Here is a 57,671-nt window from a genome sequence, read left to right as displayed (position 1 = left end):
AGCCGAAGCTCCATCAGATACCCCCCTGCGGCAAAGCGGCCGCAATCCACCGTTAGGGCCGATGTGCTTGCCGTTGGGCGGTGGCGCATCAGCAGCGTGCCCAAAATGTTGAACAGCCGCAGCTCCGTAATGGCCACGGCTGGCGGAATGGAAACTTGGAACACCCCCAACGAAGGGTTCGGCCAGATTGCGATTCCCGCAGCTGTGGTTGCGGCTTGCTCCCGGGTTTCCACCCCAACCGTCTCGTCCTCAATCGTCAGCTTGGTGATGAAGAAATCGCCATTGCCGTTGAACCCGGTGTCGGCTCCGTTTGGGGTTATTGGGAAGTCGAACGATCGCGTTATTCCGGCAACGGTCGCGTTCCCGTGTTTATCCAACCTGATCCCGTAGGCGTAATCTTCGCGGAACCCTCCAAGAAATGTGGAGTAAACCCGCTCCCCACCGAACGGCGAAAGTTTCACCACGAAGGCATCCGACGCGCCGTTAAAATCGGGATCGAAGACATCGCCGCCGGCGGGGAAAAACTGCGAGAAGGTTCCGCCAACAACGTGCGCGCTGCCGCGAGCGTCCACCGCAATCCCGAACGCCACCTCACCTTGCACTCCCCCCAAATACAACCCATACCGAAGCCTGCTGCCGTCGTTGTTGAAGCGCACCACAAACGCATCGGTGTTGCCGTTGAACACCGTGTCGGCCGAAAGGAAAGTGGTGGGGAAGCTGTCGGAGCGGGTGGAGCCGCACAGATACGGATTGCCGTCGGGGCCGATTGCAATGTTGTAGCCTACGTCGTCCTGCTCGCCGCCGATAAATCCGGAGTTCAGCAGTTGCGCTCCGGTGCTGTCCAGCCGCGCAAGGAAGGCATCGGCGTTTCCGTTGTGGGTGTTGTCGGCCACGGTTGCGGTCGTCGGGAAATTCGCCGAAGCCGTCTCGCCAGTGACAAAGATTTCCCCCGCTCCGTTCGTTGCCACGGCATATCCGCGGTCCATCTCTTCCCCCCCTAAAAAACTGGCAAACCGCACCCCTCCATCGGAACCGATGCGGGCAATAAACAGGTCGGTGTGATAGCTATCGTTGTAGGTTTGGTCGTAGGTTCCTGGCGTAGCGGGGAAATCGGGGGAGGTGGTTGCTCCAACCATCACCACGCCGCCACTGCTGTCCAGCGCGACCCCTCCCCCTTCGTCAAACGCGCTTCCCCCCAAGTAGGTGGCGTAGCTAATGGCCGCCCCCGTGGGGTCCAGCGCAAGCAGGAAGGCATCCTGCTCCCCGGCCTTCGATTGCTGCGCTCCGTTCGGTGTGGTGGGGAAGTCTATCGAGTTGGTGGAGCCGGTAATCCACGCCGTGCCATTGGCCGTTGCTTCCATCTTGCTGGCTGCGTCGGACCCGCTGCCGCCGATATACGTGGCATAGAGGACCGTCCCGCCGCTGCTGTCCAGCCGCGCAACAACAACATCTTGCAGCCCCTTGTTCGTGGTGCTGTAGGCCCCGGTGGTGGTGGGGAATGCCAGCGACGTGACGCTTCCGCAGACGATCGGGCTTCCGGCAGCATCGGTTGCAAATCCGGAAAAATTCTCGGTTCCCGTTCCCCCAATAAATGTTGAGTAGATCAGCGGATCTATCACCAGCGGCGTGCTGGGGTCGTGATCCCCCACGCGGAACCCAACGCTGCCGTCGCCATGCTGAACAAAGGCGCAGGGGACCAGCCGCCGCACGCCGCCAACCACTTGGTACGCCACCAGCCCCGATTGCTCAATCGCCCCCACCGTCGTCCCAATCTGGAGCACGCTATCGGCGCAGCGAACCCAATCCCCCCCGCTGAACCGCACACGAATTGCGGAAGGATCCGCGCCGGGTTCCACCACCAAATCGTAGCGAAGCTCCCCGCCATCGTGCCCACCATCGTAATAGAGCAGCGCGTCAATGCCATCGTACACGTTTGGCAGCCGCACTTGCTGGTAGGCTTCTGCGCCAGTAACCCATGCTGCGGGGTTGTTGCCAATCAGGTAGTTGTAGTGTGTGGCTATCCGTCCGGCGGGAAGTGGTGTTGTGGCGTTGCCGCCGGCAAACTCCATCCGAACAACGTGGCCGGTGCGTTGGCCAGTGTTGTGGTCAATGGAGTATCGGTGGAACACGATTCCCTTTTCGGTCAGCCAGCTATCCATCCCCGGCGCACGCCACAGGTAGCACGCTTCCGCCGGCCACTGGCCGTTGTTGGCAATGAATCCGCCCATCAATCCGCCGCGGCGTTGCTGCCCTGTTGCGGCAGCAGCAAGTAGCAGGTGGAGCAACAAAAGTGGAAGAAGTGATTTCATGGAAAAAGGGATTGTGTTCCGATGATGGATGCTGGCGAACTGCCAGAAAAAAACCGACGCTGCCGGAAGAGCTATGACTCCGGCAGCGTCGGCATCGTTACGGAAAGGGGAGGGTGGGGGAACGATTCATCGGCCCCACCCAACCGGGGATTAGTGTTCCACCGCCACCGGGACCGTCATTGGCTGAACCCCTTGCCCATGCAGGCGAATGTAGTAATTGCCGGAAGGGAGCGCGGTTGTGGGGAAGCTCACCGGCACGCCGTTGCTTTGCGATAGCGTGGCGGTCAGGTCCAGCACCTGCTCGCCGCGAAGATTGAACAACCCCATCCGCGCATCCGCCGGAAGCGACTTGCCCTCGGGGAGCCGAACGCCAACGGTTAGCGAGGCGTTGGCGGGGTTCGGCAGCACCGCCAGCCCCAGGTCGCTTCCCGCAATGTTGGAACCAGGCACGGCAGTGGTTGGGCCGCTGATTCTGCGGCAGAACGCATTGCCGCTCTTGGCCCCCACAAAGCAGGTCATCGTGGAATCTTGCTCGCCGGTGAAGAAGATGCTCCAGATCGGTTGGTTCAGCGGGAAGTCGCCGGGAAGCTCGGAGAAATCGCCAAGCTCGGCCACGCTCAGGAAATTCGGCTTTGCGCCGGGAAGCTCCTGGCGGAATCGCTGGTATGCCGTGTCGGTCTCCAGCCGTTTCACCATCTCCTTGCTGTTGATGTATGGGCCGTCCATGTTCAGCGTGTCGGTCAGCCCGTCAGGGATCGGAAGCGGTATCTCCCCAATGCCAATTGCTTGATAGAACAGCAGCTTAATCACCGCAATCGGCAAACTTTTTTGGAGCGATGGTGAGTAGAAGAGATAAACCCACGCCGTGGCGTTTCCGGTTTTAAGATCGAAGGTGAGGTCAATTCCGGAGAAGTTCAGATTCCCCACGGTCCCGCCGCCAACCAGAATCGCATCTTTGGCCAGGGTATCCTGGGCTTTTTGTGTTGCTGCGGGGATACCTTCCTTGAACGGATAGGCTTGCGCCGTGGCGCGGTTGGCCCCGGCAAGAAGGAAGAGTACGCCAGCAGATAGTGCAATGCGAAGCAGAAAAGGTCTCATGTGTGTGTGTGTGTCCGTTTTTATGGCCAAAGAAGTGTGCGTGAAGCATCTGCGGAAAAATGCGGCGGCAAGATAACGCACCGCTCAAGAAATGGAAAGGGGATATTCAGGGCAAGGGCTTGGGCCAATTTCAACAACCAATCACCAATCGCCACCCCTTGCTTGATGTATCTTCGCCCCGTTCATCGGAACGTTCGCAATTATTCTCACAACTATTTAGGGAGAGCGCAGAAGTGCAATCGTTGCTGGCATACCTTTCGGAGATTTTTGGCAATGCCTTCCAGCAGGCTGGGATGGAGCGGGGCTACGGGGAAGTAGTGATCTCGGCACGGAGCGATCTTGGCCAATTCCAATGCAACGGCGCGTTGGCCGCAGCAAAAGCTGCACGGCAGAACCCGCGCATGGTGGCCGAGTCGGTGGTGGCGGCGGTTGCCCCGCGTGAAATTTTTGCCGACCTATCGCTGGCCGGCCCCGGGTTTATCAACATCACCCTGACCGACCAGTTCCTTGCCGAACACCTACGCGGGGTGGCTAACGACCCACGCTTCGGCTGCGGAACCGTGGCCACTCCAGAAACGATTGTGGTGGATTACGGCGGCGCGAACGTTGCCAAGTCCATGCACATTGGCCACTTGCGGTCCGCCATTATCGGCGAAAGCATCAAGCGGATTGTTCGGTTCAAGGGCCACCACGTTATCGGCGATGTCCATTTGGGGGATTGGGGGTTGCAGATGGGGATGCTGCTGACCGAGCTTCGCCGCCACCAGCCGGACCTTCCCTACTTCGACCCAGAGTTCACCGGACCATATCCGGAAGAATCGCCGGTGACGATCGAGGACCTTGAGCAACTCTATCCCGCAGCATCGGCACGCGCAAAATCGGACATTGAAGCGATGGAGGCATCGCGCCAGGCCACTGCCGAACTGCAAGCCGGGCGGCCCGGGTATCTGGCACTGTGGCGGCATTTTGTGGCGGTCTCCATTGCGGTGCTTCGGCGCGATTATGGAAGCCTGGGGGTGGAGTTTGATTTGTGGTTGGGGGAAAGCGACGCGCAGCCCCGAATCCCCGGAATGGTCCAACGATTGCGCGCTGCCGGATTTGTTGAGCTAAGCGATGGGGCCGAAGTGATCCATATTCCACCAACCGACGGGGAGGAAGGGCGCGAAATCCCGCCGCTGATCTTGGTGAAATCGGACGGCGGGGCGATGTACGGAACCACCGACCTTGCCACCATCGAGCAACGCGTGGAAGAACTTCATGCGGACCGAATCCTGTACGTGGTGGATGCGCGCCAGGCCCTCCATTTCGAGCAAGTGTTCCGCGCCGCACGCCGCACCGGAGTTGCTGGCAATGCGAAGTTGGAGCACCTTGCATTCGGCACGATGAACGGAACCGATGGCCGGCCATTCAAAACCCGCACCGGCGGAACGATGAAGCTGCACGACCTGGTGGAGCTTGCACAAGCCGAGGCGACGGCGAAGATGGAGGAAGCCGGGATTGGCGCGGAATACCCCGCCGAGGAGCGGGCAAGCGTTATCCGTTCGGTTGGGGTGGGGTCGCTGAAATATGCGGACCTAAGCAACCACCGCACCAGCGATTATGTGTTCGATCCGGAGAAGTTTGTGCGGTTCGAGGGGAAGACCGGGGCGTACCTGCTGTACGCTGCGGTCCGGATGAAATCCATTTTGCGGAAGGCTGCCGAGCAATCGTTCCTCCCCGGCGAAATCCTTCCCCCGGGCCAGGCCGAGCGCGAGCTTGCACTGCTGCTAACGCGCTTCCCCGATGAGGTTGAGTACGCCGCCGAACGCTACGCACCGAACTACTTGTGCGAATACGCCTACAACCTTGCCCAAGCCTTCAGCCGATTCTACGACCGCTGCCACATCCTGCGCGAAACGGACGCGGCGTTGCGGGCATCGTGGCTGGGGCTTGTGCAGCTCTCGCTGCAGGAGCTTACCCAGACGTTATCGCTGCTGGGGATGGAAGTGCCGGAACGGATGTGACACAAGGCACAAGCACCAAAACAACGGGGCCATGCTGGCATACAGCATGGCCCCGTTTTGCATGGTGATCTGGAATAAGATTTACTGCTGGAACAGCCCGATAAAAACCCCCAGCTGGGCGGTTAGCCCATCGGCTTTTATTTCGGGGACGTTGCTAACGGCCACCCCGGATTCATTCGTCCAATCCCCCATTGCAAAGCCGCTGTAGCCCACGCCAAGCCGCAGCATCATCAGGTAGATGGGGGCATACTCAACGTTCACCATTGGCTGATAATAGACCCCGCCGGTGGAGATGCGAGACGAGCGGTTCAGCGACCCCGGCGCGGTGGATCCGCTGAAGTTGGTATCGCTAAAGACTTCGGTGAATGGAAGGTTATCGGCGGCGCGGTTTTGCGTTAGCTCAAGCGTGTAGCCGCCCCCTCCAACCATCACTCCCGGGAACAGGGTCAGGCGCTTTGTGAGGGGGATGGCGTAGTCAATCTGGGCGGCGGTTAGCCCAACATCAAACCGGAGCGTGCGGTTGTAGTTCTCGCCATTGATTGTGATTGGCTGGGGGTTGGTTTGTTCCACCGAACCACCAAGCCCAAACGCCCCAAGCCGCACGTTGGGAATGACCACAACGGCCCCCATTCCGCCGCCACCATGCAGCAGCAATTGGCCATCGAAGGTTCCGGTCCGGAGCGTGCTGCTTAGGGCGTTCAGTTCGTCGAAGTTCATAAACTGCATCATCCCCAAGTACCCTGCTCCAATCCCCACGTATGGCGGGGAGGCTTCGTCGTCAATCGGAATGTCGTCGAAGTTGAACAGGTCCGTGGTGTCCTGGGCAACAGCGGCAACGGAGGTTATGAGCGATAGAAGCAGCGGGGCCAGAATGCGTGCAAACGGAAAGCGCATGGAATGATTCCTATGATAGTGTTCTGCTGTTGGTTTTGTTTTCTGTTGTGCGTGCATGATGCAATCCCCACCTTGTCCTGTTAGAAGCCTCCGGTACCTGGGATGCCGAATTGATAGGTCAATCCCAAATGGCCATTCAGTATCCGGGTTGCGGGAACGTCGCCGGCAACATACGCGCCGGGGACGCTTGGCGTTGTTTCCTTGAAGATTTTGTTCAGCGGAACCCCCGCATCAATCGTCAGGCCCAGCCAGCCATCTTCTTTATCAATCAGCACCAGCGTTGCGCCAATGCGTGGCTCCAGCATCATCTCCAAATTATCGCTGACGATATCCATCGTGGCCGCTGGGTCGTCCGATGTTGGAACCACCGGTTGCGAGCCGCTCATCGGCAAGCCAATGTTCAACGCCAACCGGAACGCGCTGACGCTGACCCCAGGCTCAAGGTAGAAATATTGGACGTTGTAGCTGCGTGCGTCAAGCTCGGTTCCGGTGCCATCCTTCTCGCGCAATTTTTTGCCAACGTTGCGGATGTCAAGCCCCGTGGCAAAGGTTCCGCGGAGTGTGCGGGTGAAGGGGTAGGAGACGTTCAGCCCAAAACGGAAGGCAATGCCCGGCGCGGCTTCATCAATTTTGCGGCCTGGTGCTCCTTGCAGCAAGGTGTCGTTCAAATCGCCAATCGGGACCGCAAAACCCATGCTGGCCCCCAGGCCAACTCCCAACCGGCTAAGGGCACCGCGGTAGGAGTAATCGGTTTGCGCGTGAAGCCGTGCGGTGCCGGCAATCGCGGCAGCAAGAACCAGCAGGGGAAGAAGAAGTTGATATCGGTGTTTCATGGATTCTGTTCTTTTGGTAAGTGCTGTTGGTAAAAATCGCGGGGGCACGCCACGCATGCCCCCGCAGCGATTATTTCAATCCGGTGTTCGGAATGGCAAACTGCCACGTAACCCCCAAGTGAGCCGAGACGCTTTGGAAGTTGCCGCCGTTGTCTGGCAGGTCTTGCTGGCCGTCAAAGATTGGGTTCAGGTTGTAGCCGCCGCTAAAAACAATCCCCAGCCAGCCGATCTCTTCATCAACCACGGGGATAATCGCGCCAATGCGTGGCTCCAGCACGGTCAGCATTTTGTCCTTGGTGGCATCGCTAAAATCCACGCTGGTCCCGCCCGCTACCTCAGTTGCTCCCCCCATTGGCAATCCGATATTCAACCCCATGTAGAACGCGCTAAAGGAGATACCCGGGGTCAGGTAGAAGTACCGGGTTTTGGTGATGGTGTAGGCATCGGAGTTGTTTTCAATATGAAGTTCGGTGCCGCGATTATCCAGCCCCAAGCTGAGCATTGGCGTCACCGATTGGGAAACCGGAAGCGAGGCATCAACGCCAAAACGGGCGGCAAACACCGGCCCAACTTTCCACCCATCAGGGGGGCTAAGAATCATGGACGCGCCACCGGCAACGCCAACGCCAACCGAATAGTTGCGCGTTGCTTTGCGTTGGCTGTAGTTGGTTTGCCCCGTTAGCGGAGCAATGCTAAAAAGGAACAGAGCGATGCCGCCCAGCAGCATCAATGCGCGATGATGAAGTAGCATACCAGTTTGGAAGGTTATACGTGAGTGAGTAAAAACGCCTGCACCATTCGGAAGCGTGGCGCGAAAGGATTCCGTTGTCTGTTTGCCAGCTGCGGTTAATTCTCTATTCGAATCAACGTTTGCCCCATGCCTGTCGAGACAGGCTCCTTGTTTCCTATCTGCTGGGTAAAAACCGTCTTCTCCTGGATGATATACCCCAGCGATGGAGCATACCAGTACGTGGCATCCTCTACGTCCCGAACGGACAGCCCAACGCCAGCACGCTGCTGCCGGCGAACCACACGAAGCTGCAACGTGCTGATCGGTTTCCCGGCCACCACAACTGTGCTGGGACCTTGGAACGTTTGCTCGATAGTGATGCGGATGGAGTCCGTACTGCCGCCAAGGATACGTGCTGAGTCAACCACCGTAACGGTGTCGGGGATTTTGATGCCGTACGCCAACCGCACCCACCGCCCGGGAATATCAAACACCCCCACGCTGATCTCTGGCTGATACACCAACAGATCCCCGTTGGCTTTATGCTTCAGCCGCAGCGTGTCGGCATTTTGGCGCAAGGCCACCAACACGTTGGTTTCACCAGCAAACGTTAGCCCGGTAGCAAGAACGGTATGAACCCGCTCGAAACTGTTCTTCGTGGTGTCGCGGCTTTGATCTTTCAGGTCCAGCGTGTATTCCTCAAAGATTAAGCTGGTCCCCAGGGCCGGGGCAAGCGTGGAATCATCGGGGCTGGTGGTGACGCTGCATGATGAAAGGAATCCGGCAAGCAGCAGCACTGCAACGCCAGCACCAGCATACGGAAGAAATCGTTTCCAAAAAGCTGTGGTCGTTTTCATTACTCTCCTCCTCCGGTGGCTGCGGTAGCGATTGGGGTTTTCTCCGTTCCTGGAATCCCGAACTGCCACGTCACGCCAAGCATAAACGATGGCGTTTCGGTGGAGCGTTTCTGCCCCCGGTATTCCACCGGAAGGAAGTCCTTGTGATCGGAAAGGTTGCTCAGGTTGTAGCCAACCATCACCGTTAGGCCCAGCCACCCCACTTCTTCATCCATCAGCGGAACCACTGCGCCCAGCCGAGGCTCAAGCATCACCAGCAGGCTGTCGGCATCGGTCTCCAGTTCCAGGGTTCGCTCGCGGTCCTCGGGGCTGGGTTGCCACACCCGCGATCCCCCCATCGGCAAGCCGATGTTCATCCCCAAATAGAGCGCGTCGAACATGAATCCCGGGGTGATTGTCAGGTAATTCACATGGCGGATTTCCCATAATCGGGAATCGTTGTACCAGTGATATTTGGTCCCGCGATTTTCCAATCCCACATTCAATCCAGCTTTCACAATTGGGGTAAGCGGATAGCTGGCGTGAAGCCCCGCGTTCCACGCCAACACTGGTTTCACTTTCCAGTTCGTTGGCGGATCAAGGCTCATGGTTACGCCGCCAGCAATGCCAAACCCAACGCTCAGCATCTTGGTGGAAAGGCGGTCCCCGTATTCGTCAATTGGACCCGTGTCCGCGTCCTGGGCGTGCAGCCACGACGTGGCCACGGCCAGCAGCAATAGGCAAAGGGACGGATGGTGTCGCATAAGCAATTACTGAAGTTTAGATGTTTTTTTTCAGGCGCAAACCGTGCGTCGAAGATACGAGAGTCGGGGAGAAGATGGAGGCTACTTCTTCTTGATGGCCGACGGAGTTTTGCGCAAAAAATGATGGGGCATGATTTCATCAACATCCATCCTTGCTTTCCGCCGCGCAACCCGCCCATCGCTTGCCGCAACTTACCATCCCCGAAAATCGGCGATGAACAGGTTGGTTTCCCCTTGCTTGGCGGCGTTGCGGTTGCTGGCAAAAATCAACCGCTTGCCGTCGCGGGTGAACATGGGGAAGCCGTCGAAGGTTCCGTTGGTTGTCACCCGCTTCAGGTCGCTTCCGTCCTGGCGGATCAGGTACAGGTCGAAGTTCCTTCCTTTGGGGTCGGCCATGTTGCTCGAGAAGATGATATGCTCCCCGTCGGGATGCCAGAAGGGTGCGAAGTTCGCCGCGCCGTTGTTGGTAATCTGGCGCAGCCCGCTGCCGTCGGCGTTCATCACCACCAACTCCATCTTCGATGGCCGGACCAATCCTTCTTTCAGCAGCTGCTTGTATTCCTCCAGCTTCTCCCCTTCGGGCCGGCTGGCGCGGAAGACGATTTTCTTGCCATCCCAGGAGTAGAACGCCCCGCCATCGTAGCCAGGAAGATTCGTTAGCTGGCGCAGATTGCTGCCATCAAGGTTCATCGAGAAAAGCTCGATATCGCCGGTGCGGGTGCTGGTGAAAATGATCTTATCGCCGGTGGCCGCTACGGTGGCTTCGGCATCATAGCCCGGCGCGTCGGTCAGCTGCCGCACAATCTTCCCGGCGGTATCGGCCACAAAAATATCATAGCCAGAATAGAGTGCCCACGTGTAGCCTTTCGAGAAATCGGGGGGGGCCGGGCAAGCGGTGTCGGCGCGGTGAGTGCTGGCATATAGGATCAGCGAATCGCCCGGAAGGAAGTAGCTGCAGGTGGTCCGCCCCTTGCCGGTGGAGATAAGCCGCTGGTTCCCGGTCGCCAAATCGTACATGAAGATTTGGTCGCAGGGGATTCCCTGGTCGGGATTGGTCCGCTGGAAACTGAACTTCTTTTCGTCGAAGCTGAAGTAGCCTTCGGCGTTCTCGCCGCCGAACGTTAGCTGGCGGATGTTCGCCAGCCACTGCCGCTCCTCGGCAAGAATCATCGTGTCGGCGGGGTTGGATGGGGAAGTGTTGGCCGGGGCTGCGTTCGCGGCGGGTGCTGCCTCCTTCTGCGGTTTTTCGCAAGCTGAAAGAAGCAGGGCCAGAAGCAGTGCGGTTGTTACTGTTGTGAATCGGTTCATCGTTGGTGTGATTGTTATGGAGACAGCGGCGGCAATATAATTTAGGAAGGTCACGTAACCACAGCAGAGTTTCCAAAACAAACGCCGCCACGGCAACTTCCCCAGCACGGAAGCAACGGGGGAAGGGGTGAATAAAACAGCAAGGCCTTAACTCAGAAAGGGGAGTTAAGGCCTTGCCAAATACGTCAATTGGACGCCGGGCGCATCACCCGCCGAACTCCTTCTGAAGCTCGCGGGCAATCACGATATGCTGAATTTCGGAAGTCCCTTCGTAAATCTCGGTGATCTTGGCATCGCGCAGATACCGCTCCACTTTGTACTCCCGCACGTAGCCATATCCGCCATGAACCTGCACGGCTTCCAGGGCAACCTCAACAGCGGTTTTCGAGGCGAAGAGTTTGGCCATCGAGGCTTCCTTCACGAACCGCTCATGCTTGTCCTTCTTGCTGGCGGCTTGATAGACCAGCGCGCGCGCGGCAGCAATCTTGGTTGCCATGTCGGCCAACTTGAACTGGATTGCTTGCAGATCGGCAAGGGGTTTGCCCAGCACCTTCCGTTCTTTGGAGTAGGCCACCGCCGCCTCGAACGCCCCTTGCGCAATCCCCAACGCCTGCGAGGCGATCCCGATCCGCCCGCCGTTCAGCGTCTCCATGGCGATATTGAACCCGCGTCCAACTTCGCCCAACACGTTCTGGGCCGGGACCTGCACATCTTGGAATTGCAGCGAGCACGTGTCGCTGCTGCGGATGCCCAGTTTGTCTTCCTTCAATCCATGGGTGAAGCCCGGCGCGCCTTTCTCCACAATGAACGCGCTGATCCCTTTGTGGCCAAGCTCGCGGTTGGTTTGGGCATACACCAAATAGACATCGGCACTGGTTCCGTTCGTGATCCAGTTTTTTGTGCCGTTCAGCGTCCACGAGCCATCCTCGTTTTGGGTTGCGGCGGTGTTCTGGTTGCGGGCATCGCTTCCGGCTTCCGGCTCGGAAAGGCAGTAGGCTCCTAACTTCTGGCCGCTTGCCAGCGGGCGCAAGAATCGTTCCTTCTGGTCCTCGGTCCCGAACGTTTCCAACGCCCAGCAAACCAGCGAGTTGTTCACCGACATGATAACACCAACGGAGGCATCAACTTTGGAGATTTCCTCCATTGCCACCACGTAGCTTAGCGCGTCAAGCCCCGCGCCACCCCATTCCGGCGAGACCATCATCCCCAGGAAGCCAAGCTCCCCCAACTTCGTGACGATGTCGGCAGGGAACTCCCCTTTGATGTCCCGTTCGATAGCGCTGGGCGCCACCTCGTTCTGTGCAAACTCGCGAGCGGTGTCGCGGATCATTTCCTGCGTTTCGGTTAGTTCCAGCTGAAGCATCGTGAAGGCTCTCCTTGCAGTGCGGTTACAAGTGTGATATCCTGACCACGGGTTCGCGCTGGCTGATGCAGCACACACGGCGGCAGGCGTAGGAAGTACAGGGCGCAAAATTACAGGAGGCCACAAGGACCGCCAACGGTTCTAACGGTTCGATACCGAATCGAACGGAGGCAGGGTCAAAAAGAATGGGGTGGGCGCGAAGCGAAGAGTGGGAATGGTTGGGCGGGCCTGTGTATCTTCGGCCTGTTCTGCTGCGGTGGCTGTGCGGCGTGGTTCCGGCAAAGCAGCAAGCAGCACGCGCTATTCCCGATTTGCCATGGCCAAGAGACAACCTTCCGATACCCCACCCAACACCGATCTAACCAAACCGGAGCCAACGGAAACAGCTCCGGCGCGGAAGACTTTTGTGCTCCGCCGGAAAGCCGATGCCGATGCCGCAACCGCAAACTTCCGCATCCGCTACGCCGACGAGTTGAACGCCACGCAACTGGCTGTGGTGGAGCAAACCGAAGGCCCGGTGCTGGTGATTGCCGGCGCGGGAACCGGAAAAACGCGCACGCTGGTCTATCGGGTGGCGCGGCTGATTGAAATGGGAATCAAGCCGGAGCAGATCTTGCTGCTGACCTTCACCCGCAAATCTGCCCAGGAGATGCTTCGCCGCGCCGGCGCGTTGGTTGGCGCGCGGGCCGAGCAGGTGAACGGCGGGACCTTCCACTCCTTCGCCAATCTGACGCTTCGCAAGTACGCCCAACTGCTGAACTACCAAAGCACCTTCACCATTCTGGACCAGGGGGATTGCGAGGATGTGTTGAACCTGCTTCGCGCCCGCATGGGGTTCGACACCAAAGGCCGCCGGTTCCCCCGCAAGCAGACGCTGGCCAGCATGATCTCCGGATCCATCAACCGGATGACCCCAATCCGCGAGATCATCGAAGAAGATTACCCGCAGTACCGCCGCGACGTTGAGGAGATTGAGAAGCTGGCACGCAGCTACCAGGAGTACAAGCGGATGCACAACCTGATGGACTACGACGACCTTCTGGTGAATATGGCGTTGCTGCTGCAGAAGCACCCCGACCTTCGCGAGCGGCTGGGCGAGGTCCACCGCTACATCATGGTGGATGAGTACCAGGACACCAACAAACTTCAGCACGAAATTGTGCGGCTGCTTGCCGAACGCCACCGCAACGTGATGGTGGTGGGCGACGATTCGCAATCCATCTACAGCTTCCGGGGGGCGAACTTCCGCAACATCATGGACTTCCCCCGCGGCTTCCCGGGAACCACCGTCATCACCCTTGAAGAGAACTACCGATCGGTCCAGCCAATCCTCAATTTCACCAACGAGGTGCTGCGCCACGCCGTGGAGAAGTATGAGAAGAACCTGTACACCCGCCGCCCCGGCGGTGCGTTGCCAATGCTGGTCTCCACCGCCGATGAACATCTGCAATCGGAGTTCATCGTGCAGCAGATTTTGGAGCTGCGGGAGCAAGGGGTGGAGCTGAACGAGATTGCGGTGCTGTTCCGCTCCAGCTTCCTTTCATTCGATTTGGAGATTGAGTTGGCGAAGGCAAACATCCCGTACGTGAAGATGGGGGGATTCAAGTTCATCGAGACGGCGCACGTGAAGGATTTGATTGCCCATCTTCGGGTGGTTCATAACCCGCGTGATGTTGTCAGCTGGAACCGCATCCTGCTGCTGCTGGAAGGGGTTGGCCCGCGAACCGCGCAGCGAGTGGTTGATGAGATTGCCGACGGGCGATTGGAGATCACCCGCGAAGGGGCCGCCGCCGCGCGGAAGATTGGGAACGCAGCCGTGGGTGAGTTGTTCGATATGCTTCTGCAACTGCTTCCAGAAAAAATGTCGGTTCCGGAAAAAGTGGACTTGTTGATCCGCTACTACAAACCGATCATGCGGGGGAAGTACGACGATTACATCAAGCGCGAGAAAGATTTGGAGATGTTCGGCGAGATAGCCGGGCGGTATCGCTCGCTCAACTCTTTCCTGTCCGACATGGCATTGGAGCCACCAACCGAATCGGTGACAGGGATTGAGGATGGGAACGAAGATGAGCAGCTTATTCTTTCCACCATCCACTCGGCAAAGGGGTTGGAGTGGAACACGGTGTTTGTGATTTGGGCATTGGACGGACGTTTCCCCAGCACATGGGCCGCCGGAAGCCTGGACCAAATGGAGGAGGAGCGCCGGCTGATGTACGTGGCCACCACCCGCGCAAAGGACCGCTTACTGATCACCTACCCGGTCAATATTTTCGACCGCGAAAGCGGGATGGTGCTGTCGAAGCCCTCGCGGTTCATCGCCGACATTTCGGAAGAGATTGCGGAGAAATGGGTGGTGAGTGAGGAATAATGGGCAGGCAACAAGAAAGCAGGGTGATGAAGCGTCAACGCCGGTAAAGCAACCATACACTGAAGGCAATAGAACGCCATGAATACACGAAAAAGAACAGCAGAAAACCCGAATCAATGGGCAAAGGAATTGCACAGGTTATTGCTTGCACTAAAAGATTTATTGCCGCACAAAGCATCCACTTCTTCTGACCCTACAACGCATAAAACGATCACCGAGGCCAAAGCGATCAATGAAGAAATATTTGTTCTTCTTCAGGAAATCCAACACAAAATAAATGAACCTCAACTTTCAGCACATGAATCTGAATTATTGCGCGAAATCAATAAAGGATTTACTCTCGATTTCTGGAACCGCTACCATGAGCTACAAAAGAAACGGCGTGATGAAACGCTAACCGACGAAGAACAAGCTGAGCTGCTACAATGTTCCGATAGGATTGAGAACGCTAATGTTGAGCGGGTACGCCATATCGTGAAGTTAGCGGAACTCCAGAATGTGCCATTGCCAACCCTTGTTGAGCAATTATAGTGCGGGACATAACATTCCATAAAAGTTGGATGGATTATTTCGTGAAAGAAATTACATCCTCAATGATACCTTGAAAATCGGTTCGTAAAATTTCTCTATCCATGATTTTGCATAACTCCGAAACTTTACACACTCCTCAAATGCCGACTTGATTCGCAATACCATCTCCTCCCGACTCCGTATAATCCCACTCTCCGCTATCCGACGACGTACCCCTTTCCAAACATATTCGATAGGATTTAAATCCGGTGAGTACACCGGCAAATTCACTAACTCTATCCCTATCATCTTCGCATGCTCCCGTACCTCTTCCGTCTTGTGCGACGATACATTATCCCACACCACAATCACTCGCTTGTATCCCACATTCGCTTCCCGAATCTCTGTCAATTGCTCCACCATATCCTTGCTCCGCGATGACACTAAGCCCCGCACCACGCTCTTCCCACGAATCGCGTAAAACCCAAACGTGTTGCACCGCCACTTCTGATGATAATCCCGCACTCGGCAATCCCCATAACTCCAATACCGTACACGATTACACCGCGTCTGAGGCGACGATTCATCGGCATATCCGATCGCCACATCCGATGCCGCAATCCCTTTATTGGCAAGACCATTCACCACCTTCCGCAGCACTCGCTTCAATTGCAATTCTGCATCCTCCGGACGGCGTTCGTCCAACACATACGGCTTCCGATACCCAAGTCCACAACGCCGAGCAATCCGACGGACTTGACGCAGACTGTACCTCACGCCCCATCGCTCCTGCAAATACTCCTGAAGCTCTCTGGTTGTCCACAATCGCTGCTCCGAACGCAGTTTCCGGCACAACTCCTCGAACTGTTCTGCCGTCAATCGTCCCCGTGCTCCGCCCCCTTCCCCTTGACGCGACCGAAGTGATGCCGTTTTTTTTTATTCCATTCCGCGATCCACTCATACAGCGTCGGTGCTGGAACACCGGTGATGCTCGAAACACGGCTCACATCCTGCAATTCATGCACAAGCCGTAGGACTAACACCTTGAATGATTCCGGTCCAACCCTATATTCCTTAAGAAATTCCGACAACAGTTCCGGTTCCTCAATCTGTTTATTCAGTGCCATGGTTATTCCCCGATAGTAGTTGTTGAATGTACGTGGTATACCTCTCCACATATCCCCCCCAATATCTCTTATCTTCTCTTATAATAAACCCTATTTCTTTTCTCAAAAGTTATGTCCTATACTATAAAAATATCCCCTGCTGCGTATGCCTAATCCCCGCTTGTCTTCGCGGCAAAAAGAGCTTATTGCTGGGCGCGCACGGTATTGTTGCGAGTATTGCCACAGCCAAGAGTCTGCTGGTTGGGGTTGGTGAGCACCCGCCATAATTTGCAGCAGAAAATACTACAGCACGGAAAAGGGCATTGGACTGTTATTTCCAATGCCCTTTATTTTCACCAAATAACCATCCCTATTTTTACTCCACCACAATCTTCATGTTTTGCGTTCCAGATTGCACAAAATAGACACCTGCTGCCCAGCTTGAAATATCAAGGTCTATTCCGGCAGTTATTACTCCATTGAACATCTGCACCCCGATTGTGTTGGTGATTACAACCCGCTCCGTCCCAACACTATTTCCACGATTATTCAGAATAATTCTCAACCACTCGTTGGCTGGGTTCGGGAAGGCACGCAGCCCGGTGGTTTGATTTTCTTGGCTTACGCCCGTGGTTGGCGCATCGTTGGTGCTGTTGAACGTTGGGGCTTGAATGGCAAAATTCCCTGTGCCATTTGGCTTGCGGGCAAAGCTCATGTCGGCAGTTTGCTGGCCCCAGCTAACGGAGTCAATAATTGCCATGCTGGCATCGCTTAGCAGCAGCTGCTCGGCCGATGCCGACAGTTTGAAGTTGCAGTGGTTGGCCCCTTGCTCATCATCTTCATCGGCCCAAAGGATGAAGTAGCCGTTGGCGGGAATCACCGCCCCTTCCGGGAAGGTCCATTTATCCATTTTGGTTGGGTCGTCGGTGATGTGGTATCCCGCCAGATTCACCGGCTCCGAGGCGGTGTTGTACAGCTCAATCCAATCTTCATACTCTTCGGCGTTGTCAACAACGGTTGCGGAGTTCGAGGCCATAAACTCGTTAATCACCACGGTTGCGCCCGCGGCTGTTTCGGCGGCCACGGTGTAGGTGTAAACATCATGCTCGGCACCGGGCGGGGCGTAGCTAACGCTGCTTGCGCTGTTGTTCGCCACCGCTTCCACGTAGAAACGCACCCATGTTCCGGCCGCTTGCCCGGGGATTTCGGCAGCGTAGGTTCCGTCGTTTGCCGCGCCGTCGCCATGCTGCCCATCATCGGCCATTTCCACTTTCGTGAAGTTCCCAACAATGCCGGTGGCGAAGTACAGATTCATCCCTTTCACCCCCTGCTGGTGCGTTGCCGAAGCCTTCACCACCGCCGCTTGATCGGCAGCGGGCGCAACCCACGCTTCCTTGCCCGCCACGTACTCAACGCCAGCAATCGCCGGGGCCGTTTGGGCAACCTCCGCATTGCTGAGCAAATAGTTTCTCCGTTGCCGAATGAAGTTCTTCAGCGAGTCCCGTTCCGTTGCAAATCGCTGGTAGGGATAAAGTTTTTTGGAGTCTTTCTGGACGATTGAGTCAATCATCGTGTGATACCTGTCCAGGGCTGCGAAGGCGGTGGCGGTATCCATCAGCTCGGCAATCAGGGTCCGCATGTGGGCCAGATAGCGTTGCCGGTACTGCGGCACGGCAAGCACCCGATTCAGGAGCGGGTAATTCACATTAGTTTCGTGGTAGAAGGGGCTCCAGTTTTGGTTGGCCCGCTTCATCACGCTGTTTGCGTCGTACTCAATCGGGGTGATCCGTCCGGTTTCTGCTTCCCAGTAGAGGTAGTAATCCATCTTCCCTTTGTTGACGTAGCCGTCGTCGTCGGAGAATAGGAGTTCGCTGGCCATGAACCAGAGTGCGCGGTCCACATCCATCACCGCCGGAAGCGCGTCGGGAAGGGAAGCAACTGGCGTTTGGTTAAGCACCTGGCAGGTCCGCACCAAGTCATCCCACGGCGTATCACGGTCGGTACTTTTCAGGGTGTAGTATTTCTGGTAGAGAGCGGTATCGGCACCCAGATAATTCAACCCTGCGGTTCCGTCGCCCCACTTCCCGCCGCCCCCCATGCCTGGCACGCCGGAGAGGGTGTCGGGCACATCGGCCCTCCAGTTTGTGCCGTCGTTGCTTAGGAACCATTCCTCGTAGAAATCTTTGTTCAGCTGCTGGACGTTGGGATACAGCCCCCAATCTTCGCCATTGATATACAGGTGGATATAGGCGGACTTTGCTGCGGGGATATGCCGCTTAATCTGATGCTGGAAGAAGACCTCGCGCATGAAGGAAGGGTCATCGAAGCAGTTCAGCAAGTTCAGCGTTTTGTAGCCCATCAGCCGCTGCTTGTCGTGAACAAAATCAATGGAAACGTTGAACGATTTTTTCTGCGATTGCTGAATTTGCCTGTACGATGTTTGCCCACGGAATCGGATGCCGACGCTGTCGTAGGTGATGCCATCCACCTCCATTGTTGCAGGGATTTCTATTTCGGCTTGGTAGTTCTGTTGCAGCAATTGCCAATAGTTTGGTTGCGCAAAGGTTAGGCGGACGGTACGAATCAGCGACTGGTCGTACAGGCCTCCGTTGGGTTGGTCCCCGGTCAGAAGCATTCGGCCATCGGCGGTGCGACGCATCTCCATTGGAAGCGGCTGCGAGGTTGCGGCGGCCATGGTTGCCAGCAGCGCAAACGTCACGATCATGCGGTGTTTCATTCTACAGTGGTCACTAATTGATGGTTGATAGGAACAAGAACCAGCAGCAGCTTGGTGCTATGGTGATCCGGTAGCGAAGGCTTCAGTAACAGCCACGGCCACAGGGCGCAGCTACACCCGGCCTGCTCAGCCGGAAGAGCATTGTCACCTATATTGTGCCGCCGTTCTATCCTCCATTGCTCGGTATGCCTTTCCATAAGCAACCTCATACTCATCGCTTTTTATGCCTCCACGCCGCACAAACCGCCCCTATCGCGATTGGGTGAAAGGGGAACGCAAACGCCCACGGGGCATTGATGCCGATGATGAGATGGTCCGCATGGGTCACGAAGGAATGCGCCCAAAAGGGATCACGCTTGCCAGCCGTTCCGAAGAAGGGGAGGAGTCGGGCCAGGTGATTGCTGCACGCAGCGGACGCTACGATATCCAACTTGAAGGGGAGGAGGGCGCAATCCTTCGCTGCCAAATTAAGCGCGGAATAACCACCGACAACCCCAACACCACACTGGTGGCCATTGGCGACAGGGTGAAGCTGCAACGGGTCAACACCGAAGAAGGGGTTATTACCCACGTGCTTGAGCGGGTAAGCCATTTGGGCCGGACAAAATCCGCCGATAAAGGGGTTGAGCATATCATCGCCGCCAATGTGGACCTGCTGCTCTGCACCACCGCTGCCGACCGCCCCGATTTCCGGCGCACAATCATTGACCGGTTCATTGTGGCCGCGTTGCTGGGGGATATCCAACCGATCATCATCGTCAATAAGATTGATACGGCCAACCAGGAGATTCGCGAAATTCTTGAAGAGGAGTTATCGGTGTATCCTCCGCTTGGCTACCCGGTGCTGATGCTGAGTGCGCAAAGTGGGGAGGGAATGGATGAATTGCAACGGCAGCTTGTTGGGAAAACGGCCGTGCTTGCCGGGCAATCGGGGGTGGGGAAGTCAACGTTGATGAACGTGCTGGTGGGGACCGAGCAGCGGCGCACTGCAGAAGTTCGGGATAGCGACCGGCGCGGGGTTCATACCACCGTTGACTCCGTGCTCCATCAACTCCCAACCGCAGGGCGGCTGATTGATACTCCGGGAATTCGTGAGTTCGGCATCTGGGACCTTCGGCCCGAGGAGCTTGATGGCTACTTCGTGGAGTTTCTGGACCACCTTCGCGATTGCCGCTTCCACCCCTGCACCCATACCCATGAACCTGGATGCGCTGTGCAATTGGCCGTTGAATCGGGGAGCATTGACCCCGGACGCTACGCAAGCTATCGGGCAATTTTTGAATCGTTACGAAGTACCCGAGATAGGTAATGAGCCGGAATTTTGGCCCCGGCCTCTGATACCCGGCATCTACTCATTCAATTATCCCCGCAGCCACATAGCCAACAAAGCAGCCAACCGGAGCCAGCACCACACTGGCGGCAACATAGAGCAAGGCCGTTGGCGTTTGCGACTCCATCATCAGGTTCACGGTTTCCAGGCTAAAAGTGCTGAAGGTGGTGAACGCCCCACAGAAGCCGGTTCCAAGCAGTGCTTGCAAGTGGTGGTTACCCGTTCCAAAACGGAGCCAGCGGAACAGGAAACCAAGCACAAATGCCCCGCTGATGTTAATCAATAATGTTGCCCACGGGAACCCTGCTGAAGTCCCGCGCCACTCTCCAATCCAAATTCCCAACTGGTAGCGAGCAATCCCCCCGGCCACAGCCCCAATCGCGATGTAGAGATACGTTTTCATAGCACTTGGCGAAAGATACAGCCTTTTGATATGCCTTCTTCTCCGCTTGAGCCAGGGCAATGAATACGAATAGAGGTGCTGGAATCAGCAGCGCGATTACTGCTTTTTCCAGCACCCCTATGTTGTGCGCGTTGCGCGTTGTTGTGGCGGTGTTTTTGCCTGTTCGCCGTGTTGGCTTGCAGTGTGGTGGCTGCTGCAAGCCCGGGGCTTCCTCTCAGCTTCTCTCTCTCTCTGATGTGCTTGTCGTGATGCTTGTGGTGTTAGCATCACTGGTTGTGTAAAGGCGAACAGCCGGGGGACTGGGGGATAACTTGCCCGAATTCCATTGGTTGTGTACGCCCTACCCCTCTCTGCCGAATACTCCCGCCCATAAAATTTTGGCGAGTACGAATCTATGATGTAGGTGTTTGAACAGTTGGAAGGGGTATGCCTCTCTCTCTATTCCCATTGCAATCCCTTCGTTTGATTGGAAGCTGCTTGCTCTCTCTCGTCCGTTGCGGCTTCCGTGATGGTTGTTTCGCCAACATCCCGGCGGGTCTCTCTCTCTCTCCCATTCCCGCTCAGGTGTTGATGATTTCCTCTCTATCTCTCCCCTCAAAAAACCTTCCCCTTTCGTGTGGTGTTGGGTCGCGCTACGGTGGTGGTGGCGCGTTCGTTGCGTGTGGTGTAAAAAACTTGGCCTAAAGGTAGGCGTGGGTGTCTCGGAAACGTGCTCAGAAGCATTGACCGAGCAATGGAGCATCGGAGCATAATCACCGTTTTTTTGATTGGATTGCTGTTTTTGATTGATCCATCCTTTTTTCCAGAATGCAATCCAGCATTGTTTTGCAAAACGAAAATGCCCGCTTCGTTTGCACGAAGCGGGCATTGGTGCGGCCTATTGCCTGGTTCCGTTTAGCTTCCACCACCACCCGATGGGGTGCTGATCAGCACCTGCACGGTTCGGTTGTAGAATCGCCCTTCTGGCAAGTTGTTGTTATACAGCGGGGAGGTTTCCCCAACGCCATCGCCATACAGGGAGTTTATCAATGCCTTGTTGACGTTGCGGCCAATGCCGTCGGTGACGGTTTTGGCGCGGTCTTTTGAGAGCTTCAGGTTGCGGTCGTCGGCGCCGACAACGTCGGTGTAGCCGGTCACGTTGATCTTCGCTCCCGAACGGATGTCGCCGTAGATAAATTCCTTCAGAATCCGCTCGTTCAATGGCCCTGCCTTCGGGCTGTCGAACTCGAACAACACCAGCGAGTAACGGTCTTTGGTGCTGTCCACCAGCCCTTCAACGCGCTTTCGTTCGTTCGTGACAATCATCACAGGAATCTGGATTTCCGGCGAGCGGCACTCCTTGCCATCCTTGTTATAGACCACAAGCTGCGCCGTGTACGGTTCCTCGGTGTTCGGAATCTGCTCCTCGTCTCCACCCTTGCCCCAGTTGTATTCTGGCGAGACGGCATCGGTGGTTCCAACGTTCGTCATCGTGTGCCAAATCTGGCCATTCCGTTTGATCTCGATAGCGCGGCGCGCCACCAGGGCATCGTTAATGCCGTTCTTCATCTGGAAGTGCATGGTGTCGGGCTGCGGGTAGCGGCGGAAGTCAACCTGAATGATCGGCTTGGCCACTTCCCAGCCCGCGCCTGCGGGGTCCACCACGTTGATTTCGGTGCGGCGATTCTCCACAATGCCCAGTGGGTCTTTCGGGTTCGAACGCAAGCGCGGCATATTCCGCGGCTTCATCAAAGTGATGCGGCTTGGGTCAATCTGCCAGATGTTGATCAAGTAATCATAGACCACTTGGCCGCGCTTGCCGGAAACATCAATCACTTCACCAATAGCCGTTTGGCTTGCGTCGTTGCCGGACTCGCTGTTCGAGTTGCAGCCTTGGATCTCGATCTTGGTATCCGGGTGCTTCCGCATCCGATACCCCACGATGTTCAACATGTGGTAGTATTTCTGCAACGTACCACCCGGGATGGTGGAGTCGTTGAAGTTGTTGGTTTGGTCAGGGCTGGTGAACAGGATGTAGCGGTCGGGGATTTTCGCGCTGCCGCTGTCGAAGAAGACGTAGGTCAGCAGCGGATAGAGTTCCTTCACCAAGTTTTCTTCAATCAGCAACCCGTGGAACTCACGGTATTTTGCCGGTGCGTTCGGCTGGTTCTGCTTCAATGCCCGGACGTAATCGGAGGTGTCGTAGGTCGCGCCCAGCACTGGCATCTCACCCAACGGGAAATCTTTGGTGATCTCCATGTACTTGGTGGTCTTCGGAACCTCGATTGTTTCCTTAATGGCTTTGTAGCCGGGGCTGTTGCCGGCAACATCAATCGTCATGGCTCCTTCGGCGTTCACCACAAAGGAGTAGGTTCCGGTGGCCATGTTGGTTTTCACGGCCTGGATGGTCTCACCATTCTGGCGATTGACAAAGGTGAGGTCCGCCGGAAGGTTATCCCCGGTGCATTGGTCGAACACCCGCCCCTTGATAAGGATGGTGACGGTGCGTGGGGGAAGCAATCCCATGAAGATGTCCAACTTCCCCTCGTTCCCCAAATCGTCCCGCTCGGAAGCGAAATAGACGATGTCGCCAGCGGCAGGAAGCGTGATAAAACGCTCGTCGCGCTCGGTGTTGAACGGCTCGCCCAAATTTTCTGGCTCGGAGAAGACCCCGGCGTTCAGCTTCGCGGTGAAGAAGTCCAATCCCCCTTGCCCACCGTGGCCGGCCGAGGAGAAATAGAGGAGCTTACCACCCGGAAAGATAAACGGGCTATCCTCGCGCTGCGGTGTGTTAATTGGCGGTCCAAGGTTTTTTGGTTTGGACCATTTGCCGTCCGACTGCTTGGTGCTGACGTAGATGTCGGCATCACCTTCGCCGCCAAGCGCGCCTTCGCGAGTGGAGCAGAAGTAGAGGGTTTTGCCATCGGAAGCGATCGAGGGCTGCGAGTCCCATGCGGGGGAGTTGATCTCCTCCACGTTACGGACGTTGGTCCATTCGTTTCCGTCAAGCTCGGCTTCGTAGATGTCGCAATCGCCAAGCCCGTCATCACGATTACAGCCGGTGAAGAAGATCGTTTGGCCGTCGGCAGCGATCGAGGCCACGCCTTCGTTCTCACCGGTGTTCACTGGGGGGCCAAGGTTCACGGGTGGAGTAAAGACGGTGTCTAGGCGATTTGCTTTGGTCGTAAACCAAAAGTCGTGACCACCAACCCCGCCGGCTCGGTCGCTCACAAAAAAGAGGGTGCGACCATCGGCAGTAATTGTTGGCGCATACTCTAGGTCCGTTGTGTTGACAACGGGTCCAAGGTTGCGGATTTGGAATTTTTTGATGTCTTGATCGCCGCCCGGTGGTTGCGCATGCAGCAGTGCGCTGCTTAGAAGGCTTAGCGCAACCAGGGCAAGCAGGGAGGGAAGGAGGGAGCGCAGGCGCATCCCATACACCGCCGGCTTGTGTTGGTTGTTGTTGTTGTTCATTGACACCTTGTGATATGAGAGAGAGGGAGAGGATTCAACAAATATTGTGACCTGCGGGCGCAAGGGCACGGAATAGGGCGGGGAATTTAGGACGCTTCTGCCAAATAGGCAACGATTGTTTAACAAGGAACGCGCCTTCGGTGCACTTTTCTTCGATAAAAATTCATCCCTACTGTCTGATTGGCCTTCCCCTTCTCGTAAAGAGAGCGGAACGGACGCTACGGCATCTGGCAAAATTGATTACCGAGAGTCCGCAGATTTTTCGGGCGCAGGGACGTTTGTTCCGGTGATTTCAATGACCTTCTCCAACGCTTCGGGGTTGTTGGTTTTGATGAGCACCTTCCCCTGGATTTTTCCCGGCTTACGCGGGGTGACGAACATCCGCACCGGGACGATTCCGCGTGGCTTGATCTGGATGGGGGATGTTTGCTCGAACCGAACATCTGCGTTCCCTTCCACCAGCTCGGGGGCAAACAGCGTAAATGTCGAATCGCTTAGGCTGATGATGTTGATGGATGCCATCGTCTCCTTCCCAATCCGCGCGTTCATCACGTTGAAGAACTCAAACGGCATGATGGTGTAAGCCTGGCGGATGTTGGCAGTAAGGTCCAGTTTTACTGCGGGGTTGGTGGGGTCGGTTGAAAGGATCGTCAATGGCTTGTGGATTCTTCCGGCACTGTTTCCTGTGGTCAGTGCCAAGCTGATGGTTGCCGTGGCTCCGGGCTTAATAACGCTGTCGGCCAGTAACGTCCCCGTGCAGGAGCAGGAGGCGCGCAGCTCAAGGATGTGCAAGTTCCCTTTGCCTGTGTTCTTCACCACCACCTCGCCGTTCAGCACCCCGGGCTTCACATCGCCCCAATCGTAGGTGGTCCCGCCAACAACCTCAATCTTTCCTTGCGAAGAAGCATTCCCCTGGGCGAACCCAAGCGAAGATGCCGCCACCGCAGCAACCGCCACGCAAGCAACCGCACGCAACAACAGCCAGTATTCCATTACTCTAACGATTAGGGATTTGTAGTGATGGCACGGTCACAACCCGCCTTATCGCTAAAGATGGTTGTGACCGTACCGAACGTTCCTTTGCTGCTAAGCCCACGCACACCTTGCCGAGGCATAGCAGCAAGTATCAGCTATGAATTTTCAATTATGGGTGGGAGCGTTTCCGGCAGCGGTGACATCGGACCCAACAACGTCAACGGCTTTCTCCGGCATCTCCTTGCTGCTGGTTTTGATCTTCACTTGCCCAGCAATCGGACCGGTTTTTGTTGGCGTGACAAAGACGGTCAGTGGGGTTGATTCCCCTGGTTTCAGGTTCTTTGGCGTTGTCAGATCAAACCGGACAGTGGCGGTAACGTTGGCTTCCGGTGGGAAGATCATCAGCTCCTCTTCGCCGGTGTTTTGGATGTTCACCGTCACCGCGCTTTCCACACCAACTTTTCCATTCAGGACCGAGATCCAATCGGGATCAACACGGAAGGGGCGTTTGACGTTGGCCTTCAGGTAGATAATCGTCACCGGAGTTTGGGGATCGTCGGAGGTGACGGTGATAGATTTCTGCAATGGCCCAGTGCTGGTGGAAGCACGCAGCGTAACGCTGATTTTACCGACTTCGCCAGGATTCAGGATATTCTTGTCAATCGGGGCTGCCGTGCAGCCACACCCTGGGCGGACTTCTTTCACGTTCAGCACCCCTTCGCCAACATTTTTCACCTCAATCGTGGCCTTCAAATCTCCCGGTGCCACATTGCCCCAATCGTATGTTGCCCCGCCAACAATCTCAATCTTTCCGGGCTGTTGTTGGGCAGTTGCCGATGCCGTTACCAGTGCCAATGCAGCAAAGGCAGTGGCCATCATTGCGGATAGTTTCATGCGTTTCATGGATGGTTTCCTTCGGTCTAACTAAGTGATGTTGTTCTGTTGTTCGCCTGACACAACTGCCGCAAATATGTTTAGAACTTTCTCCGCTGGCAATAGATGGTTTTCTTTTCGACCATCATACAAACAGCGTGGCCGGAGCCTTGATAGAGACTCCGGCCACAAGGGTTCTGTTACAGCAAAGGCTTCCTGCTTCGCTTCACAATGCCTGCGATCAACATCCTAAATCGGACAGATTCTTCTTGATGTTTGCGTTGTTCGGGTCGTATTTCAGTGCCTGGCGGTAGTTCTTGCAAGCACCTTCTTTTTCGTTCAGATACTGGTGGCAATAGGCCATGAACAGATAGTTCTGGCCATTTTCCGGGTTCAATTTTGCAGCGCGTTCAAAGTAGGTGATCGCTTCGCTGAAGGCCTTGTTATTCTTCTTGTTTTTCCCTTCGTTGAACTTGTCGAAGCCCATGAAGAAGTACGCGGTGGAGAGCTTGCTGGCGTTCTCCTTCACGGTTTCATCGAAGTTGCGGGCGGTGAACACCCGGCCAATTTCCGCCGCCTTGTTGATAGAGTCGGCCTTCGCATAGACGTTCATCAGCCAGAAGTATCCGTCGGCCTCGGTGCTGTCGGCTTTAATGGCCTGGTGAAGTGATGCCGCCGATTGCGCATACTGCTGCAAGGAGAATTGCGACAAGCCAATGAACAGATATGATGTGTACTTCGGCTCGTTCGGGCAGTTCTGAATTCGCTGCGTGAAAACATCAACCACATCAGCATACTTCTTCATCTTGTAGTACATGTTTCCCAGCTTTATGCCCAGCTCGCAATCGTTCGGGTTTTCTTCCAGCAGTTTACGGTAGATGCCCAATGCCTTCACGGTGTCGCCACCGGAGGTTAGCATTGCCGAGGCGTAGTATTGGCGGTCGTCACGCTTCATCATCGCTTCCGGCACTTTTGCATAGCTATCCCGGGCTTTGTCATACTTCTTGTCGGCCATATACGCCAGACCCAGCATTAAGCGGGCGCGATCGGCAAACTCCTTCGAGATGGAGTCGTTCCGCGAAAGCACACGCTCCAACGGCTCGATTGCCTGCAAGTAGAAATGCCCTTCGTAAGCAGCACGCGACAGCAAGATGTCGCCTCGTGGGTCTTCCGGACGAAGCTCCACATACTTGGTGAAGGATTGCCCCGCTTTCTCATACTCCTGCGCCAACATCAAGATTTCCCCTTGTTCCAACCACGCACGGGCGTTCTTCGAAGCGCGCACCGTTACGTCGTTGTATTCCGTTAAGGCCTTGGAGTAGTATGGCTTGGCGCATTCAAGGTCAGGGCAGCGAATGGCCATTTCCCGGTAGGAGCGGCCCAGCCGAACGCGAGCATCAATCAGCTTGGCATCAAGCGATAAGGCTTTTTCGTAGTAGGTCTGCGCAAGCTCGTACACACCGCGGGCGAAGTAGAGATCGCCCAGTGCCGTTTGCGGTTCGGGGGCGTTGGGGAATTTTTTGCTGGCGGTCAGGATGGTAAGCTCGGCAGTGTTCAGCGAGTCCTTGCCGGCGTTAATCAGCACTTGCCCCAGGGTCATGCTGCTTTCCAACGAGCCATCATCGCTTTTCATTGCTTTGCGCGCCGCTTCAACGGCCTCGGTATTGCTTCCCAGGGCGGAAAGGGCCAGCGCGTACTTCCGATTGAACGCAGCGTTTTTGCTGTCGTGGTCTAATGCCCGTTGGTAGTAGTCGCGTGCGGTGGCGTACCGCTCAAGCTCCATGTTTACATCGCCGGCTTCGGCAAGCACAGTCTCATCTTTTGGAGCTTCTTTTACGGCCTCTTCATACAAGCGTGCGGCATTGGTGAAATCTCCTTCGCTTGCGGCGGCACGGGCGCGATCTAAAGCACTACCCTGCGCAATTGCCGGCACGGCCAGCAACGCCAAGAGGAAAACGACTGCCGCGGTACGTGCGGCAAAGCTGAATGAACGCATGGTCATGGTCTGTGAATGAATACGGCAGTAAGGAGAGAGATGGCGATTGAAATTGTTGCCCAGCAATGATTGCTTGTGGCGGGGGACTTCGGGAAGCTCTCTCTCCTCTTCAGGCTCCCGTTGTCCGGTTGCAGTGACGCACGATTGTACCCCAGGCTTGATGCCAAGCCGCCCCTTTTCTGTAACGCCGTTTCTGGAGGCATTACTCCTCGGCTCCGGGTGTCACCAGTCGTAGTTTAACGTTCTCGGCTTGCAGCCCTTGCTCAACAATGTACCGCTGCGATTCGCGCCCCTTCGAGACGGCAATCAGGAACCCATTGGCCACCGATTTCACATCCGCAAAGGTGTAGCCAACAATCGGCTGCTTCAATGGATAGACATCGGTGACAAGCGACGAAGGATGCACCCGCGCCGGCGTGTGATGCCGGCCCAGGCTATCGGTGTAGCCCATGTAGAGCGTCCGCAATCGTGCGCTGTCGCGATGGGCAACGTACCAGCCAACCACCCCAACCCCCTTTCCATCGGCCACCAACGTGTTGACGGAGTCGGCACGGCTGACGTAGCGGGCCGGGGCCACAATCGTGGAGTCACGGGGAAGAAGCTGCCGCAGAAGCGCAAACGCCGATGAGTTTTGGTCAGGGATCACAAACGATAGCGGGGCAGAAGGAACTCCGCTCTCTATCTGTTCCGTTGTTGGGGAAGGGGAGCGCAAGGCCGCAACCAAATCTTCCCGCGTTGTCTGCTTGAACGGTGAAGCAACCGGGACCACCACCGCAAGGCCATCGTAGGCAATGGCGTACTGGCGCGGCTGCAGATTGGACTTGGCGATTGCCTCCGATTCATCGGGAAGAAGCTGCCGCCCAATGATTGCGGCAAAGGAAGCGGTCGTGTCGTTGTAATGATCCAGAAGGTACTGAACCGCCATCCGCGGGTTCATTTCCTGGACCTCTATTTTGGCATTTGGCGTGCGTGCCATGAAGCTATCGGCCAGCACGCGGAACAGCGGGGCGTAGGCCTCGTCCACCGCCACCACCAACCGCCCGGAAGTCATGCGGCTGGTTCCTGGTTGCGAATTTTCGCAGCCGCCAGCTATCAGCGAAACCAGCAACACAAGGGCACTGGAAAAACCGCCACCACTGGATAGCAATTGGCGAAGGCCATTGCAAAAATTGGAGAGGGGGGTGTTGGTGGTGTTCTTCATCGTGCGTCCTCCTTCTGTTGCTGCCGTTTCCGCTGCGTATTGGTCATCACCAATCGGTAGATGCCGTACAGAAGCAGAACGACCCCAAACACCGTTTGCAACAGCGACATCTGGCCCGCCTCGGTCCCCCGCAACTGGAAGAAGCCGGAAAGGATCAGAATCCCCATCACCAACATTGCAACGCCCAAGATGTAGCCAACCCAAAGCAAGTTACCGCGCATGGCCATAAAGATGGTGGAATGAGAATGAATGGCAAGCAACCGCGCTCCCCGCCTTGCTTACCCTTACAACCAAACAGCACCTTCCGTTGCCGAAAGGTGCTGCAATGCCATAAGCATGAAGCATGCGTTAGTTCAGCTGGAAGTTCACCGGGATTGACATCCAAAGGCCAATGGGATTGCCATTTTGGATTGCCGGCGTGAAGACCGTTTCCAACACCGCGCGGCGTGCTTCTTCTTCCAGAATCTTGTTGTCGCTCTGCTCAATGATGCACTTCTCCGCTTTCCCCGTTTTGTTCACATAGACGCGCACCGTTACGCGCCCCGAGATGCCGTTGCGCTTGGCGATTTCTGGGTACTTCACCCGCCGTTGCAAATCGGCTTCATCGTACGACGGTTCCTTCTCCACCGGCACAAACTCGTAGGGGTCTTTGGCCTCTTCTTTCTCCTTCACCTGTGTGTTGCTCACGTCAATCTGTGGCGCGCCAAGCCCCTCGCCATCACCAATGGAGAAGCCGGTTCCATCGCCTCCTTCTGGGGTGGCAACGGAGATCACATCGGTGGTTGCGAACTTCTGCATCTCCGGCGTAATCAATGCGTCGGGGACGGCAATCGGCACACCGGCGCGGGCGGCCACACCACCATTTCCGGTCCCGCCCGTTTGCAGGTTTGGCGGAATCATTGGCGGCGGCGGCGGCGGCGTTGCGTTATCCGGCGGCGGCGGCGGCGGAAGGTTCGTCAGCTTCATCTTTGTCACCGGTGCTGCCTTCTTGTTATCGGCGGCCACAGCAGAGATTAGGAACGGAATTGAAAGCAGCAACAAGTGAAACGCTACCGAGGTGGCAAACGCCGTCCGTAGGTTTGGGTTGTAAAACCGCTTCAGTTCTGCTGCGCCGTACTTCAGTGTTTCTGTGACGTTCATTGTTCTCGATGCTCCTCTCAAAAAAATCGTTTAGATATCCACCTTTGCAAGCTCGGCCTTGTCCTCTTCGGTCATTGGCGTGACTGCAAACCGCCGCTCCCGCTTCAGGTTTTTCTCCTGGTAAGAAGCCACCAATTCCCCTTCGGCAAGGTTCAATTCATCAAGGATATTCACCACGGTGGCGTAGCTGGCTGCGGGGTCAACTTTCAGCGATGTGATTAAGTCGTTCTCCCGCTCAGCATTTTTCTGCACGGCCAGGTTTTTCAAATCCTTGATGTCAATCTTCCGCATGGTTGGGTCAATGCCGGTGTTGTAGAACAGGTGTTCCTTGTTGCTGACGTACAGCGTGAACAAGTCCGACTGTGCCACCTCGACCGGGGTGGTGATGTCGGGCGGAACCGACATCTCCATAATCTGCGGTTGTGCCATGGTGGTGGCGAACATGAAGAAGGTCAGCAGCAGGAACGCTACGTCAACCAACGGTGTCATGTCCAACTTGAAACCGATCCGTTTCGGTTTTTTTACTCCACCACCACCTTTCTTCTTTTTGGAAGAGCTTTCACCTAAATCGGCGCCTGCCATATCCTTTCTCCGTTGCTATTGCGGGTTGCTGATTGTGTGTGTGCGAGATACCATTGCGATTGCTTGGGGGCGGTTGCTTGCCCCCAAGCGTTCATCCCCTTTTTTTATCCCTGCTGGCTTCGGTTGACGGTCACGAAGTTGAACAGCGTTGCCCCTTGCGAGCGGAAGGTGTTCATCACCTGCTCGATGCGCCCGTAGCGAACCCGTTTGTCGGCATCAATCATGAATTTGATTTTGGGATTGGTGCGGCGGGTCTGCAGCACCAAGTTTGCCAGGGTAACGGTGTCGCGCACGGTAACTTGGGCGTTGTTCGCCTCGGAAGGGTCCACCCCTTGCGCGGTGTAGATGGACTTGCGGTCCTTCTCGCTGATAACGGCGTAGTACATCAGGGTATCCCCTTTTTCATCAATGCCAATCTTCACAAGGGCGGTTCCCCGCTCCGGCAGTTTCGCGGTATCGGGCGAAGCCACAGGGCGTTTGATCTGGAACTTTTGCTCGCTTTCGGCTTCCGATTTGAACTTCGCCGTGAACATGAAGAAGGTCAGCAGCAAGAACGCTACGTCAACCAGCGGTGTCATGTCCAGCTTGAAGCCAATCCGTTTTGGTTTATGTGCTCCCATAAGGGTTCCGTTCGGTTCGGTTAAACAAGGGGGGACAGGTTACTTCACTTTGACGGTCAGGATTTCCATCATCGAGAGCGTTGACTCCTCAATCATGTACACAAAGTTGTCCACCTTGTTGGTGAAGATGTTGTAGGCAACGATTGCCAAGATTGCCGCGATAAGGCCGAACGCTGTGTTGATAAGAGCTTCGGAGATACCGATCGAAAGCTGTGTTGCCGATACTGCGCCTTCGCCACCGCCCAGTGCTGCGAAGGCACGAATCATACCGATTGTTGTTCCCAACAGACCGAACATGGTGGAGATAGAAGCCACCGTCGAGAGCGCGACCAAGTTCTTTTCCAGAAGCGGGGTTTCCAGGCCCGTTGCTTCGTCAATGGCGCGCTTCACTTCGGTAAGTTTTTTCTCCTTGTCCAACGAAGCATCGTTGCGAACCTGCTGCCAGCGTTCCAGCCCGGCGCGAAGGATGTTGGCGGCGGAACCGCGTTGGCGGGCGCATTCGTCCAACGCTGCGTCAACGTTGTCGTGCTCAAGATTGTCGTGAACCTTGCGGAGGAACGCCGATAAGTTGCCGCGCCCTTGTGCCCGCGATAGCGACATCAACCGTTCAACGATGAACGTTACCACCATTAATGTTAGCCCCACCAGCACCGGCACAACCCAACCGCCGGTATAGACCGTTCCAAGAAGGTTGATCGGTTTTTCGCGTGCGGCATCGGAGAAGTTGCCCGCCGCGCCGAATAAGAATTGCCAGATAAGCACGCCCACAATTAAGCAGGCCAGAACAACGCCGATGACGAAATACTTGCTTTTCATAAGCCGTGATGTTTGGTAGATGTGTGAGTTAAGAACCGTGGTTGCTGAGTTTGTACCGTGTAAGATGTGGCAAGGATATTGGCCGGAAGGCCAGCTACCCTTGCAGTGCCGCCATTGCTTCGGAACGGGTTCCGTAGGCTTGGAACACCAACGCTAACTTCGTGATGACGAAGATATTGTTGATGTTGTCCGAGGCGTTGCAGATCGCCACCTGCGCCCCCCGCTTGCTGAAACTGGTGTGTGCCGAAATCAGCGCACCCAGCGCGGTGGAGTTCAGATAGGTTGCTCCGGCAAGGTCAATCAACAACTTCTGGGTTCCATCCTTCGACTCCTGCGCCAGCGTGTCACGCAGGTCATCCGTCTCGTTACCACCAATAAATTCGCCATTCAGCTCAACGATGCGGACACCATCGGCCAAGGCCGTTTTCACTTTCGACGAGAACATTTTGAGGTTGTCTCCCTATTGAAGATGTGAGTATAAGAACCGTGCCACCGCAGGTCGCGGGCATTGTTTTGAGGGGCGGCAAGATATTTCAAGCAATCGGGTCTTGCAAGAAGCGATTTCGTAACAGCCCCAACATTGCATTTTGCAGAGGGTACTTTCTATGAAAGAATTAATTCCATTGAGGGAATTACGGCTTGGCCAGCCACTGGCGCGCCCAATCCGGGGCCGATTGCCCGGCCAAACGGCGGAATCGCTCCGGGAATTTCCCGCCGTTGGCAACCGCGCGGAGCATTGCCAGCACCGCCGGCTGCCCCTGCTGGCTTACAACCTTCTCCACCAATCGCTGGCAGGTTCCGTAGGCCGAACGGAGCGCGGGGTAGCTTCGGGAACGGAGCAAGGTATCCTGCAACGCCTGTAAGGTTACGAACTTCACGCTCTCCGGCTGCTTTTCCCCGGCCACCACCATTGCCATCCCCTCGTTGAACCACCGCGGCAATCCGTTGCGGGCGGCTTGCGCCAACGCAAGGTGAACAAGTTCATGCTGAAGCGTGCGGCTGGCCTCAGGGCGGCGCAAAAGTAATGGAAGCGGCTGAAGATGCAACCGCCCGTTGCGCTCGCCAGCCAGATGTGCGGTGGTTAGCCCCGTGGCTTGGGCAAACTGCACGCTGGTGGAATAAATCCGCACCACCACTGCCCGCGGCAGCGCAAGCCCGTATTCCTGCACCCGCTTCCGCGCCGATTCCAGCAGCCCCGTCAGCTGGGTTGGGTCCTGGTTGCTTGGGACCAGCAGCGTGAAGTTGGCCATCTTCCGCACCACCAATTTCGATTGCCCGCTGGCCGGGGCAACGCACCAACCCAGGCAAAGCAGCAGCCACAGCACGGCGCGATGATGCCAACAACGGATAGGCCGCACGTTACACCTTCGACTCTAGCAAAAGGGTGAACGGCCCCTCGTTGACAAACGCCACATCCATCATCTCACGGAACCGCCCGGTGGCAACGTTGCCGTGGCCAATCAACCCGCGCAGTTCCTGAACAAACCGTTCGTACAAATCGTTGGCAAGCTCGGGCGGCGCGGCAGCAATGTAGCTGGGGCGATTCCCTTTTCGGGTGTCGGCAAGAAGGGTGAATTGGCTAACCACCAACGCGCCGTAGCCGGTATCCAGCAGCGAAAGATTGGGGACTTCGTTGGCATCGGGGAACAGCCGCAGGTTCGCCACTTTCTTTGCCAACATTGCCGCGTGTGGCGGGGTGTCGGTGGCGGCCACGCCCAGCAGCACCACCATCCCTTTGGGAACCGCGCCAACCACTTCCCCGGCAACTGTCACCGTGGCGTTGCGTGCCCGTTGGATTACCGCTTTCATTCTTCTTGATCCCAGATTTGTTCGCTTGGATGATATGGAGTTGATCCCTTCTCCCTTCCTTCCCAAGTTAGCATTCCCCTTGTGGCCGCCAAGAATTTCCGGCTGGAAATCAGGCGGGTTCACCCCGTGGCCAACCCTTCCAACTTCCTTCTTGCCCCCCCATTGTCCGGTTTTTGTCCGGGTGACAAGCCCCCCCGTGGCGTTGTACGTTTGCTTCGGAAATCAACAGCGGTTCTGTCGCGGCATTGGCTGCGCTGGCGCCGGCTGGCCAATGCCGGGCACACCGCTGTTCCGGTGATCGCCTGGCAGAACGCTGCGGGATTTCACATCAACATTGCGACCATTTCAGCAACACCATTTCAGCAACGGAGAGAACAACGCTATGAACGCTCCTGTTTCCATTCCAACCAGACAGCACGCTGCGGCAATCCTGACACTGCTGCTTGTTGCTGGCGGCCTTCGCGCACAGACCATTGACGTTCCGTGGCAAGTGATCGGCACCGGTGGTGCGACCGGCCTTGCCAATAACCAGCACGCCATTTCCTTCACGCTTGGCCAACCGATTGTTGGCCAAATCAGCGGCGCGGGATCGGGGCTTGCCAACACCTTCTATCAAGGATTCTGGCTGCCGATTCCAAAAACATCATCGGTGGATGCGCCAGCGGCACGGGGCCTTGCTGCGGCAACCCTTCGCGCCGCGCCGAACCCGTTCGGAGCCAGCACCACAATCACCTGCCGGCTGGAATCTGCCGGGCGGATCAACGCCGTCATCTTCGATCTTCTTGGCCGCCCGGTGCGGCGGCTGATGTCGTCGGAAATGGCGGACGCAGGAAGCCACACGATTTCGTGGGACGGAACCGATGAGCAGGGGGAAGAAGTTCCCGCCGGGCACTACCTGTGCCAGCTGCAAACCGACAACTCCGCAGGGGAACGCATCATCGGGTCGGTAATGATCCAGCACTTGTAGCCGGAACGCCATGCCAACACAACCAACCAGCGGCAGCACTTCACAGAAGCCCGCAACCAGCATCCCCAAAAGAGCATTGGGGCCAACACAACCACCGCCGATAGCTGAGCACGATGAGGCCACGCTGCTATCGGTAGGCTGCACAGAACGGAGTTATCCGAACGACTTAGAACCTTTCAACACGTCACACACGCAGGGGAAATAATCATGCAAACCAACAAGACTTTCCGCACTATCCGCCACGCAGCGGCAATGTTGCTTGCCGCTGGTATCCTTACCAATGCGGCCAACGCGCAGGTCCCAGAGGCCATCAGCTTTCAGGGGCTTGCCACCAACGCCGGCACCACAACGCCAGTGGCCGACGGACAGTATTCCGTTGCCTTCCGCTTGTACGAATCGGCAACCGGAGGGAGTGCCGTCTGGACCGAGAACCAAACCGTGAACGTTATGCGCGGGTTGTTCAACGTGAACCTGGGAAGCGTCACTCCGCTTGCCTTGAAGTTCGACAAACCTTACTACTTGGGAATCAGCATCAACAATGGCACCGAGCTTCCGCGAACGGAGCTTACCTCGGCTCCATACAGCCTAAGCTCACGCACTGCCCAGATAGCCACCACCGTTGTTGACAATGCCATCACCAGCGCAAAGATTGCCGACGGAGCAGTAGGGGGAAGCGACATTGCGGACGCTGCGGTCAGCACCGCAAAGATTGCCGACGGCGCGGTGACGATTGGGAAAATCAGCACGGCGGGCGCAGGCGCGGGCCAAGTCCTGACGGCAACCGGAAGCGGGGCGGAATGGCAACCAATCGGCAGCTTGGGGGACATCACGGGGGTATCGGCAGGGCCGGGGCTAACCGGCGGCGGGACCAGCGGCGACGTTGCGTTGCGGGTTGCCGATTTTGGAATCGTTTCCGCGATGATCGCCAACAACTCCATCGGCACCGCAAAGATTGCCGACGGCGCGGTGACTCGCGATAAAATCGCCTTCAAAGCAATCGGTTCAAGCCAGCTTGATGACGACGCTGTTGATGGTCCAAAAATCCTTGACCGCAGCATTGACGGGCGCGACATCGGCGACGGAGCCGTTGGAACTCGTAATCTGGGGGATGGCGCGGTGACTGGTGCTAAGATTAACAGGATGGGAGCCAACGCCGGGCAATCGCTCCGCTGGAACGGAAGCACCTGGGGGCCGGGGAATGATGATGCCTACAACTGGAGCCTTTCTGGGAACAGCATCGCCAGCGGTGGAACCGGCGCAGGGCAACAATTCCTCGGGACTCCATCCGGCAACTCCCAACCCCTCGTCATCGCCACCGACGGAACCGAACGCTTGCGTGTTGGAAGCAACGGTATCGTCAACGTCAACAACAACACCGCGAACCTGGGGCGCATGAACGTCCTGACCGATGCCACCACTCCCGGATCACCAATAGCCTCTGCAACCGGTTTCACCTCCGTCACCGGTACTGCGCAGACCATCTACGGATTGCTCGGATCCGTTACCACAAACTCCACTCCCGCAGGCGGATTCTCTTCCGGCTTCGGCGTTTCCGGTCAAGCCAGGTCCAGCTTCTCCTCTCCAAGCCAAACCGCATCCATCTCCGGACTTGGAGGATTTGCCTCCATCCCCGCACTCACCAACTCCGTCACCGCTATCGGCGTGACTGCCCAAGCAATCAGCCAAAACTTCCTCCCAAACGTTGGAGCCTTTGCCCAAGGGCAGAACTCTCTCTTTAGCAATGTCGGCATTGTCGCAACCGGCAATGCCAGCACCGCACAAACCCTGGGACTTCTCCCAGTTGCGCAAGGGAGCAACAGCGGCGTGCTTGCCTACGTCCCCGGGACCGGATCGGGCGATTACTCCATCACCGCAATCGGCAAAATTCGACTGATGCTTGACGGAGCAACAGCATCCGGCGCGCCTTCGCAACTGCAGTTCGTTGGCGGCACCGCAGCCGCACAACGCAAGAGCAGTTTCGCAGCTTCGCCCAATCAAACTCTGGATAACATCAACTACACCTTTCCGGCATCGCTTGGATCCGCAACATCAGGACGGATGTTAGGAGTTAGCTCCATCACTGGAGCATCGCCAAACCTGAGCGCGCAGCTTGATTGGATTGATCCTTCCTCCGTTGGGTGGAGCCTTTCTGGGAACAACATCGCCAGCGGTGGAACCGGCGCAGGGCAACAATTCCTCGGAACTCCATCCGGCAACTCCCAACCCCTCGTCATCGCCACCGACGGAACCGAACGCTTGCGTGTTGGAAGCAACGGTATCGTCAACGTCAACAACAACACCGCGAACCTGGGGCGCATGAACGTCCTGACCGATGCCACCACTCCCGGATCACCAATAGCCTCTGCAACCGGTTTCACCTCCGTCACCGGTACTGCGCAGACCATCTACGGATTGCTCGGATCCGTTACCACAAACTCCACTCCCGCAGGCGGACTCTCTTCCGGCTTCGGCGTTTCCGGTCAAGCCAGGTCCAGCTTCTCCTCTCCAAGCCAAACCGCATCCATCTCCGGACTTGGAGGATTTGCCTCCATCCCCGCACTCACCAACTCCGTCACCGCTATCGGCGTGACTGCCCAAGCAATCAGCCAAAACTTCCTCCCAAACGTTGGAGCCTTTGCCCAAGGGCAGAACTCTCTCTTTAGCAATGTCGGCATTGTCGCAACCGGCAATGCCAGCACCGCACAAACCCTGGGACTTCTCCCAGTTGCGCAAGGGAGCAACAGCGGCGTGCTTGCCTACGTCCCCGGGACCGGATCGGGCGATTACTCCATCACTGCAATCGGCAAAATTCGGCTGATGCTCGACGGAGCAACAGCATCCGGCGCGCCTTCGCAACTGCAGTTCGTTGGCGGCACCGCAGCCGCACAACGCAAGAGCAGTTTCGCAGCTTCGCCCAATCAAACTCTGGATAACATCAACTACGTGCTGCCGGAGACGCTGAGCGTTGCGCCAAACAACCGCGTGCTTGCCATCACCAGCAGCAGCGGAAGCACGCCGAACATCACCGCACAGCTTGGTTGGGTTGATCCTTCCAGCTTTGGGAACACTGCCGAGCGCGCGGTGGCATCGGGGAACATTGGGACCATCACCGAGGCGATGATTGTGGCAAGCGGGAACGTAACGCTGAACGCAGGGGGAACCCGCAACGCCCAAAGCGTCAGCATCGTGAACACGGCCACCGCGCCGATCACCGTGACCGGTGCGGCAATGGCCGGCGCACCCGCGAACATCAACGCAGGGCGTAGCATGAGCTTTGTGTACCGCACCGGAACCGGGTTGTGGTATGCCGAAGGTCAGTAAAAAATAGGCCGCCAACGGGCCGATAGGCCCAGAACATTGGGAGGCACTGGTGGGAAGGAGATACAGGAGCAAAGCGGCACGCCAATGGGCGTGCCGCTTTCTTTGTTGGTGGCGGAAAACCCGCCCGATCGGTCTCTTTATCAAGAGCAACCATTCGCGTAAGTTCCTGCGAACTTGAAGCCTGTTTCGGAGATCAATTATGAACACCAAAACCACCATCGTTCTTCTGCTCCTGCTTGCCACAACAAGCACACTACTTCACGCCCAAACCGTTGATACCATCCAACCCAACCCCAAGGCTGTCCTCCTTAAACGCATCTGGATGATCCGAGGGTCAACCACCGGCGAAGAACGCGTCGGGGAAGGGGCTGGAGCCGTTTGTGATGTCTCTGGAGATACCGTCAATGACATTGCCATCCGCTCTATGGCTCCATATAGTCACTGGGAAATCTATCCCAGTAAATCTCCATCTCCCCCTTCAATCCTCCCCTTCTGGAAATCCAACGATACCGCAGGAGTGCCTCCGGTGGTTGTTGGTGATTTCTATGGTGATAATGACCCCATCGTTGTTCTGGGAACCGAAACTGACCGATGGTTTTTTGGCAATCTTTATCGTACCTCACACCTGCATCTTTACCACGTTATTGATACGCCGGGCGTACTCCAGAAACGAGTATCGCTCCCGAACGATACTCTGTTTAATGAGCCATTCTACCCAACAACAGTCATTGCAACGGATCTCGATAACGATGACGATGATGAACTGATCATTGCCCTAGCAGCACAGGTTCATCAAGGAGTTCGTAGCGGTATTGCTGAACTGTGGATCTACGAAGGTGGTCCCAACTTCCAAGTGGATTCCCCCACCGTTGTCCTCAAAGACACCGAGGAAAATCGCATCCGTTTCTCCCTCGCCATTGCACGGCTCAACCATGACCCCTTCCCCGATCTCTTGATCACTGCTGACTATCAAGCTAATCGTGACCATAAGCTCAAATTCTTCTTCGGTAAATCCAACCTCTCCGCCTTCTCGACAACTCCAGAACGCTCCATCACTCTTCAAGACCCCGACTTCCCACGCATCGGCAATGGGCTCCTCCTCACCGACTCCGATGCCGATTCCGTTGATGACCTTTGCCTACCAGGACCCGATGGCAACATCTACCTCTGGCGATTGGGACTCCCCGGAAAGTCCGCTCAATCACGTTCCTTCCGCCTTGATGATGCCGATCTCGCTTGGCGATCCCAAGGATTCCTTACTCCTGAGCCGGTCGGACCTATCAATGATTCAACAAAAACCTATTCTGCCCTTGCCTTGCTTGGACCTGCACCCGCAGGACAAGGTGTCCAAATGATTGTTTTGTCTGGTGGTTCTCACGGTCCGAATAACACCTATGAGGCCTACTATAACCCAGCAAGCGATGGCATGATCCCCTTCAGTGTCTTCGGCAATGGGGGACCAGCGGGGGATGTGAACGGTGACGGATGGAGCGATTACCTTGCCGCAAACCCCAGTTGGTTTGGCAACGATGCTGGCATTGCCATGATCCTTGCTGGCGGTCCCTACATCCCACGTGACGACAACACCACCAGCGTTCGCGACATCCCCGCCGAAGGAAGGTCCCAAGCTCTATCGGTCTGGCCGAACCCTGTTGGCGATGAACTCAACATTGCGTGGCGTGGTGACTTGCCGAGGATGCCCCAGCGGTTCACCATCCACGACCCGCTGGGAAGGCTTGTTGCCAGCGGGACGATCCAACCCAGCATCGGTGCAGCACGCTGGAAGTGTGGCCATGTTGCTGCAGGCCAATACCTCCTGACGGCGTATGACCGGCATGGAGAAGTGATTGCCACCACAACGATTATCAAACAAGAATAACAACCCTATTGATGGCTATTGCAGGAATATTCTGTTGCGTACTTTCAGCACGAAAGCATTACTTGGAGATTACCATGAACACTAAAACCACCATCGTTCTTCTGCTCCTGCTTGCCACAACAAGCACACTACTTCACGCCCAAGCCGTTGATACTATCCAACCCAACCCCAAGGCTGTTCTCCTTAAACGCATCTGGATGATCCGAGGGTCAACCACCGGCGAAGAACGCGTCGGGGAAGGGGCCGGATCATTGAAGAATATTAATGATGACCAATATCAAGATTTCGCCGTCGGCTACGGTGCTCCACCCGGATATTGGAATGCTTTCTTAGGCGATTCTGTTGTTCCTACTGTGCCAGTCTGGCACATTGATTCCACTAGCGCAGAAATCAAATACCCCATCGTCGGTAATTTTTGGGGAGATACCTCGTTGGCCGTAGGGTTCTTTCGCTACAGGGTCATACCCAATCCTGATCGCTTAGTGCTTGAGAGTACTGTCCCTCTCTTCCGAGTTCATGATCACCGGATTGATGACACCGCAACGGTAGTCTTTAATCCAGCCAAAACCATTATCCCAGGCTTGGAATATCTTCCAGCCGACATCCGAGCTGCCGATCTTGACAACGATGGCGACGACGAACTCATCGTAGCCGTTCGCTATATGTTAATTGATTCCGTGATCTCTCAAACAGCAGTGATCTGGATTTTCTCAGGTGGTCCCAACTTCCAAGTGGATTCCCCCACCCTTGTCCTCAAAGACATCGAAGAAAGTAGCGACCTCAACATCGCTATTGCCGACTTCAACGACGATCGCTACCCCGATATCCTCCTCACTGCCGCTTATGACCCACCTCGCTGGATTGGTCAATGCAAATTCTTCTGGGGAAAACCCTCACTCCAACAACTCTCCCAACATCCCGACCATGCCATCACTCTTAACGATGCTGCCATCGGCGTTGGCACGCTCCCTGCTATCCTTGACCTTGATGGCGATTCCATTGCCGACATCGCTGGCTCCAAACTCCCCTTCTCCCCGCTCTTCCTCTCTTCCTCCGGCAAACCCATCTCCCAACGCACCTTTCGCCTTGATGATGCTGACCAACTCCTCTTCACTCCTAACTTCCATCCAGAGTTCAATCTCGGACCACTCAATGATTCCACCCACCAACATTCCATGCTCCCATTGTTCGGCCCATCTCCTCTAGGAGGGGCAATGATGATCGCTTTCGGAACATCCAACGGACGGGTTGATCCAAACTACGATGCCTACTATGGATCGGCTGCCGATGGCATGGCTCCCTTCAGTGTCTTCGGCAAGGGGGGGCCAGCGGGGGATGTGAACGGCGACGGATGGAGCGATTACCTTGCCGCAAGCCCCAGCTGGTCTGGCAACGATGCTGGCATTGCCATGATCCTTGCTGGCGGTCCTTACATCCCACGCGACGACAACACCACCAGCGTTCGCGATATCCCCGCCGAAGGAAGGTCCCAGGCTCTATCAGTCTGGCCGAACCCTGTTGGCGATGAACTCAACATCGCGTGGCGTGGTGACTTGCCGAGGATGCCCCAGCGGTTCACCATCCACGACCCACTGGGAAGGCTTGTTGCCAGCGGGACCGTCCAACCCAGCATCGGTGCAGCACGTTGGGAGTGCGGCCATGTTGCCGCAGGCCAATACCTCCTGACGGCGTATGACCGACATGGAGAAGTGATTGCTACCACAACCATTATCAAACAAGAATAACAACCCTATTGATGGCTATTGCAGGAATATTCTGTTGCGTACTTTCAGCACGAAAGCATTACTTGGAGATTACCATGAACACTAAAACCACCATCGTTCTTCTGCTCCTGCTTGCCACAGCAAGCACACTACTTCACGCCCAAGCCGTTGATACTATCCAACCCAACCCCAAGGCCGTTCTCCTTAAACGCATCTGGATGGTGCGAGGAACTTCCAGCGGTGGGCAACGCATCGGGGAAGGGGCGGCACCCTTAGGCCAGGTTGTCAAAGATTCCCTTGATGATTTTGCGGTCTTCACCAGCACTACCCTCCAGTGGAATATCTATGCCGGAGCAACTCCTACACCCTCAACATTACCAACTCAAGTCTTTGATTCACTTTCCTATGTTCCAGCTATTAGTGGACATTTTCGACAACCAGAAGAAATCCTTGTTGGGTTTACAGCATTTGAGCAGAGACTCATTAAAAATGTACTGTATAATCTGATGCGATTACGCTTACATCAAAAACGAGGTGATAGTATTGAGGTAACACCTCTACTGACCTTAGATGGTCATCTGCTTGATAGCGCACATAGCCTGTTCCCAACTTCAATCCAAGCTGCCGATCTGAACACAGATGGCTATACCGATCTGCTCATCCTGTTTGGCTCCTTCCTTCGTCAAGGAGTCCGTAGTGCCATCGGCGAAATCTGGCTCTATCAAGGTGGTCCCGACTTCCAAGTGGATTCCCCTACCGTCATCCTGAAAGACACTGAGGAAAATAACGATCTCAGAATCGCTATTGCCGACTTCAACGCCGATCGCTACCCCGATATCCTCCTCACCGCTGCCTATACCCCACCTTACTGGACTGGTCAATGCAAATTCTTCTGGGGAAAACCTTCACTCCAACAACTCTCCCAACATCCCGACCATGCTATCACTCTCAACGATGCTGCCATCGGCGTTGGTATCCTCCCCACTATCGCTGACCTTGATGGCGATTCCGTTGCCGATATCGCTGGCTCCAAACTCCCCTTCTCTCCTCTCTTCCTCTCTTCCTCCGGCAAACCCATCTCCCAAAGAACCTTCCGCCTTGATGACGCCGACCAAGTCCTCTTCACTCCGAAGTTCTCTGCCATTGGCCAACTTGGTCCTCTCAACGATACTGCTACCCAGCGAACCATGCTCCCCTTGTTCGGTCCCTCGCCGTCGGGTGATGCCATGATGATTGCCTTCTCGACTAAGCCAACAAACGCTACGGCTCAACAACGAATTGACCCCACCTATGATGCCTATTACTCAGCTAGCCTTGATGGCATGGTTGAGGGAAGTGTCTTCGGCAAGGGAGGGCCAGCGGGGGATGTGAACGGTGACGGATGGAGCGATTATCTGACGGCAAACCCCAGCTGGTTTGGCAACGATGCTGGCATTGCCATGATCCTTGCTGGTGGCCCCTACATCCCACGCGACGACAACACCACCAGCGTTCGCGATATCCCCGCCGATGGAAGGTCCCAAGCTCTATCGGTCTGGCCGAACCCTGTTGGCGATGAACTCAACATCGCGTGGCGTGGTGACTTGCCGAGGATGCCCCAGCGGTTCACCATCCATGACCCACTGGGAAGGCTTGTGGCCAGCGGAACCATCCAGCCCAGCATCGGGGCAGCACGTTGGGAGTGTGGCCATGTTGCCGCTGGCCAATACCTCCTGACGGCGTATGACCGACATGGAGAAGTGATTGCCACCACAACCATTATTAAACAATAGCATACGGAGCACCACTAGAACATCAACGCTGGCAGAAGTGCCAGCCAATAAACCAATCCATCAATCAGTACAGTTCCTGTACAGGAGTTCCATCCATGAAAACAACCAGAGTCGCTCGAAACCATCAACACCTCAGCACCGATCGGCAATCGCCACCGGGCAGACCTCGATCCCCTCAACGATTGCTTCACCCCTATTACAGCTGGCGCGGTGGAGCAATGCTCCTCTTGGTTGCCATGCTGCTGCTGCCCAGTCGAAGCAGTGCGCAAGCCCCGCTTGAGCGCATGTATGGTGTGGGAGATCAGGAGTTCATCATCGGTGCCTATCCGGCAACGCGCCATGCAAGCGATCGAATCTCGGAGTTATGGAATCTTTGGGATGCTTTAGGATTGACATTCCTGATTGACCCTTACGAGGGGAACCCTGCACGGATAGACAGTTTGGTCTGGTCGGCAGGGTCAACCCATCGCATGGTCATCACCGATGATGAGTTGAACAATGCTGGGTGGGGAAGGAATGTGCAGTTCTTCTTGTTCGACAGTGTCGAAACACCTTACATGGTCTGTAAATTCACCGCACGTTCCGGAGGAACATATCGGTTGAATCCTGAGCTGAATGGGTTTGTGAATTATCCACAGGAACGAGTCTATTCAACATCACACAACACGGTTGCCAACCAAGTGATTGCCGACCGGATTGTGTTCAATCATCGTCCTAGCCAACTCTATCGCTTCACCCCGTCGTGGATGATTCCCGAGTCCCGCGAGGACAGCATCCAGAATGCATGGCTCTTCTTGAACGACCACCGCTTCCGTTGGAACGACAGCCTTACCTATCTCGTCGCTACCGGACACCTGTTTGCTGATGGTGAATCTCAGCAAACCGATTCACTCTTCAAGGTGGAGGTTTTCTATGAAGTTGACCGAGGGAACACCTACTACAACAGTTCCGATTCTCTGGTCACTGCCACCGACAGCCTCTCCTTCCTTGCTGCTACCCGATTTATCACTAAAGCCGATTTTACTCCACCAGGAGCAAACCCCAACTACGATCTCTACCAGGAGGCTGTTTTTCCGTTAGACCTGAAGGTTTTGGCCAATGGCCAACGTGGACCACGCTATGAACGCACGACCTCGCAACGCCTCAATATCCGAGTAACGTGGCTTGGGGGCGAGCAAGTTGCCCTCCGTTCGATTGCTCTGCGGGATTCCTTGGGGCAACTCATGTTCGGACGAGGCGCAAGCCACGATGCCTACAAAGCCAGCCTCATGGATCGCGTACGGCGGTTCATCTTTGGTCCCAGCCTTAACCCTGATTCCTTGCGCCGCAAGATCATCGGCATCTACAGTGGCGAAGAACACATGGAATCAGAATATGCTGGCTATTTCAAGCTCGATAAAATGCTGCGCGACACCTTCAACTTCCTCAACCCTAACAACCCCAACCTCCGTGACAGCCTTCCACTATTCAGTGCGCAAAGCCACACCGGTGGACCCGATAAAGACCATGATATTAGCAGGCCGCAAGCGGTGTTGCAGGAAACTTACTTGAACTTGCTTCCTAACCCTAAGGATGGTATTCATACGTATTATCCTAACTCCTTCAACATCCCCTATGCTCATCTTCCAAGCATCGCAGAGCAGAACGGTGGGCGTTTCCATGTGCCATTGCTGCCGCTAACCGAGCAAGGCGTGGCTGATTATGAATTAACCTTGCAGTATGGGTTTTTAGGGTTCAATCAACCAGATTCTACCTATGCAAAAGAATATGTGCGACACCACATCGCATATAAGTTGGGAAAGCATGCACGCACCAGCAAGCGAACGGGGCGTCGGCTGATTATTGTACCAAGCCCCAATGCCGACATTCATTTTCCGATTGACCGAACCGTTACCCCTGCACGGTTGGACACGATGATTGGGCATATCCCTACGGCTGCCGAAACACGACTTCTCATTTCTATGGCCTTAGCCTACGGTGCAAAAGGGATCATCTATTGGTGGTATGGTGGTTATCAGAACTTTATTAACAAGTACGATAGCACAGCCCAACTATGGTGCAGCGAAGAACCCATGGGAGGAGGTTTCGGCCCATCGGGGTCACTGACTACTGATAGTTCCGAAGACGTTGTTTCATCGTTTACATTCACATCCTCTAACCATACACCACGGATCACTGTACCGAATCTGTATGTCGGGCGTGGCACTCGCTCCCGTGCCCTCAAGAAAGAAGTGCAGTGGCTACAAGACATCGGCCCAGAGATAGCACGGCTGAATTGGAAGAACACCTATAGTATTCATTACGCAACTCCACGAGCGAACACAAAAGATACCCAGTATGGGTTTGGCACGCGCCCGCTGCCAGCAAATGAGATCATTACCGAGGTCAAATCCTACAAGCTGAACGACACCACTGCCGACGCGCCGGAAGCAACCTATGTGGAGCTTGGGTTCTTCGACAAGAAAACAGGAACGACCAACGGACAAGCAGATTCAAAGAAGGACACCAATTATGTGTTTGTGGTGAACCGGCGGACGTTTGAACCACCAGATTATGGAACCCCTCTTAGTCAATCCCGCCGTGACAGCATGGTGGCGTTGGCCGGGAACCGCCGCATCCGGTTGAAACTCAATTTGTGGAGGTCCGGGGCCACCCAGTATGAGTTTGTTCAAGTTCGCGAAGTTGCCGCCGACACCACCCGCTTGGTTGGTGATTCTATCATCCGGCAACCAGTGAACGTCGTCGTCCCAGCCAACAATGGTTTTGTTGATGTTTTTATGAGACCTGGAGCAGGATCACTCCTTGAAATCACCTATCGTCAACCCGATGAAACGATGATTGCTGGGAAATTGGATTACAACAACCAACGAAAGCTCATCTATTAGACCTCTTTCAAAAGTAGTTTTCAAGGGAGTTCAAAATTATGGATGGCGGCGATGAGGTTGAATCTCATATCAAATCGCTTGCGACGATTTCGATATTTCTCCGCTATGATCTTGAACACCTTTAACCGACCAAACACATGCTCAATCACGATCCGCTTCCGCGAATGCTCACGATTCTCCTCCTTCTCCCAATCCCCTAATGCCACCCCCTTCCGCCGCTTGTGCGGCAACCATACGTTGCTCTGAATCTTCGATAACCCCAGATACCCCAAATCCGCTATCCAACAACTCCCACTCCCCAACAATCGCTTATACCCCCGACACACACACTGCTTCAATAACGCGAAATCATGCTGGCTTCCAACCCCAAACTCTGTCTTGAGGATCCGACGACTTCCCAACGCCATGGCTACCTGCGTCTTGATCGTGTGGCATCCACGCTTCCCGCTGTAGTACTCCCTTTGCTTTTTTTGGGCCGTTCAATCGGGCTTTCTGTCGCATCGATCACGATCACAGCAAACTCTGTCTCCCCGGCTCGCGGCTGCGGACGCTGCGGCAATTGAAACTCGTTGCTCTGGGTGAGTTCATCCTCCACTCGCCGAATGATCCGGCTACAGGTCGGTTCGCTGATCCCAAAATCCGCTGCAAGGTGATATTGCGCTCGATACTCACGCCAATACAGCAGCGTCAACAACAGCTGATCGGCCAACACCAGTTTCGGTGGGCGACCAAACTCTCGCCGTGCTGCACCAATGACCTTGAGCATTGCCTCGAAGGTCGTCGGCAACACACCCGTTAAGCGTCGAAATTGTTCCGGTGAACGATCACAAATCTCTGCGTAGCGCATCCTTCTTCCTTATGTTGGTTGACCCCAAACATAACCCGTTATCTAGACTTTTGAAAGAGGTCTATTGGAATGGGCGTTACTATGCCACCTACTATAAACTTCAATCGGTATTTGACCCTTGTTCTCCTCCCAGTCCACTGAACCCTGTCTCGAATTTGCACATCATGTTTCGTCGCTCTATTCCGGTTGATTCTACTGGCTCAATCCTATGGGAGCCGATTGAAGACACCGTTTCCAAGGATGGATGTGATATTCGCTATTTCAATATGCACCCATCTATCACCCTACGCCCGGGGACAGAGGGAGCAGTGACCGCCACGATAACATGGACAGCACATATCAAGGGGGACACCTTGGATACGTTGCATCGTGAAGTGCTGACACGAAGCGTTCGTTTAGACAGCACGCAGAACCGGACGTGGGGAATGATTGAGCATGTGGCATACTATCGTCGCTATGCTGCGGCAAACCCAACCTATACTCCACCAAACACCGAATGGGGTACCCCAGTCATCTGCCGATTGGATTCCGGATACATGTACGCCTGGAGCGATATTCAGCATGGTATTCGTGCACGTGTTCGCTGGCATAATCCTAACAACATTTGGCCAATCACCGGTCCGTTTTCGCAGATCTCTAATATCCACAAACTCCCAGGCATCTTACCGGGACGATTCCCTTCTCTACCGGCCTTTAGCCATATTGCAAGCCATGATTCCAGCTGCGGGTTATTGTGGTTGCAACCGATGCGTTCCCATGCAAGTGTACGGGTTCATTATCAACGATTGATTCAAACAAGAGCACCGTGGGGGCCAAGTGTAGCATCGGGTTCGGGCCTGTATCATTTAACGGGGCTCAATAATGAAGGTCCTTTCCACTATCCATCCATAGATCAAACGCAAGATGTGTTTCATCGCATTCAGGATGTTGCTGTGTGGGAAGAAATTGCTCCTGGAACTCGCAACCTCCGTATCCGGAGTCTTTATACCGACACGGCTAAACGAACATGGCAATGGGGCGAGCTGATATATAAATCTCGTAAGGACTCCGGATTCCTTTATCCCAGCATCGGCTCTCTCAATGATCTTACTGGCGTTCCATACCATGATAGCTTGAAAGCCTTTTTTGGTATCGCTTTTAAAACGGGAGGGGTCATGCGCCAAGCAACCTATCGGTACACAGAATCTCTGCGTAACAATACTGCCAACTTCTATACATATGGCGGACTACATGCTTCCAGTTCTGCATCGCCAGTCCGGCAAGTAAACCGATATGCCGTCATGTATGAAGCGAGTAGTGTCCTCCAATCCTCATTGCGAACTACGCGGCAATTTTTTGCTCGCCAACGCCCAACGGATTACATGGCACAAGGCCGCGAACTTGCTTTTGCATTGGAAGATTCTGGAGAGTGTGGCGTAAGGATTGAGATGTTCAATCCGTGGTATTCCAACGATAGCATCGCCGGGCCATTATCCATGGTGTTTCGTGATAGCACGGACCTCTTAGTTGATAGCCTACCACACGCCCATAGCTTGTTCCGCACTGCAAATTTTCAAAGCCATGATAGCACCCAGATTGGCCTTGAAGTTTTAGGGCGATTTATCGGTAGCGATACGAATGGACGAGAAGTTCGCGTTGTGGTGGAGTTAATGGATTCGGCCACAAGCACAGTGGTATCAAGGCTAGATAGCTTTGCGCTTTCTTCAACAGCCACGCTTCATGAAATAGCACTTGAGCCAGTGCTTGATTTGCTGTCAGGAACGTATTACCTGCGGATGAGGTTCGATACCGTCAATGCGGAGATACCACAGGCAGCAGGGGAATCACGGTATAACGTAGCAGAAATGATAGGTGAAATAGGAGATGATGGCACATTAGCTAAGCGTCTCCGTCGTGAGGGGGATGCGACCACTGCCGAAGCACGCATCTCCGCGCAGCCAAACCCATTCACAGCGACGACGGAAGTGCGGTTCAGCATTCCGGTTTCTGGCACCGCAGCGGTGCGGGTGTTCGACCCGTTGGGTCGTCCGGTAGCGGAAGTGGTTCCGGAGCAATGGATGGAGGTAGGCCGCTACGCGGTGGAGTTCGATGGAAGCGGTTTGCAGCCAGGGACCTATCTGATAGAGTTGATGCTTGACCAACGCCGCGTGGTCCAGAAATTGGTGCTGGTGCGGTAAGCGGAGGTGAGTAGAAAAGCAATCAACAACACACCAGCCGCCGCAGAATTTTCCCTTCTGTGGCGGCTGGATTTTAGGTGTTGGTGGTGGGGGAGGGGGGAGAAAAGGAGAAGCACTACTGCAATGCCGTCATCCCCATCGCTTCCCATTCTTCCTTCGATGGGCCATAGACCCCGGGGACTTTCAGCCCGGCTTGGCGCATCAGCACCGTCATCTGGCCGCGGTGGTGGGCTTGGTGGGCAATAAGCGCGTTCAGCGAGTACCCTTTGGTCCAATCTTCGCCGTACATCTGCACTTTGTCCAGCAGTTCTTCATCGGACCAGTGCGCGCCAATCTGCTCGGCAACGGAGTTCGCGGCAAGCTGGTACGCTGCCGAAATTTCTTGCGCGCTTTGCGGGGCCGGCTGGCCATGCTGCGCCCCCTCAATCGTTAGCCCTGCGTTTCCAGGAAGCTCCGTCAGCGTTAGGGTGATGTGCCACGCAAGGTCGCGCAGCGTTCTTCCTTCGGAATAGACCTGCTGGTCAAGCGACTGGTCGGTAAGGTTGTTCAGCACCTTCAGCGTTGCTTCCGATTCGTACTTCCACTGGTTCAAAAAGTCGTTAGTGTTGCGAAACATGGTTGTGGTTGGTAGATAGTGTTGGTTATGAGTATGATGCCCGCCGCCAGTCATTGGTCGGCTGCGGCGGCGTGATTGTTTTCGGATAGACCCAAACGGTAGTTGAACGTGATCTCCATCGTGCGCCCATGCCCTGCGCCGTACTGAAACCACCCTTCCAACCCCTTAAGCTCCCCCGTTCCCGAGCCGGGAACAACCTCCACACGGTTGTTGGCAACCCCATCGGCGTAACGCCCGGCATGGCGCAGGATAACGCTGCCCAAACGCCCCTCAACGCTGCCAACAATTCGCTCCTGGCCAACAAAATCGGCCGAGCCGTCGGCGTGATAGATCATCAGATGCTCGACGGTGGATTCCCCTTGAATCCCCCCCTCGTAGCGTTGCTTCACCGTTGCTCGCGAAAGCCGAACTCCATCGCTTTCGCCATCGTAGATTTCCTCCTGCCAATCCGTAATCTGGATGGTGGATGCGACCTGCGTTTCGCCTGGCCATGATTGCTGTGATGTCATGGATTCGTTGGTTATTGTTGAAGTAGGTTGCGTTCGGTCCAATGCGTCAGTCATCATCGTTCGCCCGTTATTTTTTTCGCATCCAAGCCGGGCCAAGCTGTTGGATTTTGGCATAGACCGGGCAGTCGGGATCATGCGTTCCGGGAAGGTAGCCGGTGCTCATCAGAAACTCGTTGACGATCTCACCACCGGTGAACAGGAACGTCTTTTTGAACAGCCCTGTCCAGCCTTCGCGGCTTAGGGGGTGGTGGTGGTCCAGCCACGCGGCAAAGGACCCGAACTCCTGGCGAATGCGGACCAGCCGCCGTGCGTTTTCAATGGCGGCGTTCACCTTCAAGCGGTTGCGGATGATGCCCGGGTCGGCAAGCAATCGCTCGCGGTCGCGGTCATCGTAGGCGGCAACGCGGTCCAGGTCGAATCCGTCGTAGGCGTGGCGGAAGCTCTCCTGCTTTTTCAAGATTGTCAGCCAGCTTAAGCCTGCTTGGTTGATCTCCAGAATCAACCGCTCGAACAGCTCCGAATCGCTCCGCAGCGGGAATCCATACTGGTGGTCGTGATACCGAACGTGCAGCGGGTCGGCTGCGGGAACGGTGCGGACGTAGGTGCAATAGGTCATTGGCGCGGAAGCAATGTGAGCAATGATGCAGTCCCTTGTTGACTTCGCTGCAAAGCTATCCCCCCCAACTGACAACGGTATGTCAGGAGAACACCATCGCCAAAAATTTCTCTGCTTTTTTTGATTGCATGGGAAGCCACTCCAATGATAAGTTGTTCCCCGTCTGCGTGCCGTTTTGTGCCACCGTATTCGTGTTGAACATCATGCGTTTTTTACGGCTTGTGCCCCTCCTTCAATCGGTTCTGCTGGCAGCGGGATTGCTGCTGGCCAGCGTTGCTTCGGTCCAATCGCAAGCCATGAATTGGACCCAACTCCCAGGCATCACCGCCCCCGTTCCCGACCTTTACTCCGTCCATTTTTTCGACCGGGATACCGGCTTCGTTTGTGGGAAAAGTGGAACATCACCTGAGGTGGGACGGCTGTATAAAACGGAGAACGGTGGCAACTCCTGGGCGGCCGTGACGCTCCCCGGCACGCCCGGCGCGCTGAACGACATCTTCTTCCTTCCCAACAGCAACTTCGGCGTGGTGGTTGGCGACGGCACGTACATTGCCACCACCACGGACCGCGGCGCAACCTGGACCCAGCAAACGGTGGCGGTGGCGGAATGGCCAAACGGTGGGGATATCAATGGGGTGATGTTCACCAATGCCAGCGATGGGTTTGTTGTGGGGAAGGTTGCCGGCGGCGGGAACGGCCCCCGCTTTGCCCGCACCACCAATGGCGGGGTGACGTGGACCAACGTGCCGCAAACCGGCGCGGCCAACACCTTGTATGATCTTGACTTTTTCACGGCAGCGCGAGGGGTGGTGATTGGAACCGGAAACCCACCGCGCAAGTCGGCAACCACCGATGGCGGGGTGACGTGGGAACCCAACGCCACCATCCCCCCAAGCGTGGGGTCCAGCATCAGTTTTTACGGGGTTGATGCAATCCCCGGAACAGGGACCGCCTTTGTTTCAGGGGGGAAGGTTGTGCTGCCAGGGACGCTCTATCCCGAAATCCGCAAGACCACTGATTATGGCGCAACATGGTCCCAAACCTCCCTGAGCGGAAGCGGAACGGGCTACACCAACCCAGCCAGCGACATCCTTGTGGTAAGCCCGCAAATTTTGCTGGCTTCGGGGCGGAATGCAACGCTGTACAGCAGCACCAACGGCGGCGTTTCGTGGGGACCGAGGCACTTCCGGCGGGGGTTGGGACGGCGGACCTTCGGAAGTTCAGCATCACCCCCGACGGCACGATTTATCTGGTGGGAACAAGCAGCACAATCCTTACCCATCGCGGGGCCGCAAACGCCACCTTCAACCGCGACACCGTGTACTTCGACACCCTGTGCCCGGGCCAACAGAAAACCATCTCCATCAGGATTGGAAACACCGGGACCGGCACGCTGAAAATTGATTCGGCAACGATGCTGCTGGCTCAGCAAAACTGGCTGCTGTTCGGCTACAAACGGAACGGCGATAAGGTCCAGCCTGGGGAAACTGACTCGGTGATGGCAATCGTCACCGCCGCACCGCAAACGCCCCCGGGACGCTACGAAGCCTACCTCCGCATCTACACCAACGATGAGGACCGCACCGGGGCCGACACCGTGAAAGAAATCCCGCTGATCGTCTTCGTTCCGGAAAAAACGTTGGCCAACACCGCCGCCGCAACGCTGGTGGATGTTGGAACCGTGCGGCTTGGCCAATCCAGCAACACCACGCTGGACACACTGCTGAAAAACCTCTCACCTTGCGAACTCAACGTTGATTCAGTCCGGTTTGCTCGGGGGGATGATTTCGGGGTTGCAACGCCATCCGGCGGGGAAGTTGTTGCGGGATGGGCGCGGCTTTCGGTTGGGATTCGGTTCGCGCCGCAAGCCCCCTGCCGCCGCCACGATACATTGCTGGTGTATCACAACGGGGTTGGGTCCCCAACGCGGGTTCCGGTTACGGGGAACGCCACCGAGGTTGCCTTCCACTCCACCCCGCCCGACACGCTCGACTTCGGCACCGTGGAAATTCTTACCTCCGCTTCCGCTTCGGCGGCCATTGGCAATCGCAAGGCCAACACCTGCCTTGACACACTGCGGGTAAGCAGCTTCAGCAAAGCGGGGCCGAACGCGGCGGAGTTCACCACTCCGTTTGGTATCGGTCCCACGCCGTTGCTTCTGCGGCCCGATTCCGACACCTCCATCACCTTCACCGCAACGCCAACCGCAGCGGGAAGGCGTGTTGCCTACGCCATGTTTACTCACGACGGGGCAATCGCACCCGACACCGTGGTCCTTGTTGTTCGCGGGGCGTTGCCGCAGTTGGGGACGGCAAGCGATGAGATCGTTTTCCCGCTAACTCCATTGAACACCCCGCACGACACCGCCGCCCCCGACTTCCTTCGCAACCTGAGCAGCAACGTGGTGACGGTCACCAAAGCAACCATCACCGGGGCCAACCCGGGGGCGTTCAGTTACACCGACGCGGCAACGTTCACCATTGCCAGCAAGGCCAACCGCGCGCTGGCGGTGCGATTCCAACCAACCGGCCCGCTTCCGCCAAACGGACGCTACGAGGCGTTGCTGACGCTGGAAACAAACGTCGCAATCCCCATGGAAATTCGGCTGGTGGGGACTTCGGGAAGTGAGATGATTGGCGTGGCGGGGACCGAGGTTCAGTTTGCCGCAACCCCGGCCAACAGCTGCCGCGACACACTGCTGCAACGGTTCATCCGGAACGCCGGGACGCTTCCGCTTCGGATCTATCGCCTCACCATCGCCCCCGATCCCGCTGGCGTGGCGGCGGACGTTGCGGCGTTTACGGTGGTTGCCCCAATCATCCCGGCGCAAGGGTTGGTGGTCCCGCCCGGGGACTCCATCGCCGTGACGCTGCGGTTCTGCCCAAACCGGATTGGCGACCTTTCGGCACGGCTGGAAATTGAGTCCGGAGCCGAGCCACCGGCTGGGTTCGTGACGCTGCGCGGGACCGGAATCCCGAACCAGTTGACCGATGTTGACTCCATCGAATTCCCCCCCACCCGCGTTGGCCGAACCAGCCAGCGTTCCATCTCGCGGTTCATCGTCAACCGGGCTGCGGTGCCGGTCCGGGTTGACTCAATCAGCATTGCCGGGACCGATGCTGCGGGGTTTGTGGCAATCGGACCCGCGCCGCCGTTTTTGGTTGCGGCTGGGGGGGACACTTCCATCACGGTCCGCTTCCAACCAACGCACCGTGGCCGCCACGATGCTCTGCTGAACTTGTTCACCTCCGTCGGGCCGGTCAGCGTGCGGATTGGCGGGCGGGGGGTGTATCCATTGCTGGAAATTGTTGCGGCGGACCCCGCGCCCGTTCGCCAGCGGATTGGCCGCCAGCGCAGGCTTGGCTATGCGGTGCGGAACGTGGGGGACGACACCAGCACCATCAGCCGCGTGGCAATCGCAACGTCCGCCAGCTACGGCAATCCGTTGCTTCCCGCGGTGCCGGCAATCATTCCCCCGGGCGACTCCATCCAATTCAGCATTGATTTCGCCCCAACAACCCTTTGCGAGCAAAGCACCACAATCCAACTGAATGGCGAAGGAATCCAGAGCTACTACACCCTGGCCGACACGGCATTGCCGATCACGGCGCTGGGGGTTGCTCCGGTGGTGGTGCATCATGCCGACACCATCCATTTTGGCGCGGTGGCGGTTGGGGGATTTCGCGATTCGGCAATGGCCGCGCTGATGCTGAACGGCGACACCCTTTCGGTGCGCGCCATCTGCCTTGACGCGACCGTGCTCGATTCGGCAATCATTGCCGGAAGCGACGCGGCGGCGTTCACCGTGACGCTTCCCGCGCCGCAACAGCTTCCCCAAACCATGCCTGCCGGGTCCGCGCTGCCGGGGGCAATCCGTTTTGCACCGCTTGGCGAAGGGGCCATCCGTGCCGATCTCTATCTCTATTTCGACGGCAACCGTGACTCCGTTCGGCAGATTGTTCTGCTGGCCACCGGGGAGCAAGGGCTGAAAGCGAATTTGGGGCGGGGGGCGATTATCAAGCCGCGCCAAACGATTGCCGTGCCGATCATCATCGAAGGTGACGTTTCCGCGCTTGGCGTGGACACGATGGAGCTTGCCATTTCCTACCGCAACTCCATCCTGGACGCACGCGCCGTGACGGCAACAGCGGCGGGGCTAACCGCCACCGGGGCAATGGGCCACAGCGGCAGGACCGGAACGGTGGCGATAACGCTGGCGGGTTTGCGTGGGTTTGGCGGGGGGGAAGCGGCGGTGGTGGAGTTCGGGGTGCTGCTGGGGGATTCGGTCAGCACGGTGGTGCGGTACGATTCCATCATGGTTCCGCGCCGACCCGGGTTGCGGGTTGTGGCCACCCCCACCACGCTGACCTACGCCGATGAATGCGGAATCCGCAGCAGCCTTGTTGGGAATGGAGGATTGCTGAAAGTGGTGGAAGGTCCCAATCCATCGGACCAAAACTTCACGATTGAGTATCAGATTCCCGCCGATGGCCACGCGACGCTTGCCATTTACAACGCCGCCGGAAGCCACGTGGCGCGCCTTGCCGAAGGGACTTTTACCAGCGGAACGTACCGAGCAACGTTCCCCACGGCCAGCCATGCCGCCGGCCTTTACTACTGCGTGCTGCAACTGGCGGAGCGGAGCGAAACGGTTGGGTTAGTGGTGCGGTGATGCCGGCCAACGGATTGCCGAATATCACCCCCCGCCATTTCCACCGCCCCCCACGTTTGCCCGCAGCTGGCGGTAGCTTCGTATCACCCGAAGCACCCCTTCGCGGTTGGTAAGGGGCAGGGGGGGAACGTCCGATTCGCGGATGTTGGGGTCGAACGTCAGGGCGTAGCTGATGTAGGAATCGGCAACGGCGCGGCGGCCATGCAAGGCTTCGTAGTTGGCGCGGTACAGCATGCTGACGGTGTACATCTCATGGATATTCATCACGTCGGCATCCACGCGCCCAACCCACGGGCGGAAGTTGTAGCGGACCGACCGCTGCGGCAGATACGAGGTGTCGAACCGGAGCACAAACGCCAAGTAATATGGAACCCGCTGGCGGCGCGGGGCAATCAGCGTATCCACCTCCAACGTCACGCAAACGGGGCGGGTGCGCATCGCCCCTTCCACAATAGCATTCACCATCCGGTAGAACGCCCGCTGCGCTTGCAAGGCATCCTGATAGCTCAGCTTATCCACCCGTTCGGCACGTTCGCCAAGCCGCAGATATTCTTGAATCTCCCGCACGGCAAGGCGCGCAAGCTCAGGGCGGCGTTTCTGGAAATACTCCAGATATGCCGCGCTGCGGAGCAGGTTCGGGTTCAGCACCGTGACATCGGGCCGGACAGATTCCACCTCCTGCAAATAGTAGGAAGGGGAGACCAGATAATCCCAACGGGTGGAGAGCAGGAAGGCGTTGCGCGGGAGGGTCTGCAGGACGTTACGGGAGTAATCTTCGGCAAGGGTGTTGCCCCGCTCGTTGCTCCAGCCGAAGTTCATGGCGCAGGTTGCGGCGGCCATGGCTGCGGCAACGGCAAGGGTGGCGGTGCGTCCAATCGTGCGGCGCAGCGCAAGCATCCCCGCCGCCGTGCAGAAGCCGATTCCGAACATCGCCGTCAGGTAGAACGGCTCAATCTCCTTGATGGCAAACTGCCCGGCGTAGATCACCCCGGCAAGGATCGTCAGCAGCGCCACCACTGCCAGCGGCCAGCTTCGGCGGAACAGGAAAACCACCCCAACCACCGCCACCACAATCCCGATATACCCAAGCTCGCTTGGCAACTTCCCAAAGAAGAACCCGCTTTGCGCAACGAACACCTTCCATCCGCTAAGCATATACCCTTGGAACTGCGCACCGGTGATGTAATCCACCAACCGCCCCAGCGTGTTCACCGCCCCCATGCTGACCGCAGGGGTTCCTGCCGAGGCCAACATCAGGTAGAAATAGGGGAGAAGCCCAAGCAGGAAGAAGGGAGCAAGGAAAAGGAATCGGAGGAACGCCCGGGCGTTCACGCCAAGCCGGTAGAAGTACCAAAACAGAAACGCCGGGGCCAGCAGAACCATCATTAAATGGGCGGTGAAGGCCAGCCCCAACATCCCCGCAAACCAAGCCCCGCCGGTGCTGAAGCCAACGCGCTGGCTGGCGGCTTGCTGGTCCACATATCGCAGGAACAGCAGCGTCACAAGCGGAAGCAAGGCCGCAAACAGCGAGTACGCCTCGAACCCATTCCCCTGGCCCCACCACGTTGCGGTGAAGCCAGTAAACAGCGCGGCAAGGCCAGCATACACGTTGGTTGGCTCGCGACC

At 56.4% G+C, this 57,671-nt stretch carries 43 protein-coding genes and 1 pseudogene (2 of these 44 cut by a window edge); 12 read left to right on the top strand and 32 right to left on the bottom strand.

Features of this window, described 5'->3' with window-relative positions; genetic code table 11:
- Both IPM61_06570 and IPM61_06565 read right to left on the bottom strand, forming a co-directional pair.
- On the bottom strand, window positions 1-2,309 hold the 5' portion of the coding sequence (locus IPM61_06570) for a T9SS type A sorting domain-containing protein (protein MBK8910976.1). 43 nt of this gene lie to the left of the window's left edge; only the first 2,309 of its 2,352 coding nucleotides appear in the window; its start codon is at window positions 2,307-2,309; the stop codon falls past the left edge of the window.
- A gap of 150 nt (window positions 2,310-2,459) precedes the next feature.
- Window positions 2,460-3,407, bottom strand: coding sequence for a hypothetical protein (locus tag IPM61_06565; protein ID MBK8910975.1), 948 nt, complete (start codon window positions 3,405-3,407; stop codon window positions 2,460-2,462).
- A 233-nt stretch (window positions 3,408-3,640) separates the two neighbouring features.
- Between IPM61_06565 and argS the strand changes: the two genes are divergently transcribed.
- Window positions 3,641-5,410, top strand: a complete 1,770-nt coding sequence (gene argS / locus IPM61_06560) for an arginine--tRNA ligase (protein ID MBK8910974.1) — start codon at window positions 3,641-3,643, stop codon at window positions 5,408-5,410.
- 81 nt (window positions 5,411-5,491) lie between these two features.
- On the opposite strand, the gene IPM61_06555 is transcribed toward argS, so the two are convergent.
- The 7 genes from IPM61_06555 to IPM61_06525 form a co-directional block, all read right to left on the bottom strand.
- The gene (locus IPM61_06555) at window positions 5,492-6,304 is read right to left on the bottom strand and encodes a hypothetical protein (GenBank protein MBK8910973.1); all 813 of its coding nucleotides are present in this window, start codon (window positions 6,302-6,304) and stop codon (window positions 5,492-5,494) included.
- Window positions 6,305-6,384: 80 nt separating this feature from the next.
- The gene (locus IPM61_06550) at window positions 6,385-7,137 is read right to left on the bottom strand and encodes a hypothetical protein (protein MBK8910972.1); all 753 of its coding nucleotides are present in this window, start codon (window positions 7,135-7,137) and stop codon (window positions 6,385-6,387) included.
- A gap of 70 nt (window positions 7,138-7,207) precedes the next feature.
- Window positions 7,208-7,888 (bottom strand): hypothetical protein, encoded by a 681-nt coding sequence (locus IPM61_06545; GenBank protein MBK8910971.1) that lies wholly within the window; start codon window positions 7,886-7,888, stop codon window positions 7,208-7,210.
- Window positions 7,889-7,983: 95 nt separating this feature from the next.
- Window positions 7,984-8,724 (bottom strand): hypothetical protein, encoded by a 741-nt coding sequence (locus IPM61_06540; GenBank protein MBK8910970.1) that lies wholly within the window; start codon window positions 8,722-8,724, stop codon window positions 7,984-7,986.
- Window positions 8,724-9,467 carry a hypothetical protein gene (locus tag IPM61_06535; GenBank protein MBK8910969.1) on the bottom strand — a complete coding sequence of 248 codons (744 nt, stop codon included), beginning with the start codon at window positions 9,465-9,467 and terminating at the stop codon, window positions 8,724-8,726. Before IPM61_06535 ends, IPM61_06540 begins: the two co-directional genes overlap by 1 nt.
- Window positions 9,468-9,659: 192 nt before the next feature.
- Window positions 9,660-10,775, bottom strand: coding sequence for a PD40 domain-containing protein (locus IPM61_06530; GenBank protein MBK8910968.1), 1,116 nt, complete (start codon window positions 10,773-10,775; stop codon window positions 9,660-9,662).
- Window positions 10,776-10,980: 205 nt separating this feature from the next.
- Window positions 10,981-12,138 carry an acyl-CoA dehydrogenase gene (locus IPM61_06525; GenBank protein ID MBK8910967.1) on the bottom strand — a complete coding sequence of 386 codons (1,158 nt, stop codon included), beginning with the start codon at window positions 12,136-12,138 and terminating at the stop codon, window positions 10,981-10,983.
- A 316-nt stretch (window positions 12,139-12,454) separates the two neighbouring features.
- Here IPM61_06525 and IPM61_06520 point away from each other — a divergent pair, with 316 nt between their 5' ends.
- Both IPM61_06520 and IPM61_06515 read left to right on the top strand, forming a co-directional pair.
- Entirely contained in the window at window positions 12,455-14,509 is a 2,055-nt protein-coding gene (locus IPM61_06520; GenBank protein MBK8910966.1) for an ATP-dependent helicase, read from the top strand.
- A 78-nt stretch (window positions 14,510-14,587) separates the two neighbouring features.
- Window positions 14,588-15,040 carry a hypothetical protein gene (locus tag IPM61_06515; GenBank protein ID MBK8910965.1) on the top strand — a complete coding sequence of 151 codons (453 nt, stop codon included), beginning with the start codon at window positions 14,588-14,590 and terminating at the stop codon, window positions 15,038-15,040.
- Between the two features lie 51 nt (window positions 15,041-15,091).
- On the opposite strand, the gene IPM61_06510 is transcribed toward IPM61_06515, so the two are convergent.
- The 3 genes from IPM61_06510 to IPM61_06500 all read right to left on the bottom strand — a co-directional run bounded on the left by IPM61_06510 (window position 15,092) and on the right by IPM61_06500 (window position 18,862).
- Window positions 15,092-15,898: an IS630 family transposase gene (locus IPM61_06510; GenBank protein ID MBK8910964.1), complete on the bottom strand. Its 807-nt coding sequence runs from the start codon at window positions 15,896-15,898 to the stop codon at window positions 15,092-15,094.
- Window positions 15,895-16,146, bottom strand: a complete 252-nt coding sequence (locus IPM61_06505) for a hypothetical protein (protein ID MBK8910963.1) — start codon at window positions 16,144-16,146, stop codon at window positions 15,895-15,897. The genes IPM61_06510 and IPM61_06505 overlap by 4 nt, the downstream gene beginning before the upstream one ends.
- 355 nt (window positions 16,147-16,501) lie before the next feature.
- Window positions 16,502-18,862 carry a CotH kinase family protein gene (locus tag IPM61_06500; protein MBK8910962.1) on the bottom strand — a complete coding sequence of 787 codons (2,361 nt, stop codon included), beginning with the start codon at window positions 18,860-18,862 and terminating at the stop codon, window positions 16,502-16,504.
- Between the two features lie 223 nt (window positions 18,863-19,085).
- On the opposite strand from IPM61_06500, the gene rsgA reads away from it, so the two are divergent.
- On the top strand, window positions 19,086-20,171 hold the full coding sequence (gene rsgA / locus IPM61_06495) for a ribosome small subunit-dependent GTPase A (GenBank protein MBK8910961.1): 1,086 nt from the start codon (window positions 19,086-19,088) through the stop codon (window positions 20,169-20,171).
- A 43-nt stretch (window positions 20,172-20,214) separates the two neighbouring features.
- Here rsgA and crcB read toward each other — a convergent pair whose 3' ends face one another.
- The 14 genes from crcB to IPM61_06425 form a co-directional block, all read right to left on the bottom strand.
- A complete protein-coding gene (gene crcB, locus IPM61_06490) occupies window positions 20,215-20,595 on the bottom strand; it encodes a fluoride efflux transporter CrcB (protein ID MBK8910960.1) in 381 nt (126 codons plus the stop codon).
- 894 nt (window positions 20,596-21,489) lie between these two features.
- Window positions 21,490-24,048 (bottom strand): PD40 domain-containing protein, encoded by a 2,559-nt coding sequence (locus IPM61_06485; GenBank protein MBK8910959.1) that lies wholly within the window; start codon window positions 24,046-24,048, stop codon window positions 21,490-21,492.
- 240 nt (window positions 24,049-24,288) lie between these two features.
- Complete coding sequence (locus IPM61_06480) at window positions 24,289-25,041, bottom strand: DUF1573 domain-containing protein (protein ID MBK8910958.1); 753 nt, start codon at window positions 25,039-25,041, stop codon at window positions 24,289-24,291.
- A 147-nt stretch (window positions 25,042-25,188) separates the two neighbouring features.
- Window positions 25,189-25,926 carry a DUF1573 domain-containing protein gene (locus IPM61_06475; protein MBK8910957.1) on the bottom strand — a complete coding sequence of 246 codons (738 nt, stop codon included), beginning with the start codon at window positions 25,924-25,926 and terminating at the stop codon, window positions 25,189-25,191.
- A 211-nt stretch (window positions 25,927-26,137) separates the two neighbouring features.
- On the bottom strand, window positions 26,138-27,898 hold the full coding sequence (locus tag IPM61_06470) for a tetratricopeptide repeat protein (protein MBK8910956.1): 1,761 nt from the start codon (window positions 27,896-27,898) through the stop codon (window positions 26,138-26,140).
- Between the two features lie 196 nt (window positions 27,899-28,094).
- A complete protein-coding gene (locus IPM61_06465) occupies window positions 28,095-29,093 on the bottom strand; it encodes a substrate-binding domain-containing protein (GenBank protein ID MBK8910955.1) in 999 nt (332 codons plus the stop codon).
- Window positions 29,090-29,320, bottom strand: a complete 231-nt coding sequence (locus IPM61_06460; protein MBK8910954.1) for a hypothetical protein — start codon at window positions 29,318-29,320, stop codon at window positions 29,090-29,092. The genes IPM61_06465 and IPM61_06460 overlap by 4 nt, the downstream gene beginning before the upstream one ends.
- Before the next feature lie 121 nt (window positions 29,321-29,441).
- Window positions 29,442-30,233 carry an energy transducer TonB gene (locus IPM61_06455; protein ID MBK8910953.1) on the bottom strand — a complete coding sequence of 264 codons (792 nt, stop codon included), beginning with the start codon at window positions 30,231-30,233 and terminating at the stop codon, window positions 29,442-29,444.
- A gap of 30 nt (window positions 30,234-30,263) precedes the next feature.
- Window positions 30,264-30,815, bottom strand: coding sequence for a biopolymer transporter ExbD (locus tag IPM61_06450; protein ID MBK8910952.1), 552 nt, complete (start codon window positions 30,813-30,815; stop codon window positions 30,264-30,266).
- Between the two features lie 104 nt (window positions 30,816-30,919).
- Window positions 30,920-31,435 (bottom strand): biopolymer transporter ExbD, encoded by a 516-nt coding sequence (locus tag IPM61_06445; GenBank protein MBK8910951.1) that lies wholly within the window; start codon window positions 31,433-31,435, stop codon window positions 30,920-30,922.
- 39 nt (window positions 31,436-31,474) lie between these two features.
- Window positions 31,475-32,251, bottom strand: a complete 777-nt coding sequence (locus tag IPM61_06440; GenBank protein MBK8910950.1) for a MotA/TolQ/ExbB proton channel family protein — start codon at window positions 32,249-32,251, stop codon at window positions 31,475-31,477.
- 94 nt (window positions 32,252-32,345) lie between these two features.
- Window positions 32,346-32,696 (bottom strand): STAS domain-containing protein, encoded by a 351-nt coding sequence (locus IPM61_06435; GenBank protein ID MBK8910949.1) that lies wholly within the window; start codon window positions 32,694-32,696, stop codon window positions 32,346-32,348.
- Window positions 32,697-32,883: 187 nt separating this feature from the next.
- Complete coding sequence (locus tag IPM61_06430) at window positions 32,884-33,609, bottom strand: hypothetical protein (GenBank protein ID MBK8910948.1); 726 nt, start codon at window positions 33,607-33,609, stop codon at window positions 32,884-32,886.
- A gap of 1 nt (window position 33,610) precedes the next feature.
- A complete protein-coding gene (locus tag IPM61_06425; GenBank protein ID MBK8910947.1) occupies window positions 33,611-34,060 on the bottom strand; it encodes a D-tyrosyl-tRNA(Tyr) deacylase in 450 nt (149 codons plus the stop codon).
- 382 nt (window positions 34,061-34,442) lie between these two features.
- On the opposite strand from IPM61_06425, the gene IPM61_06420 reads away from it, so the two are divergent.
- From IPM61_06420 to IPM61_06395, 6 genes are all read left to right on the top strand, one after another.
- Window positions 34,443-35,027, top strand: a complete 585-nt coding sequence (locus IPM61_06420) for a T9SS type A sorting domain-containing protein (GenBank protein MBK8910946.1) — start codon at window positions 34,443-34,445, stop codon at window positions 35,025-35,027.
- A gap of 207 nt (window positions 35,028-35,234) precedes the next feature.
- The gene (locus tag IPM61_06415) at window positions 35,235-38,348 is read left to right on the top strand and encodes a hypothetical protein (protein ID MBK8910945.1); all 3,114 of its coding nucleotides are present in this window, start codon (window positions 35,235-35,237) and stop codon (window positions 38,346-38,348) included.
- 199 nt (window positions 38,349-38,547) lie between these two features.
- The gene (locus IPM61_06410; protein MBK8910944.1) at window positions 38,548-40,227 is read left to right on the top strand and encodes a hypothetical protein; all 1,680 of its coding nucleotides are present in this window, start codon (window positions 38,548-38,550) and stop codon (window positions 40,225-40,227) included.
- Between the two features lie 581 nt (window positions 40,228-40,808).
- On the top strand, window positions 40,809-41,972 hold the full coding sequence (locus IPM61_06405) for a VCBS repeat-containing protein (protein MBK8910943.1): 1,164 nt from the start codon (window positions 40,809-40,811) through the stop codon (window positions 41,970-41,972).
- 74 nt (window positions 41,973-42,046) lie between these two features.
- Complete coding sequence (locus IPM61_06400; protein MBK8910942.1) at window positions 42,047-43,723, top strand: VCBS repeat-containing protein; 1,677 nt, start codon at window positions 42,047-42,049, stop codon at window positions 43,721-43,723.
- Window positions 43,724-43,818: 95 nt separating this feature from the next.
- A complete protein-coding gene (locus tag IPM61_06395; GenBank protein MBK8910941.1) occupies window positions 43,819-46,608 on the top strand; it encodes a hypothetical protein in 2,790 nt (929 codons plus the stop codon).
- Window positions 46,609-46,628: 20 nt separating this feature from the next.
- Here IPM61_06395 and IPM61_06390 read toward each other — a convergent pair.
- Window positions 46,629-47,081, bottom strand: a pseudogene (locus tag IPM61_06390) (transposase).
- Window positions 47,018-47,455, bottom strand: a complete 438-nt coding sequence (locus IPM61_06385) for a transposase family protein (protein MBK8910940.1) — start codon at window positions 47,453-47,455, stop codon at window positions 47,018-47,020. Before IPM61_06385 ends, IPM61_06390 begins: the two are co-directional and overlap by 64 nt.
- A 50-nt stretch (window positions 47,456-47,505) precedes the next feature.
- On the opposite strand from IPM61_06385, the gene IPM61_06380 reads away from it, so the two are divergent.
- The gene (locus IPM61_06380) at window positions 47,506-49,632 is read left to right on the top strand and encodes a T9SS type A sorting domain-containing protein (protein MBK8910939.1); all 2,127 of its coding nucleotides are present in this window, start codon (window positions 47,506-47,508) and stop codon (window positions 49,630-49,632) included.
- 115 nt (window positions 49,633-49,747) lie between these two features.
- Here IPM61_06380 and IPM61_06375 read toward each other — a convergent pair whose 3' ends face one another.
- From IPM61_06375 to IPM61_06365, 3 genes are all read right to left on the bottom strand, one after another.
- Entirely contained in the window at window positions 49,748-50,248 is a 501-nt protein-coding gene (locus IPM61_06375) for a DinB family protein (GenBank protein ID MBK8910938.1), read from the bottom strand.
- A 50-nt stretch (window positions 50,249-50,298) separates the two neighbouring features.
- Window positions 50,299-50,757, bottom strand: a complete 459-nt coding sequence (locus IPM61_06370; GenBank protein MBK8910937.1) for a DUF3224 domain-containing protein — start codon at window positions 50,755-50,757, stop codon at window positions 50,299-50,301.
- Between the two features lie 67 nt (window positions 50,758-50,824).
- On the bottom strand, window positions 50,825-51,373 hold the full coding sequence (locus IPM61_06365; protein ID MBK8910936.1) for a DNA-3-methyladenine glycosylase I: 549 nt from the start codon (window positions 51,371-51,373) through the stop codon (window positions 50,825-50,827).
- Between the two features lie 1,168 nt (window positions 51,374-52,541).
- Between IPM61_06365 and IPM61_06360 the strand changes: the two genes are divergently transcribed.
- Window positions 52,542-56,045: a choice-of-anchor D domain-containing protein gene (locus IPM61_06360; GenBank protein ID MBK8910935.1), complete on the top strand. Its 3,504-nt coding sequence runs from the start codon at window positions 52,542-52,544 to the stop codon at window positions 56,043-56,045.
- A 24-nt stretch (window positions 56,046-56,069) separates the two neighbouring features.
- Here the strand turns inward: IPM61_06360 and IPM61_06355 are convergent, their stop codons facing one another.
- Window positions 56,070-57,671, bottom strand: partial view of a DUF2723 domain-containing protein gene (locus tag IPM61_06355; protein ID MBK8910934.1) — the 3' portion only. The gene runs 366 nt beyond the window's last position; 1,602 of the gene's 1,968 nt are visible here — the last part of the coding sequence; its start codon lies beyond the right edge, outside the window; it ends in the stop codon at window positions 56,070-56,072.

This window comes from Chlorobiota bacterium (assembly GCA_016710285.1).
Taxonomy (GTDB): domain Bacteria; phylum Bacteroidota; class Ignavibacteria; order OLB7; family OLB7; genus OLB7.
The sequence above is the reverse complement of the archived record's forward strand: the minus strand, read 5'-3'. Positions and strand labels throughout refer to the sequence as shown.

What these genes read in the sequence shown, in the direction of transcription:
- IPM61_06565 (MBK8910975.1), bottom strand. Translation starts at nt 3,407, where the DNA reads ATGAGACCTTTTCTGCTTCGCATTGCACTATCTGCTGGCGTACTCTTC.
- IPM61_06555 (MBK8910973.1), bottom strand. Translation starts at nt 6,304, where the DNA reads ATGCGCTTTCCGTTTGCACGCATTCTGGCCCCGCTGCTTCTATCGCTC.
- IPM61_06550 (MBK8910972.1), bottom strand. Translation starts at nt 7,137, where the DNA reads ATGAAACACCGATATCAACTTCTTCTTCCCCTGCTGGTTCTTGCTGCC.
- IPM61_06545 (MBK8910971.1), bottom strand. Translation starts at nt 7,888, where the DNA reads ATGCTACTTCATCATCGCGCATTGATGCTGCTGGGCGGCATCGCTCTG.
- IPM61_06540 (MBK8910970.1), bottom strand. Translation starts at nt 8,724, where the DNA reads ATGAAAACGACCACAGCTTTTTGGAAACGATTTCTTCCGTATGCTGGT.
- IPM61_06535 (MBK8910969.1), bottom strand. Translation starts at nt 9,467, where the DNA reads ATGCGACACCATCCGTCCCTTTGCCTATTGCTGCTGGCCGTGGCCACG.
- IPM61_06530 (MBK8910968.1), bottom strand. Translation starts at nt 10,775, where the DNA reads ATGAACCGATTCACAACAGTAACAACCGCACTGCTTCTGGCCCTGCTT.
- IPM61_06525 (MBK8910967.1), bottom strand. Translation starts at nt 12,138, where the DNA reads ATGCTTCAGCTGGAACTAACCGAAACGCAGGAAATGATCCGCGACACC.
- IPM61_06520 (MBK8910966.1), top strand. Translation starts at nt 12,455, where the DNA reads ATGGCCAAGAGACAACCTTCCGATACCCCACCCAACACCGATCTAACC.
- IPM61_06515 (MBK8910965.1), top strand. Translation starts at nt 14,588, where the DNA reads ATGAATACACGAAAAAGAACAGCAGAAAACCCGAATCAATGGGCAAAG.
- IPM61_06505 (MBK8910963.1), bottom strand. Translation starts at nt 16,146, where the DNA reads ATGGCACTGAATAAACAGATTGAGGAACCGGAACTGTTGTCGGAATTT.
- IPM61_06500 (MBK8910962.1), bottom strand. Translation starts at nt 18,862, where the DNA reads ATGAAACACCGCATGATCGTGACGTTTGCGCTGCTGGCAACCATGGCC.
- rsgA (MBK8910961.1), top strand. Translation starts at nt 19,086, where the DNA reads ATGCCTCCACGCCGCACAAACCGCCCCTATCGCGATTGGGTGAAAGGG.
- crcB (MBK8910960.1), bottom strand. Translation starts at nt 20,595, where the DNA reads ATGAAAACGTATCTCTACATCGCGATTGGGGCTGTGGCCGGGGGGATT.
- IPM61_06485 (MBK8910959.1), bottom strand. Translation starts at nt 24,048, where the DNA reads ATGAACAACAACAACAACCAACACAAGCCGGCGGTGTATGGGATGCGC.
- IPM61_06480 (MBK8910958.1), bottom strand. Translation starts at nt 25,041, where the DNA reads ATGGAATACTGGCTGTTGTTGCGTGCGGTTGCTTGCGTGGCGGTTGCT.
- IPM61_06475 (MBK8910957.1), bottom strand. Translation starts at nt 25,926, where the DNA reads ATGAAACGCATGAAACTATCCGCAATGATGGCCACTGCCTTTGCTGCA.
- IPM61_06470 (MBK8910956.1), bottom strand. Translation starts at nt 27,898, where the DNA reads ATGACCATGCGTTCATTCAGCTTTGCCGCACGTACCGCGGCAGTCGTT.
- IPM61_06465 (MBK8910955.1), bottom strand. Translation starts at nt 29,093, where the DNA reads ATGAAGAACACCACCAACACCCCCCTCTCCAATTTTTGCAATGGCCTT.
- IPM61_06460 (MBK8910954.1), bottom strand. Translation starts at nt 29,320, where the DNA reads ATGGCCATGCGCGGTAACTTGCTTTGGGTTGGCTACATCTTGGGCGTT.
- IPM61_06455 (MBK8910953.1), bottom strand. Translation starts at nt 30,233, where the DNA reads ATGAACGTCACAGAAACACTGAAGTACGGCGCAGCAGAACTGAAGCGG.
- IPM61_06450 (MBK8910952.1), bottom strand. Translation starts at nt 30,815, where the DNA reads ATGGCAGGCGCCGATTTAGGTGAAAGCTCTTCCAAAAAGAAGAAAGGT.
- IPM61_06445 (MBK8910951.1), bottom strand. Translation starts at nt 31,435, where the DNA reads ATGGGAGCACATAAACCAAAACGGATTGGCTTCAAGCTGGACATGACA.
- IPM61_06440 (MBK8910950.1), bottom strand. Translation starts at nt 32,251, where the DNA reads ATGAAAAGCAAGTATTTCGTCATCGGCGTTGTTCTGGCCTGCTTAATT.
- IPM61_06435 (MBK8910949.1), bottom strand. Translation starts at nt 32,696, where the DNA reads ATGTTCTCGTCGAAAGTGAAAACGGCCTTGGCCGATGGTGTCCGCATC.
- IPM61_06425 (MBK8910947.1), bottom strand. Translation starts at nt 34,060, where the DNA reads ATGAAAGCGGTAATCCAACGGGCACGCAACGCCACGGTGACAGTTGCC.
- IPM61_06420 (MBK8910946.1), top strand. Translation starts at nt 34,443, where the DNA reads ATGAACGCTCCTGTTTCCATTCCAACCAGACAGCACGCTGCGGCAATC.
- IPM61_06415 (MBK8910945.1), top strand. Translation starts at nt 35,235, where the DNA reads ATGCAAACCAACAAGACTTTCCGCACTATCCGCCACGCAGCGGCAATG.
- IPM61_06410 (MBK8910944.1), top strand. Translation starts at nt 38,548, where the DNA reads ATGAACACCAAAACCACCATCGTTCTTCTGCTCCTGCTTGCCACAACA.
- IPM61_06400 (MBK8910942.1), top strand. Translation starts at nt 42,047, where the DNA reads ATGAACACTAAAACCACCATCGTTCTTCTGCTCCTGCTTGCCACAGCA.
- IPM61_06395 (MBK8910941.1), top strand. Translation starts at nt 43,819, where the DNA reads ATGAAAACAACCAGAGTCGCTCGAAACCATCAACACCTCAGCACCGAT.
- IPM61_06385 (MBK8910940.1), bottom strand. Translation starts at nt 47,455, where the DNA reads ATGCGCTACGCAGAGATTTGTGATCGTTCACCGGAACAATTTCGACGC.
- IPM61_06375 (MBK8910938.1), bottom strand. Translation starts at nt 50,248, where the DNA reads ATGTTTCGCAACACTAACGACTTTTTGAACCAGTGGAAGTACGAATCG.
- IPM61_06370 (MBK8910937.1), bottom strand. Translation starts at nt 50,757, where the DNA reads ATGACATCACAGCAATCATGGCCAGGCGAAACGCAGGTCGCATCCACC.
- IPM61_06365 (MBK8910936.1), bottom strand. Translation starts at nt 51,373, where the DNA reads ATGACCTATTGCACCTACGTCCGCACCGTTCCCGCAGCCGACCCGCTG.